The organism is Janthinobacterium sp. LPB2021202312-11-4, from assembly GCF_037049705.1.
GTDB lineage: Bacteria > Pseudomonadota > Gammaproteobacteria > Pseudomonadales > Pseudomonadaceae > Aquipseudomonas.
In genome coordinates this window covers 114,544-170,460 of record NZ_JBAGKV010000012.1, presented here as the reverse complement: position 1 = coordinate 170,460, position 55,917 = coordinate 114,544, and the positions used below count along the sequence as shown (strand labels likewise).

55 protein-coding genes (1 of these 55 only partly in view) are annotated in these 55,917 nt (G+C 60.2%); 36 read left to right on the top strand and 19 right to left on the bottom strand.

The annotated features are described in order from the left end of the window. The 3 genes in view from V5E99_RS15275 to V5E99_RS15265 are tightly spaced (at most 21 nt apart) and all read left to right on the top strand, a layout consistent with a single transcriptional unit that may run on beyond the window. Positions 1-1,241 carry the 3' portion of a sensor histidine kinase gene (locus V5E99_RS15275; protein ID WP_499803180.1) on the top strand. It extends 559 nt beyond the left edge of the window, so the window shows 1,241 of its 1,800 coding nt (coding positions 560-1,800); the start codon falls outside the window, past its left edge; the stop codon is at positions 1,239-1,241. Further along, positions 1,238-2,632 (top strand): sigma-54-dependent transcriptional regulator, encoded by a 1,395-nt coding sequence (locus V5E99_RS15270; protein WP_499803179.1) that lies wholly within the window; start codon positions 1,238-1,240, stop codon positions 2,630-2,632. The genes V5E99_RS15275 and V5E99_RS15270 overlap by 4 nt, the downstream gene beginning before the upstream one ends. 21 nt (positions 2,633-2,653) lie before the next feature. Then, positions 2,654-3,109 carry a YiiD C-terminal domain-containing protein gene (locus V5E99_RS15265; protein WP_499803178.1) on the top strand — a complete coding sequence of 152 codons (456 nt, stop codon included), beginning with the start codon at positions 2,654-2,656 and terminating at the stop codon, positions 3,107-3,109. A gap of 100 nt (positions 3,110-3,209) precedes the next feature. On the opposite strand, the gene cysQ is transcribed toward V5E99_RS15265, so the two are convergent. Together cysQ and nudE are read right to left on the bottom strand one after the other, a co-directional pair. Next, positions 3,210-4,043, bottom strand: a complete 834-nt coding sequence (cysQ, locus tag V5E99_RS15260) for a 3'(2'),5'-bisphosphate nucleotidase CysQ (RefSeq protein WP_499803177.1) — start codon at positions 4,041-4,043, stop codon at positions 3,210-3,212. After that, on the bottom strand, positions 4,040-4,606 hold the full coding sequence (nudE, locus tag V5E99_RS15255; protein WP_499803176.1) for an ADP compounds hydrolase NudE: 567 nt from the start codon (positions 4,604-4,606) through the stop codon (positions 4,040-4,042). The genes cysQ and nudE overlap by 4 nt, the downstream gene beginning before the upstream one ends. 90 nt (positions 4,607-4,696) lie before the next feature. Here nudE and yrfG point away from each other — a divergent pair, with 90 nt between their 5' ends. Then, entirely contained in the window at positions 4,697-5,359 is a 663-nt protein-coding gene (gene yrfG, locus V5E99_RS15250; RefSeq protein ID WP_499803175.1) for a GMP/IMP nucleotidase, read from the top strand. 128 nt (positions 5,360-5,487) lie between these two features. On the opposite strand, the gene lysM is transcribed toward yrfG, so the two are convergent. Further along, on the bottom strand, positions 5,488-5,928 hold the full coding sequence (gene lysM, locus V5E99_RS15245; protein ID WP_499803174.1) for a peptidoglycan-binding protein LysM: 441 nt from the start codon (positions 5,926-5,928) through the stop codon (positions 5,488-5,490). Between the two features lie 136 nt (positions 5,929-6,064). Between lysM and V5E99_RS15240 the strand changes: the two genes are divergently transcribed. The 4 genes from V5E99_RS15240 to V5E99_RS15225 all read left to right on the top strand — a co-directional run bounded on the left by V5E99_RS15240 (position 6,065) and on the right by V5E99_RS15225 (position 11,017). After that, positions 6,065-6,952 carry a LysR family transcriptional regulator gene (locus tag V5E99_RS15240; protein WP_499803173.1) on the top strand — a complete coding sequence of 296 codons (888 nt, stop codon included), beginning with the start codon at positions 6,065-6,067 and terminating at the stop codon, positions 6,950-6,952. 92 nt (positions 6,953-7,044) lie between these two features. Further along, entirely contained in the window at positions 7,045-7,884 is an 840-nt protein-coding gene (gene fdhD, locus V5E99_RS15235; RefSeq protein WP_499803172.1) for a formate dehydrogenase accessory sulfurtransferase FdhD, read from the top strand. Next, on the top strand, positions 7,881-10,229 hold the full coding sequence (locus V5E99_RS15230) for an FdhF/YdeP family oxidoreductase (RefSeq protein WP_499803171.1): 2,349 nt from the start codon (positions 7,881-7,883) through the stop codon (positions 10,227-10,229). The genes fdhD and V5E99_RS15230 overlap by 4 nt, the downstream gene beginning before the upstream one ends. Before the next feature lie 302 nt (positions 10,230-10,531). After that, complete coding sequence (locus V5E99_RS15225; protein ID WP_499803170.1) at positions 10,532-11,017, top strand: glycine zipper domain-containing protein; 486 nt, start codon at positions 10,532-10,534, stop codon at positions 11,015-11,017. An 80-nt stretch (positions 11,018-11,097) separates the two neighbouring features. Here the strand turns inward: V5E99_RS15225 and V5E99_RS15220 are convergent, their stop codons facing one another. The 4 genes from V5E99_RS15220 to V5E99_RS15205 all read right to left on the bottom strand — a co-directional run bounded on the left by V5E99_RS15220 (position 11,098) and on the right by V5E99_RS15205 (position 15,857). Then, positions 11,098-11,529 (bottom strand): acyl-CoA thioesterase, encoded by a 432-nt coding sequence (locus tag V5E99_RS15220; protein ID WP_499803169.1) that lies wholly within the window; start codon positions 11,527-11,529, stop codon positions 11,098-11,100. 164 nt (positions 11,530-11,693) lie between these two features. Next, the gene (locus tag V5E99_RS15215; RefSeq protein ID WP_499803168.1) at positions 11,694-12,920 is read right to left on the bottom strand and encodes a 3-hydroxyacyl-CoA dehydrogenase; all 1,227 of its coding nucleotides are present in this window, start codon (positions 12,918-12,920) and stop codon (positions 11,694-11,696) included. Between the two features lie 228 nt (positions 12,921-13,148). Further along, positions 13,149-15,077, bottom strand: coding sequence for a RecQ family ATP-dependent DNA helicase (locus V5E99_RS15210; RefSeq protein WP_499803167.1), 1,929 nt, complete (start codon positions 15,075-15,077; stop codon positions 13,149-13,151). 276 nt (positions 15,078-15,353) lie between these two features. Continuing rightward, on the bottom strand, positions 15,354-15,857 hold the full coding sequence (locus tag V5E99_RS15205) for a hypothetical protein (protein WP_499803166.1): 504 nt from the start codon (positions 15,855-15,857) through the stop codon (positions 15,354-15,356). 296 nt (positions 15,858-16,153) lie between these two features. Here V5E99_RS15205 and V5E99_RS15200 point away from each other — a divergent pair, with 296 nt between their 5' ends. The 5 genes from V5E99_RS15200 (at position 16,154) to V5E99_RS15180 (ending at position 19,769) form a co-directional block, all read left to right on the top strand. Further along, positions 16,154-16,441 carry a hypothetical protein gene (locus tag V5E99_RS15200; protein ID WP_499803165.1) on the top strand — a complete coding sequence of 96 codons (288 nt, stop codon included), beginning with the start codon at positions 16,154-16,156 and terminating at the stop codon, positions 16,439-16,441. A gap of 415 nt (positions 16,442-16,856) precedes the next feature. After that, positions 16,857-17,156, top strand: coding sequence for a hypothetical protein (locus V5E99_RS15195; protein WP_499803164.1), 300 nt, complete (start codon positions 16,857-16,859; stop codon positions 17,154-17,156). 131 nt (positions 17,157-17,287) lie between these two features. Beyond that, positions 17,288-17,815, top strand: coding sequence for a DUF1493 family protein (locus tag V5E99_RS15190; RefSeq protein ID WP_499803163.1), 528 nt, complete (start codon positions 17,288-17,290; stop codon positions 17,813-17,815). 191 nt (positions 17,816-18,006) lie between these two features. Then, a complete protein-coding gene (locus V5E99_RS15185; RefSeq protein WP_499803162.1) occupies positions 18,007-18,471 on the top strand; it encodes a helix-turn-helix domain-containing protein in 465 nt (154 codons plus the stop codon). A 26-nt stretch (positions 18,472-18,497) separates the two neighbouring features. Then, the gene (locus V5E99_RS15180; RefSeq protein WP_499803161.1) at positions 18,498-19,769 is read left to right on the top strand and encodes a type II toxin-antitoxin system HipA family toxin; all 1,272 of its coding nucleotides are present in this window, start codon (positions 18,498-18,500) and stop codon (positions 19,767-19,769) included. A 74-nt stretch (positions 19,770-19,843) separates the two neighbouring features. Here V5E99_RS15180 and V5E99_RS15175 read toward each other — a convergent pair whose 3' ends face one another. Next, positions 19,844-21,391 (bottom strand): phosphoenolpyruvate carboxykinase, encoded by a 1,548-nt coding sequence (locus tag V5E99_RS15175; protein ID WP_499803160.1) that lies wholly within the window; start codon positions 21,389-21,391, stop codon positions 19,844-19,846. Between the two features lie 182 nt (positions 21,392-21,573). Beyond that, positions 21,574-22,476 carry an Hsp33 family molecular chaperone HslO gene (gene hslO / locus V5E99_RS15170; RefSeq protein WP_499803159.1) on the bottom strand — a complete coding sequence of 301 codons (903 nt, stop codon included), beginning with the start codon at positions 22,474-22,476 and terminating at the stop codon, positions 21,574-21,576. Positions 22,477-22,695: 219 nt separating this feature from the next. On the opposite strand from hslO, the gene V5E99_RS15165 reads away from it, so the two are divergent. Beyond that, positions 22,696-23,388, top strand: a complete 693-nt coding sequence (locus tag V5E99_RS15165) for a phosphatase PAP2 family protein (protein WP_499803158.1) — start codon at positions 22,696-22,698, stop codon at positions 23,386-23,388. Between the two features lie 115 nt (positions 23,389-23,503). On the opposite strand, the gene V5E99_RS15160 is transcribed toward V5E99_RS15165, so the two are convergent. Further along, entirely contained in the window at positions 23,504-23,911 is a 408-nt protein-coding gene (locus V5E99_RS15160; protein ID WP_499803157.1) for an RNA-binding S4 domain-containing protein, read from the bottom strand. Between the two features lie 116 nt (positions 23,912-24,027). On the opposite strand from V5E99_RS15160, the gene rimA reads away from it, so the two are divergent. The 3 genes from rimA to rimK are packed head-to-tail and all read left to right on the top strand — an operon-like array spanning position 24,028 to position 26,206. Then, positions 24,028-24,807 (top strand): S6 modification regulatory phosphodiesterase RimA, encoded by a 780-nt coding sequence (gene rimA, locus V5E99_RS15155; RefSeq protein WP_499803156.1) that lies wholly within the window; start codon positions 24,028-24,030, stop codon positions 24,805-24,807. A 17-nt stretch (positions 24,808-24,824) separates the two neighbouring features. Beyond that, positions 24,825-25,304 carry a retropepsin-like aspartic endopeptidase RimB gene (rimB, locus tag V5E99_RS15150; RefSeq protein ID WP_499803155.1) on the top strand — a complete coding sequence of 160 codons (480 nt, stop codon included), beginning with the start codon at positions 24,825-24,827 and terminating at the stop codon, positions 25,302-25,304. Further along, positions 25,301-26,206: a 30S ribosomal protein S6--L-glutamate ligase gene (rimK, locus tag V5E99_RS15145; protein WP_007949201.1), complete on the top strand. Its 906-nt coding sequence runs from the start codon at positions 25,301-25,303 to the stop codon at positions 26,204-26,206. Before rimB ends, rimK begins: the two co-directional genes overlap by 4 nt. A gap of 96 nt (positions 26,207-26,302) precedes the next feature. Here rimK and V5E99_RS15140 read toward each other — a convergent pair whose 3' ends face one another. Both V5E99_RS15140 and ompR read right to left on the bottom strand, forming a co-directional pair. Next, positions 26,303-27,616: an ATP-binding protein gene (locus V5E99_RS15140; RefSeq protein WP_201199707.1), complete on the bottom strand. Its 1,314-nt coding sequence runs from the start codon at positions 27,614-27,616 to the stop codon at positions 26,303-26,305. A gap of 103 nt (positions 27,617-27,719) precedes the next feature. After that, complete coding sequence (gene ompR / locus V5E99_RS15135; RefSeq protein WP_054047784.1) at positions 27,720-28,460, bottom strand: osmolarity response regulator transcription factor OmpR; 741 nt, start codon at positions 28,458-28,460, stop codon at positions 27,720-27,722. A 361-nt stretch (positions 28,461-28,821) separates the two neighbouring features. Here ompR and V5E99_RS15130 point away from each other — a divergent pair, with 361 nt between their 5' ends. The 7 genes from V5E99_RS15130 to tauD all read left to right on the top strand — a co-directional run bounded on the left by V5E99_RS15130 (position 28,822) and on the right by tauD (position 37,273). Beyond that, positions 28,822-31,146: a Tex family protein gene (locus V5E99_RS15130; RefSeq protein WP_499803154.1), complete on the top strand. Its 2,325-nt coding sequence runs from the start codon at positions 28,822-28,824 to the stop codon at positions 31,144-31,146. Next, positions 31,146-31,529, top strand: a complete 384-nt coding sequence (locus V5E99_RS15125; protein ID WP_499803153.1) for a PaaI family thioesterase — start codon at positions 31,146-31,148, stop codon at positions 31,527-31,529. Before V5E99_RS15130 ends, V5E99_RS15125 begins: the two co-directional genes overlap by 1 nt. A gap of 258 nt (positions 31,530-31,787) precedes the next feature. Further along, on the top strand, positions 31,788-33,371 hold the full coding sequence (gene gshA, locus V5E99_RS15120; RefSeq protein WP_499803152.1) for a glutamate--cysteine ligase: 1,584 nt from the start codon (positions 31,788-31,790) through the stop codon (positions 33,369-33,371). Between the two features lie 256 nt (positions 33,372-33,627). Then, entirely contained in the window at positions 33,628-34,605 is a 978-nt protein-coding gene (gene tauA, locus V5E99_RS15115) for a taurine ABC transporter substrate-binding protein (protein ID WP_499803151.1), read from the top strand. Between the two features lie 16 nt (positions 34,606-34,621). Continuing rightward, on the top strand, positions 34,622-35,416 hold the full coding sequence (gene tauB / locus V5E99_RS15110; RefSeq protein ID WP_499803150.1) for a taurine ABC transporter ATP-binding subunit: 795 nt from the start codon (positions 34,622-34,624) through the stop codon (positions 35,414-35,416). Next, positions 35,413-36,246, top strand: coding sequence for a taurine ABC transporter permease TauC (gene tauC, locus V5E99_RS15105; protein WP_499803149.1), 834 nt, complete (start codon positions 35,413-35,415; stop codon positions 36,244-36,246). Before tauB ends, tauC begins: the two co-directional genes overlap by 4 nt. A 187-nt stretch (positions 36,247-36,433) precedes the next feature. Next, positions 36,434-37,273, top strand: coding sequence for a taurine dioxygenase (gene tauD / locus V5E99_RS15100; RefSeq protein ID WP_499803148.1), 840 nt, complete (start codon positions 36,434-36,436; stop codon positions 37,271-37,273). A 118-nt stretch (positions 37,274-37,391) separates the two neighbouring features. On the opposite strand, the gene mgrA is transcribed toward tauD, so the two are convergent. The 5 genes from mgrA to V5E99_RS15075 form a co-directional block, all read right to left on the bottom strand. Beyond that, positions 37,392-38,429, bottom strand: a complete 1,038-nt coding sequence (gene mgrA, locus V5E99_RS15095) for an L-glyceraldehyde 3-phosphate reductase (RefSeq protein WP_499803147.1) — start codon at positions 38,427-38,429, stop codon at positions 37,392-37,394. A 27-nt stretch (positions 38,430-38,456) separates the two neighbouring features. After that, positions 38,457-38,708 carry a hypothetical protein gene (locus V5E99_RS15090; RefSeq protein WP_499803146.1) on the bottom strand — a complete coding sequence of 84 codons (252 nt, stop codon included), beginning with the start codon at positions 38,706-38,708 and terminating at the stop codon, positions 38,457-38,459. A gap of 117 nt (positions 38,709-38,825) precedes the next feature. After that, entirely contained in the window at positions 38,826-39,026 is a 201-nt protein-coding gene (locus tag V5E99_RS15085) for a hypothetical protein (protein ID WP_499803145.1), read from the bottom strand. 417 nt (positions 39,027-39,443) lie between these two features. Beyond that, positions 39,444-39,845, bottom strand: a complete 402-nt coding sequence (locus tag V5E99_RS15080) for a type II toxin-antitoxin system HicB family antitoxin (RefSeq protein WP_499803144.1) — start codon at positions 39,843-39,845, stop codon at positions 39,444-39,446. A 59-nt stretch (positions 39,846-39,904) separates the two neighbouring features. After that, positions 39,905-40,087 carry a type II toxin-antitoxin system HicA family toxin gene (locus V5E99_RS15075; RefSeq protein ID WP_499803143.1) on the bottom strand — a complete coding sequence of 61 codons (183 nt, stop codon included), beginning with the start codon at positions 40,085-40,087 and terminating at the stop codon, positions 39,905-39,907. A 314-nt stretch (positions 40,088-40,401) separates the two neighbouring features. Here V5E99_RS15075 and V5E99_RS15070 point away from each other — a divergent pair, with 314 nt between their 5' ends. Beyond that, positions 40,402-40,659, top strand: a complete 258-nt coding sequence (locus V5E99_RS15070; protein ID WP_499803142.1) for a hypothetical protein — start codon at positions 40,402-40,404, stop codon at positions 40,657-40,659. A gap of 17 nt (positions 40,660-40,676) precedes the next feature. On the opposite strand, the gene betT is transcribed toward V5E99_RS15070, so the two are convergent. Both betT and epsC read right to left on the bottom strand, forming a co-directional pair. Further along, positions 40,677-42,671 (bottom strand): choline transporter BetT, encoded by a 1,995-nt coding sequence (gene betT / locus V5E99_RS15065; RefSeq protein ID WP_499803141.1) that lies wholly within the window; start codon positions 42,669-42,671, stop codon positions 40,677-40,679. A gap of 379 nt (positions 42,672-43,050) precedes the next feature. Then, positions 43,051-43,977 carry a serine O-acetyltransferase EpsC gene (epsC, locus tag V5E99_RS15060; RefSeq protein WP_499803140.1) on the bottom strand — a complete coding sequence of 309 codons (927 nt, stop codon included), beginning with the start codon at positions 43,975-43,977 and terminating at the stop codon, positions 43,051-43,053. A 190-nt stretch (positions 43,978-44,167) separates the two neighbouring features. Here epsC and V5E99_RS15055 point away from each other — a divergent pair, with 190 nt between their 5' ends. From V5E99_RS15055 to V5E99_RS15005, 11 genes are all read left to right on the top strand, one after another. Further along, positions 44,168-45,160, top strand: coding sequence for a D-cysteine desulfhydrase (locus tag V5E99_RS15055; protein ID WP_499803139.1), 993 nt, complete (start codon positions 44,168-44,170; stop codon positions 45,158-45,160). A gap of 298 nt (positions 45,161-45,458) precedes the next feature. Continuing rightward, positions 45,459-46,259: a cystine ABC transporter substrate-binding protein gene (gene tcyJ / locus V5E99_RS15050; RefSeq protein WP_499803138.1), complete on the top strand. Its 801-nt coding sequence runs from the start codon at positions 45,459-45,461 to the stop codon at positions 46,257-46,259. Further along, entirely contained in the window at positions 46,259-46,924 is a 666-nt protein-coding gene (tcyL, locus tag V5E99_RS15045) for a cystine ABC transporter permease (protein WP_499803137.1), read from the top strand. Before tcyJ ends, tcyL begins: the two co-directional genes overlap by 1 nt. 4 nt (positions 46,925-46,928) lie before the next feature. Beyond that, on the top strand, positions 46,929-47,684 hold the full coding sequence (tcyN, locus tag V5E99_RS15040) for an L-cystine ABC transporter ATP-binding protein TcyN (protein WP_499803136.1): 756 nt from the start codon (positions 46,929-46,931) through the stop codon (positions 47,682-47,684). A gap of 469 nt (positions 47,685-48,153) precedes the next feature. Beyond that, positions 48,154-48,918 carry a hypothetical protein gene (locus V5E99_RS15035; RefSeq protein WP_499803135.1) on the top strand — a complete coding sequence of 255 codons (765 nt, stop codon included), beginning with the start codon at positions 48,154-48,156 and terminating at the stop codon, positions 48,916-48,918. Between the two features lie 372 nt (positions 48,919-49,290). Further along, positions 49,291-50,532 carry an SfnB family sulfur acquisition oxidoreductase gene (locus V5E99_RS15030; protein WP_499803134.1) on the top strand — a complete coding sequence of 414 codons (1,242 nt, stop codon included), beginning with the start codon at positions 49,291-49,293 and terminating at the stop codon, positions 50,530-50,532. A 23-nt stretch (positions 50,533-50,555) separates the two neighbouring features. Then, on the top strand, positions 50,556-51,749 hold the full coding sequence (locus V5E99_RS15025) for an SfnB family sulfur acquisition oxidoreductase (RefSeq protein WP_499803133.1): 1,194 nt from the start codon (positions 50,556-50,558) through the stop codon (positions 51,747-51,749). Further along, positions 51,749-53,107 (top strand): LLM class flavin-dependent oxidoreductase, encoded by a 1,359-nt coding sequence (locus tag V5E99_RS15020; RefSeq protein ID WP_499803132.1) that lies wholly within the window; start codon positions 51,749-51,751, stop codon positions 53,105-53,107. The genes V5E99_RS15025 and V5E99_RS15020 overlap by 1 nt, the downstream gene beginning before the upstream one ends. A gap of 121 nt (positions 53,108-53,228) precedes the next feature. After that, complete coding sequence (locus V5E99_RS15015; RefSeq protein WP_499803131.1) at positions 53,229-54,038, top strand: MetQ/NlpA family ABC transporter substrate-binding protein; 810 nt, start codon at positions 53,229-53,231, stop codon at positions 54,036-54,038. Positions 54,039-54,040: 2 nt separating this feature from the next. Then, positions 54,041-55,162 carry a methionine ABC transporter ATP-binding protein gene (locus V5E99_RS15010; RefSeq protein ID WP_499803130.1) on the top strand — a complete coding sequence of 374 codons (1,122 nt, stop codon included), beginning with the start codon at positions 54,041-54,043 and terminating at the stop codon, positions 55,160-55,162. Then, positions 55,152-55,796, top strand: coding sequence for a methionine ABC transporter permease (locus tag V5E99_RS15005; protein WP_499803129.1), 645 nt, complete (start codon positions 55,152-55,154; stop codon positions 55,794-55,796). Before V5E99_RS15010 ends, V5E99_RS15005 begins: the two co-directional genes overlap by 11 nt. The last annotated feature ends 121 nt before the right edge of the window (positions 55,797-55,917 follow it).

Sequence of the window (55,917 nt, the reverse complement as noted above, 5' to 3'; positions counted from 1 at the left end):
TCTGGGGCAAAACCCCGGAACAACTGCTGCTGACCGATAACAACGGCGTGGTCATTCTCACGTCGAGGCCTGAGTGGCGTTTCCGCTCGACCCGCGTCTTGAGTGATGCAGAGAACCAGGCCATCAGCACGATTCAACCCTACCCGACCCGCGACCCCAAGCCGCTGAAACTCAATCCCAACGCCTGGCTGACCCAGACCCAACGAATCGAAGAAACCGGCTGGAACGTCAGCATCCTTGCACCACGCACCCTGATCGACCGCCCGGTGCGCACGGTGGTGGCCATCGGTGGCGCGACGCTGCTGGTGTTGATGTTGTTGCTAGGTCTGATGATGCAGCGCCGCCGCCATTACCTGGAACGCATCGCCTTCGAAGCCAAGGCCCGCCGCGAACTGGAAGGCCGGGTGGCCGAACGTACCAGCGACCTCGAAGGCCTCAACCGACGGCTGAAACAGGAAGTACTCGAACGCGAACAGGCCCAGCAAGAACTGGTGCGCGCCCAGGATGATCTGGTGCAGGCCGGCAAACTGTCGGCACTGGGGACCATGTCGGCGAGCATCAGTCACGAGCTCAATCAACCATTGGCGGCGATCCGCAGCTACGCGGAAAACGCCGAAGTGCTGCTCGATCATCAGCGCACCGACGATGCCCGTGGCAACCTCAAGCTGATCAGCGAACTGACCGGGCGCATGGCCTCGATCATCGCCCATCTGCGCGCCTTCGCCCGTCGCGACCGGCACGCCCCGGAAAGCGTGGCCCTGCAACCGGCGCTGGACGATGCCTTGGCGTTGCTGGCCAAGCGTCGGCGGAGCATGGAGGTCGAGTTGATCCGCGATTTGCCGGCCGCCACGCTGTGGGTCGAGGCCGGGGAAACCCGTTTGCGCCAAGTGCTCGGCAACTTGCTGGCCAACGCCCTCGATGCCCTGACCGAAAAAGGCCCGCCGCGCAAACTCTGGCTGAGTGCCCAATCCACCGCTGATGGCGTCAACCTGTACATTCGCGACAACGGCCCCGGGTTTTGCCTGGAAGCGCTGGGTCGCGCCGGCGAGCCCTTCTACACCACCAAGACCCGCACCCAGGGCCTTGGGCTGGGGCTGGCGATTTGCGACACCTTGATGCGCGCCTTCGGCGGTGAACTGTCGTTCGCCAACCACAAGGAGGGCGGCGCCCTGATTACCCTGAAACTCCGTGCAGGCGCACCCGGCGTGAGCCTGCAACCGTCCGAGGACCGAAGTGCATGACCATCGATAACCGCATCCAGGTCGTGTTGATCGACGATGATCCGCACTTGCGCCAGGCCCTGAGCCAGACCCTGGACCTGGCCGGCCTGAAGATCCTGCCCCTGGCCGAAGCCAAAGGCCTGGCCGGGCAACTGGAGCGCGACTGGCCGGGCGTGGTGGTCAGCGACATTCGCATGCCGGGCATGGACGGTCTGGAGTTGCTGACCGAACTCCACGCCCAGGACCCGGAGCTGCCCGTGTTGCTGATCACCGGCCACGGCGATGTACCGCTGGCGGTGCAAGCGATGCGCGCCGGGGCGTATGACTTCCTCGAAAAACCCTTCGCCAGCGACGCCCTGCTCGACAGCGTGCGCCGTGCCCTGGCCTTGCGCCGACTGGTGCTGGACAACCGCAGCCTGCGTCTGGCCCTGAGCGATCGCAACGAACTGAGCACCCGACTGGTCGGGCAATCGGCGCCGATGCTGCGTCTGCGCGAGCAAATCGGGGCGCTGGCGGCGACCAAGGCCGACGTGCTGATCCTCGGCGAAACCGGTGCCGGCAAAGAAGTGGTCGCCCGGGCACTGCACGACTTGTCGAGTCGGCGTAACGGTCCGTTCGTCGCCATCAACGCCGGGGCGCTGGCCGAATCGGTGGTTGAAAGCGAGCTGTTCGGCCACGAGCCCGGCGCGTTTACCGGCGCGCAGAAACGCCGGATCGGCAAGTTCGAATTCGCCAACGGTGGCACGCTGTTCCTCGATGAAATCGAAAGCATGAGCCTGGATGTGCAGGTCAAATTGCTGCGCATGTTGCAGGAGCGGGTGGTCGAACGCCTGGGCGGCAATCAGTTGATCCCGCTGGACATCCGCGTGATCGCCGCCACCAAGGAAGACCTGCGCCAGTCCGCCGATCAGGGGCGCTTCCGGGCCGACTTGTACTACCGGCTGAACGTCGCACCACTGCGCATTCCGCCGCTGCGGGAACGGGGTGAGGATGCGCTGATGCTGTTCCAGCATTTTGCCGATGAAGCCAGCGCTCGCCACGGTTTGCCGCCCCACGAATTGCAACCGGGGCAACGTGCGCTGCTGCTGCGTCACACCTGGCCGGGCAATGTGCGGGAACTGCAAAACGCTGCCGAACGCTTTGCACTTGGCCTGGAACTGGCGCTGGATAACAGCGCCTCGGAGGGCGGCGCCAGCACCACGGTGGAAGTGGTCGGCGGCGGGCTCAGCGAGCAAGTGGAAAACTTCGAGAAGAGCCTGATCGCCGCCGAACTGGCGCGCTCTCACAGCTCGGTGCGCAGCCTCGCCGAGGCCCTGGGCATTCCGCGCAAGACCCTGCACGACAAACTGCGCAAGCACGGCCTGAACTTCGCCGACGGCGGCGCCCACAGTCACACCGATGACCTTGATTGAATCCAACCGCAGAGGCTATGCATGAACCGCGACAGTCATCACCTGGAATCAATCCTGCACCACGACATCCCCCTCACCCGGGACATGGGCCTCAAGGTGCTCGACTGGCACGACCAGCAACTGCGCCTGCACCTGCCGCTGGAGGCCAACGTCAACCACAAGAGCACCATGTTCGGCGGCAGCCTCTACTGCGGCGCGGTGCTGGCGGGTTGGGGCTGGTTGCATTTGCGCTTGCGTGAGGAAGGTATTGAAGACGGGCACATCGTGATTCAGGAAGGGCAGATCAGCTATCCGCTGCCGGTGACCCGCGATGCCGTGGCGATTTGCCAGGCGCCGAGTGCGGCGGTGTGGAAGAAGTTTCTGGCGATGTATCAGCGTTATGGACGAGCGCGACTGGCGCTGCATTCGCGGATTGTGAATGAGGGGGCCGAGGAAGACGCGGTGACGTTTACCGGGCAGTACGTTTTGCACCGGTGAAGCGAAAGATCGCAGCCTCGTTTCACTCGACAGCTCCTACAAGGAAACGCGGTCGCCTGTAGGAGCTGTCGAGTAAAACGAGGCTGCGATCTCTTGATCTTCAGCCTTGGGCAAGCGCCAGCAATTTCTCACGCCACGCAGCCTTCGCCGGCAGCGCCAAAAAGAACTCATTGCGCAGCGATTCCCGCGCCGGATAGCAAAACGGCGCGCCGCTCAAATCCAGCACTTCACCGCCCGCCCCTTCCAGCACACCCTGCGCCGCTGCCGTGTCCCACTGGGACGTCGGCGCCAGGCGCGGATAACAATCCGCCGCCCCTTCGGCCACCATGCAAAACTTCAGCGAGCTGCCGAAGTTCGCCAGTTGCAGCTCGCCCAGGCTTTCGCTCAAGCCTGCCAGCAAACGCTCCTGTTCAGGGCTCGAATGCCGACGGCTGGCGACCACGGTAAAGGCCTCGCCTGCTGCCGGGACGTCGCGCACCTGGATCGGCAGCGGCGCCTCGCCCTTATCACCACGCCACGCACCGAGCCCGGTACCGCCGACATAGAAGCGGCCGTTGGTCGGCATCGACACCACGCCAAACACCACGCGGCCCTGCTCGATCAACGCGATGTTGACGGTAAATTCTTCACTGCCGGAAATGAATTCCTTGGTCCCGTCCAGCGGGTCCACCAGCCACCAGCGCTGCCATCCCGCCCGCACGCTCTGGGGAATGTCGGCGTCTTCTTCGGACAACACCGGGATGCTCGGGTCCAGCGCCAGCAGCCCGTCCACGATCACATGGTGCGCCGCCAAATCAGCCGCCGTCACCGGCGAATCATCCGACTTTGCGGTAACGGCCACGCCGTTACGCCAGAACGGCAGGATCGCGTCACCGGCCTTCAATGCCAGCTCAACCACTGGCGCCATCAACGGATGGGGAAAATTCAAACTCATGGCAAAAACACCCCACGTTGGGTCAGTAAGTCTCGGGCCAGATACAGCGCCGCCAAGGCACGGCCCTCGGTAAATTGCGGATTCTGGGCCAGGGCGGACAACTCACGCAGGTTGACCTTGTCCACGCCCATCGGCTCGGGCTCGTCGCCCTCCAGACTTTCTTCGTACAGGTCGGTGGCCAGCACCACCTGGATTTTCTGGCTCATGTAACCGGGGGACAACGACAACTCGGTCAAATGCTCCAACTGCCGCGCACCATAACCGGCCTCTTCCTTGAGCTCCCGCTCGGCCGCCGCCAGCACGTCCTCGCCCGGCTCGATCAAGCCTTTGGGCAAGGACAATTCGTATTCATCGGTGCCACCACAATATTCTTCGACCAGCACCGCGTGGTCCGCATCGAGCATCGCCACGATCATCACCGCGCCATACCCGGCGCCTTTGCCGACCAAGCGCTCATAGGTGCGCTCCACGCCATTGGAAAAGCGCAGCTTCAACTCTTCGACGCAGAATAAACGGCTGGTGGCGACGATCTCGCGGGCGAGTACGGTGGGTTTCTGGCGCATGAAAAGCTCCTTGGCGTGAACGCGTTACTATACCCGGCCTATCCTGATTGTTTACCTCGGATATCTTTTTTACCGCTGGAGAAGTTTTTTATGTCCCTGCTGCCCTGGCCCGACATCGACACCGTTCTGCTGGACATGGACGGCACGCTGCTGGACCTGCACTACGACAACCATTTCTGGATGGAACACCTGCCTCAGCGTTATGCCGAGTTGCACGGCGTGAGCCGGGCCATGGCGGAAATGGAGTTGCAGCCGCTGTTCGAACGCAACGCCGGCCAATTGCAGTGGTACTGCCTGGACTTCTGGAGCGCCGAGCTGAAGCTGCCGGTGCGCGAGTTGAAACTGGAAACCGCTCATCTGATTGCCCTGCGCCCGGACGCGGACACGTTTCTGGCGGCGATCAAACAGGCCGGCAAACGGGTGGTGATGATCACCAACGCCCATCGCGATTCGCTGTCATTGAAGCTGGAACGGATTGAACTGGCGCCGTACTTCGAGCGTTTGATCAGCTCCCACGATTACGGTTTTGCCAAGGAGAACCCGCAGTTCTGGGATGCCTTGCAGGCGGATATCGGTTTTGATCCGGCGCGCAGTCTGTTTATCGACGACACCTTGCCGATCCTGCGCAGTGCGCGCCATTTTGGCGTGGCGCATCTGCTGGCCGTGCGCGAGCCGGACAGTCGCAAGGGGCCGAAGGACACGGCGGAGTTTGCGGCGGTGGTGGATTATCGCGAGTTGATCGAAGGGCTCTAACCCCCCGTAGGAGCTGCCGAAGGCTGCGATCTTTTGATCTTGATCTTCGGCAGCCTCAAGACAGCCAAGATCAAAAGATCAAAAGATCAAAAGATCGCAGCCTTCGGCAGCTCCTACGGGGTGTCACATTATTCCGGAATCCGTAATGACTGCCCCGGGTAGATCTTGTTCACATCCTTGAGCATCGGTTTGTTGGCCTCAAAGATTTTTTGATACTTGTTGGCGTCGCCGTACACGCGCAGAGAAATTTTGCTGAGGGTATCCCCCGCCACGACCGTGACAAACTTAGCGGCCACGACCACCGGCCCGGTCACGGTAATCTGATCGTCCACGCTACCAACACCCGCGATATTGCCCACCGCCAGCAGAATCTTTTCCTTCTCCTCCTGACTCGCCACTTCACCGGTGACAGTGACTTTGTCGCCATCCACCGTGGCCTGCACGTTCGGGTTACCCAGGCCGACTTTGCTGATGTGTTCCTTCAACTGCTCACTGGCATTGGCGTTGCCGGGTGTCAGCAGATCCAGCAGTTTTTCGCCCGCTTCTTTCACAAAGCTCAAAAGACTCATGATGCACTCTCCTTGGGATTTAGTTTCCAGACGCAAAAGCCTAGACCAAGGTTGCAACACTCGGTTCCCACCCGACCAATGACGTCGATCTGCCGCAAGCGCTAGAATCCCCGCCTCACCGCGCCCTGGAGCGAAGATGGACATCAAGCAGCTCAAATTCCTCATCGCCCTCGACGAAACCCGACATTTCGGCCAGGCCGCCGCCCGTTGTCACATCACCCAACCGACCCTGTCCATGCGCCTGCGCAGCCTCGAAGAAGAGCTTGAGCTGCCACTGGTCAATCGCGGCCAGCGCTTCGAAGGCTTTACCGCGCCGGGCGAGCGGGTTTTGGCCTGGGCGCGCACGGTGCTGGCGGCGTATGACGGTTTGCAGGCCGAGGCCGCTGCCTGTCGCGGCAATCTTGTGGGTACGTTGCGCCTGGGCGTGGTGCCGCTGTCGAGTTTTGATCCGCTGCCCCTGATGCAACGCCTGCACGCCGAGCACCCGAACCTGCGCTTCGAACTCTCGGCCCTGAGTTCCGAACAGATCCTCGAACAACTGGCGAACAATCGCCTGGACCTCGGCGTGTCCTATCTGGAGCGTCTGGACGGCGAGCGCTTCGATTCCCTGGCCTTCAGCGAAACCCGCATGGGCCTGCTCTACGATCAGCGTTTTTACACGTTCGGCGAGGCGCCGCTGAGTTGGGAATCGCTGATCGAACTGCCGTTGGGCATGCTCACCAGCGGCATGCACTTTCGCCAATCCATTGATCACAACTTCCACAGTCGTGGGCTGACGCCTCAACCGTTGCTGCAAACCGACGCGGTTCATCAATTGTTACAAGCGGTGCACGGCGGATTCTGCTGCGCGGTGATGCCATTGGACGGCGGCCTGGAAAACCTCACCGACCATTTACGCCTGCACCCCATCGAAAACGCGCAAACCCTCAGCCGGCTGGGGCTGATCATGCGTCGCAGCGCCCCGCGCTCAGCGTTGGCGGAAGCCTGTTTCGCGATCTATCAGAAATCGCAGACCGAGTCTTGATCGACGGCATCTATCGGCACATCAGTAATAGCGATTAGACGCGACAAGTTGACGCGCCTAGGCTTAGGGCTGACTAAACCGTCGGTGATGCCATGAACGCCAAGCGCCCTACCTGCGCGGCGCCCGCCCTCGAAACGCCCGCGCCTGCCGCCAGCCAGACCTACAGTTTCAGCACCCTCGATTACACAGAATCGGACAGCACCGCGCTGGCCGAGGAAGTGGCGTTGGCGATTGCCTATAACGGCATCAGCCAGGCTGTGATGCTGGTGACGCCGACCGATCTTGAAGACTTTATTGTCGGTTTCAGCCTCGGCAGCGGCATCATCGAAGACGCGACCGACATCTATGACCTGCAACTCAGCGGCTCGGGCTCGGCGCAGTACGCGCAAGTGACCATCGCCAACCGCGCCTTCTGGAACCTCAAGCAGCAACGTCGGCAACTGGCCGGCACCAGCGGTTGCGGGCTCTGCGGCGTGGAGGCGGTGGAGCAAGCGTTGCCCGACCTCAAAGTGCTGCCCGGCGCGCCGCTGCCACCCGCCGAGTGGCTCGATGGCCTGCGCCAACGCATCGGCGCGTTCCAGCCCCTGGGCCAGCATTGCGGCGCGGTACACGCGGCGGTGTTCATGAACGGCCGGGGCGAATTGCTGCTCGGTCGTGAAGACATTGGCCGGCACAACGCCCTCGACAAGCTGACCGGCGGGCTGATCCGCCAGAACATTTCAACCTCCGGTGGCCTGGCGATTGTCACCAGCCGTTGCAGCCTCGAACTGATCCAGAAAGTGCTGCGCGCCGGGATTCAAACCCTCGTCAGCCTGTCGGCGCCCACCGGCCTCGCCGTGCAATGGGCCCGTCGTCACAACCTCAATCTCATCCACCTGCCGCAAAAAAGTGCGCCGCGGGTCTACAGCCCTGCGTTGGAGAATCAAGCGTGAGTCAACACAATCAAGCCGACCAAAAACCCGTTCCGCGTTACAAGCCTTACAAAGGTCCGGCCGGTGGATGGGGCGCACTGGCCAGTGTGGCCCGGGCCTGGTTGACCAGTGACAACGCGCTGAAAAACCTGCGCATGATGCTCAAAACCAACAAAAACGGCGGGTTCGACTGCCCTGGTTGCGCCTGGGGCGATTCCAAGGAAGCCGGCATGGTGGCGTTCTGCGAGAACGGCGCCAAGGCTGTTAACTGGGAAGCGACCAAACGGCGGGTCGATGGCGCGTTCTTCGCCAAGCACAGTGTCAGCTCGTTGCTGGAACAAAGTGACTATTGGCTCGAGTACCAGGGCCGTTTGACCGAGCCGTTGAGCTACGACGCCGCGACCGATCGCTACAAGCCGATCAGTTGGGATGCCGCCTTCGCCCTGATCGCCAAACATTTGCAGGGCCTGTCGAGCCCCAACCAGGCCGAGTTCTACACCTCCGGCCGCGCCAGCAACGAAGCGGCGTACCTCTATCAATTGTTCGTGCGCGCCTATGGCACCAACAACTTCCCCGACTGCTCGAACATGTGCCACGAAGCCAGTGGCGTGGCGTTGGCGCAGAGCGTTGGCGTCGGCAAAGGCACCGTGACTTTCGACGACTTCGAACACGCCGATGCGATTTTTGTCTGGGGCCAGAACCCGGGCACCAACCATCCACGAATGCTCGAACCGTTGCGCGAAGCGGTGAAACGCGGTGCGCAAGTGGTGTGCATCAACCCGCTGAAAGAGCGTGGCCTGGAACGCTTCCAACACCCGCAACACCCGATCGAAATGCTCACCAACGGCGACAAGCCGACCAACACAGCGTATTTCCGTCCGGCCTTGGGCGGCGACATGGCGATCATGCGCGGCATGGCCAAGTTCCTGCTGCTGTGGGAGCGCGATGCACAGAAGGCCGGCGAGCCTGCGGTGTTCGACCACGACTTCCTCAATGAACACAGCGCCAACGTGTTGGAATACCTGGGCACCCTCGACGACACCTCGTGGGAGCAGATCGTCGAGCAATCCGGCCTGACCCTGGTGGAAATCGAGCAAGCGGCACGCATGTATGCCAAGGGCAAAAACGTGATCATGTGCTGGGCGATGGGCATCACCCAGCATCGCCATTCGGTGGCGACCATCCAGGAAATCGCCAACCTGATGCTGCTGCGCGGCAACATCGGCCGGCCGGGTGCGGGGCTTTGCCCGGTGCGTGGCCACAGTAACGTCCAGGGCGACCGGACCATGGGCATCAACGAGCGCCCACCGGTGGCGTTCCTCGATTCCCTGGAACGTCGCTTCCAGTTCAAAGTACCCCGTGACAACGGCCACAACGTGGTCGAGGCGATTCACGCGATGGCCGACGGTCGCGCCAAAGTCTTCATCGGCCTGGGCGGCAACTTCGCCCAAGCCACCCCGGACAGCCCGCGCACCTTCCAGGCCCTGAGCAATTGCGACCTGACCGTGCAGATCAGCACCAAGCTCAACCGCAGCCACTTGGCTCACGGTAAAGACGCGCTGATCCTGCCGTGCCTGGGCCGTACCGACATCGACATTCAGAGCGAAGGCCCGCAAGCGGTGACCGTTGAAGATTCGTTCAGCATGGTCCACGCCTCCAACGGCCAGTTGCAGGCACTGTCGAACCAGATGCGTTCGGAGCCTGCAATCATTGCCGGGATCGCCGCCGCGACCCTGGGCAGCAAACCGGTGGACTGGAACTGGCTGGTGGCCGATTACGACCGCATCCGCGACCTGATCGCCGACACCATTGCGGGCTTTCGCGATTTCAACGAGAAGGTCAAGAACCCGGGCGGTTTCTACCTCGGTAACAGCGCTGGCGCGCGCAAGTGGAATACGCCGTCGGGGCGGGCCAATTTCCGTCCGAACGTCCTGCCCAAAGACCTGGTCCACGAACGTGCTCGCGCCACCGGCGTGTTACCGGATCTGATCATGCAATCGCTGCGTTCCCACGATCAGTACAACACCACGATTTATGGGCTGGATGACCGTTATCGCGGGGTCAAGGGTCAGCGGGATGTGTTGTTCGTCAACGAGGCGGACATCATTCGCCTGGGGTTCAAACCGGGGCAGAAGGCGGACATCGTTTCGATCTGGGACGATGGCCGTGAGCGTCGGGTGAAGGGCTTCACGCTGTTGGCGTTCGATATTCCCGCCGGGCAAGCGGCGGCGTATTACCCGGAAGTGAACCCGTTGGTACCGCTGGAAAGCACCGGGGATGGCAGCCATACGCCGACGTCGAAGTTTGTGGCGATCCGGTTGGAGATGGCCAGTGAGACCGGGTTGATTTTCGCCAAGTCGGCTTAAAGCAAGATCAATAGATCGCAGCCTTCGGCAGCGCCTACAGAGATCGGCGCAGGAGCTGCCGAAGGCTGCGATTTTTTGACGATTTCACAGACACGCCGCTTTCCAATCGCCCACAAAAAAGGCCGTTTCTGTAAAGAAACGGCCTATCCGAAGTAGCTAAAGACCGGCGAAAAACCCTTAAGTTCCGCCCTAAAAACAGTAACTTATAGAATTGTGTACAAGTCGTGTTACTCGTCGGATTTCGATTGTCACAATAAGGACACAGCCTCAGGATCGCGCCGTCATCCCCTTGAGGTTCCTCTATGAAGTTCTCCTCGATTCTCTTGTTGTCCCTTAGCCTGGCCAGTGGCTTCGCTTCTGCCGGAGGCACTGCTGAAGCAGGTGTGGGCGGCGCATTGGGCGGGGTTTTGGGCTCGGTCGTCGGTCAGTCACTGGGCGGCAATACAGGTTCCACCATCGGCGCAGCCCTGGGCGGCGCGGGTGGTAGCGCCGTCGGCGCCGACAAACACAGCCGTGGCCAAGCGGCTATTGGCGGTGCGTTGGGCGCAGCGGGTGGTAACGTGGTCGGTCGCAGCCTGGGCGGCAGCACCGGCAGCCTGATCGGCTCCGCAGCCGGCGGTGGCGCGGGTGGTGCGCTGGGTAACTATATGGGCAACTCGAGCAACGACGATGATCGTCGTTCCTATCGTGGCGGCCATGATGATCGTCGCTATTATCGTGATGACCACCGAGGCCGTGGCCATGCTTATGGGCATCGCAAGCATCATGATTACTACCGTCATCGCTGATTGCTGATTACTCGGCAGGCAGATCCAAAGATCGCAGCCTTCGGCAGCTCCTACGGGAACTGCTGGAGGCTGCGATTTTTTTAAACGACCAACCGTTCCAACGCCTCGCGTAATCCGGCCGGAATCGCCACTGGCTGATTCGACGCACGATCCACGAACACATGCACAAAGCGACCGGCCGCACAGGCGTCGTCTTCCCCTTCCTTGAACACCGCCAATTCGTACTGCACCGAACTGTTGCCCAACTTGCCGACCCGCAAGCCGATTTCGATGCGATCCGGGAAGGCGATGGACGCAAAGTAATCGCACGCCGAACTCACCACAAAACCAACGACTTCGCCGTCGTGTATATCCAGACCGCCGATTTCGATCAGGTAGGTGTTCACCGCCGTGTCGAAGAAGCTGTAGTAGGTGACGTTGTTCACATGACCGTAGGCGTCGTTGTCATGCCAGCGGGTGGTGATGGGCTGCAAGTGCGGGTAGTCGGTGCGTTGGGGCATCGGGTTGGACATTAGGGTCGGTTCCTGGGGGTGGATGGTCAGTCTAAGGGGAAAACCGCGTTATCGTTCTTCGCGAGCAAGCCCGCTCCCACAGTGACCGGGTTCTTTCAGGAAAAATGCGATCCACTGTGTGTGCGGGCTTGCTCGCGAAGGCGCCCTGACAGACGCCACATCACTCACCTGTCAGCAAACCCCTTCCCCGCCGCCGCCAACTCGCCAATCAACCGCGCCGGTTTCCACTGATCCCCTTGCCGGGTCTCCAACGCCAGCAACCGCTGATGAATATCCGCCAGCCCCTGCTGATCCGCCCAGGCCATCGGCCCGCCCTTTTCCGCCGGGAAGCCATAGCCGTTGAGGTACACCAGATCAATGTCATGGGCCGAGCCGGCAATGCCTTCCTGCAGGATCTTCGCCCCTTCGTTAACCAATGCCAGCAAGCAGCGCTCCAGAATCTCCTCAGGGCTTATCTCGCGGCGCTGGAAGCCCAGACCTTCGCTGACCTCCAGCACCAGCGCATCGACCTCCACATCGTGCTCAGCCTGACGACTGCCCGGCTCGTAATGGTAATAACCGTTGCCGCTCTTCTGACCGAAGCGCCCGAGTTCGCACAGCCGATTGTCCACCTGAACCTCCGGCGCCTCCTGACCTTTGCCGGCCAGTTGCCGGGCCCGCCATTCCAGGTCGATGCCGACCACGTCGTACATGCGGAACGGCCCCATGGCAAAACCGAAACCTTGCAGCGCCGCGTCCACTTGATAGGGATACGCGCCTTCAAGCAACATCTTGCGCGCCTCGAGCACGTAGGTATGCAACATGCGATTGCCGATAAACCCGTGGCAGTTGCCCGACACCACGCTGACCTTGCCCATGCGCTTGCCCAGCTCCAGCGCCGCCTCAAGCACTGCCGGCGCGGTTTGCGCACCCCGGACGATCTCCAGCAGTTTCATGATGTGCGCCGGGCTGAAAAAGTGCAGCCCCAGCACCTGACGCGGGCGACGCGTGGCGGCGGCAATCGCGTCGATGTCCAGCGCCGAGGTGTTACTGGCCAGAATCGCTTCGGGTTTGAGCAAGCCATCCAGTTCGCGGAAGATTTTCTGTTTCAGTTCGAGGTTTTCGTAAACCGCTTCGATGACCAGATCAACATCGCGGATCGCCGCGTAATCCGCCGCCGATGTCACCCGCGCCATACGGGCATCCGCTTCGGCCTGATCGATTCGCCCCTGACGCACGTTGTGGGTATACGTGTCAGCCACGGCGGCCAGCGCCTGCTCCAGCATCTGCGGATTGTTATCGACCCATTGCACCGGAACTCCGGCGTTGGCCAGACACATGACAATCCCACGGCCCATGGTGCCCGCGCCGATCACGGCGGCGCGCTGAATATTGAACGGCGTCTGGCTCATTGTTGTTCTCTTGTTGGCGATCCAAAGACACCCTTCACCATAGTCAGCCATCGGGCATTTTTGAAATTTATTCCTGTGATGAGCGACATTCAGCAGATGGATATCCTCGCACCACCGCCCCCTGTAGGAGCTGCCGAAGGCTGCGATCTTTTGATCTTGATCTTCGGCGATGCTCTTTTCGCTAAAGAGCAAGATCAAAAGATCGCAGCCTTCGGCAGCTCCTACGGGTCAGAGATGCGCTTGCGCCCACGCCCGCACTTCGGCATACGGATAATCCTCCAGCACCCCAGACCCCGGAATCGTCCGTGCCTTGAGCTTGGTAAACAGCGGCACGCTGATCCCGCACAGAAACCGCGTCACCCGCTCTGCTGATGGCACATTCCCGGTGTGTTGCTCATGCCTGTGGATAAAATCACCGCACAGCGCCTCGAAATTCTTATCCACAAGCGCCGGTAATTCCGGCGGTGGCGGCAGGCGCGCCACGTCCCCATGACACACCGAACAATGCCCGCATTGCCGAGGCGCGTTTTCGTCGCCGAAATATTCGGCCAGGCGATAACCCAGGCAATGATCAGTGGCGAACAACTCGAGCATGGCGTGAATCCGCGCGATCTCGGTTTGTTCGTGGCGGGTGAAGTAAGCGTGCAGTTCTTCACTCAGTGCCCGGGCGTCAAAGTCCGTTTGCAGCAGGCTGTAGACCTCGGTCATCTGCTTGCTTTCAAGTTCGACCCAGCCCTTTTCCTGGAAGTAATCCAGCGCTTTGACCACCCGATTGCGCTCGGCGGAGTGCTGCTCGTACAACGCATCGAAATTCACCGTGGCCCAGGTCCGTGCACGGGTTGATGTCTGGATGATCGCCGCGACGAAATCCTTGCGCTCCCCCTCGAAACGGGCGAGCAACGCCTCGGGTTCTTGCAAATATTTGAAACGATATCCCGCGTAATAGGCGTAACGCGGAGCGATGATCCCGCGCAGTTCCAACTGCACCAATAACGTCTTGAGCGGCAACTGGCGAATGTTGCTTTGATCCGCCAGCGGCCCCAGCAAAAACTCCCACTGGCCCTCGGGCGCGGCGGCTTGCAATTCGTCGAGCACGCAGCGGATGCCGTCCAGTTCCGGGGTGTCGCCGTAGACGAAGTTTTCCAGCACGTTGAGGCTGTCGCGGTTGGCCAGCACCAGGCAATCGGACGGCTGCCCGTCACGCCCCGCACGGCCGATTTCCTGGCTGTAATTTTCGATGGATTTGGGCAGGTCGAAATGCACGACGTTGCGGATGTCACTCTTATCGATGCCCATGCCAAACGCGATGGTGGCGACGATGCAATTGGATTGGCCGCCCATGAAGCGCTTCTGAATGCCCTCGCGTTGATCGTGGGGTAAACCGGCGTGATAGGCCTCAGCCTGAATACCGTTGCGGCCCAGATGCTCGGCAATGTGCTCGGCGGTTTTCTGCAGGGTCACGTAGACAATGCTCGGCTGGCCGGGGCGCTGGCTCATCCATTCGACAAGGCGCCGGCGTTTGTCCTGGCCGCGCACCGGTTCCACCAGCAGGTTGAGGTTGGGCCGATAGAAACCGGTGGTCACCACATCTTCAGGGGCGATGGCGAATTTCGCCTCCATGTCCGCGATCACTTTCGGTGTTGCAGTGGCGGTCAGCAGCAAGGCTTGGGGAATGTTGAACTGGCGCTGGTAGTCCGGAAGCTTGAGGTAATCGGGGCGGAAGTTGTGGCCCCACTCCGAGATGCAATGCGCCTCGTCCACCACCAGCAGCGAGATCGGCACTTGCTGCAAGAAATTACGGAAGCGCTCGTTCTTCAGGCGCTCCACGGAAATCATCAGGATCTTCAACTCGCCGGACTTGGCCCGGGCCATGACGTCACTGGCGTCGTCGCGACTCTGGGCCGAATCTATGCTGCCCGCCGAGATGCCGTGGCGTTGCAGGAACGCCAGTTGATCCTGCATCAGCGCCAGCAGCGGCGAGACCACCAGCGTCAGGTGCGGCAGTAACAGCGCCGGCAATTGATAACACAGGGACTTGCCCGAGCCGGTGGGGAAAATCGCCGCCGCCGAGCGCCCGGCCAACACCGCGCTGACCGCCGCCTCCTGGCCGGGCCGAAACTGTGGATAACCGAAAACCTGTTCCAGGGTGTTGTGCATAAGCTGTCACTCCGTTGACCGCTGCGATGCCAAAAGCCTAGCCGGCGATTGCAGCGAGTCGAGAAAAGGTCGGGACCAAAACGATACGGGATGATACAGCGGAAGGCGCCGGGGAATTGCCAGGCTTGAGGAATGGGTCGGCTTGCAGATAGCCTTCGCGAGCAAGCCCGCTCCCACAGTTGACCGCGTTCTTTCAGAAGAAAGGCGATTCACTGTGGGAACGGGCTTGCTCGCGAAGAGGCCAACCCAATCCCCACAAAAACATCGAAATAAAACTCAGGGCACCAACACCGCCACCCGCAGTTGCTCATTCAGAGCCTGCTCATGAAACACCTGACTCTTGCTCGCCCACGCCGCATAAGCCGGGCTGATTTCGCCAGTGAACGCCGCCGCCAACTGACGCAAATCAGCAACGCTGCGCGCACGCGGACAAAACGGTTGGGCATCACAGTTTTGACTGGCATTGCGGTAGGTGATCAGCAACCGATCCCACAACCCGTCACGCACTTGTCGTACAGACTTGAGCTTCACAGCCTGCACGCCCAGACGTTGTTTCAGACCCGGCTCGTCCAGCGCTTCGCTGGACAGCAGCGCCTTGCCCATCATCAGCACCTCGGCGCGGGACGCCGTATCGACTTCGGCTTGAGTGCTGAGGGCATCCGGCCAACCGGTGCGGTCCATATTGGCCTGCACCATCGACCCGACCGCGTCATTGGCACCCGCCAAACGACAAACACCCGCCCACAACAACAAAACCGAGGCCATACGTAGCCATTGCATACCTAATTCCCTTTAAGCGTTGGTCAGACGTTTGGAAGCGCCCTACAGATTCTGGCGCGCACCATACAGAGGTTTGCCGCGTAATGCCTGACAAACACGTGGGAAATTTTACCCGTAAGGGTTTCGCGCTAAAAAACCTCGGGGAACGCGTAGGCCGGGTCTGAAAACACGGGTAAAACCCCTACGAATCCTGTCCATCACGGCCATATTGCGGCGTCGAGTGATGCCCTTCTATAGTCTGCGGCGCGGCTGAAACCCTGTCTCGGCCTGCCGTGAACTCCCACAGGAAGAACCCGATGACCAGCCGTTATCACCCGCTCAAAACCAACTTCAGCGATACTCCGGTCCTGGTCGTCGATACCGAAGCTGATCCTTACGAAATCCTCGACAACGCCGGCCAACGCATCCGCGCGGCCAGCGGCCTGCTCGAAACCCTCTACTGCCAGCGGTTCAAAGAAGCCGATCCCAGCGACATTCCCAACATCATCAACGCCCTGTACCTGCTCACCCAGGACGGCCACGAACTCCTCGAAATCGCCCGACGACGTCTACCCAAAACCACTACCGACCCCTGCTCCCCGTAGGAGCGAGGCTTGCCCGCGAAGGAACGATAACTCGGTGTACCTGATGCCCATCCAGCAAGACAAATTGCGAAAAAGATAAGTCTGTAAGCAACGCCCTATCAAAGCTTCATCCCGTTCCTACAACCGAAAACACCTTGTCGCCTATCGCTGTCCGGTGGCTCAAACCTATAGTCGAACTGTCGCTGCAAATCAGCGACTCGGGCTTGGTCACCTGAAAAATGAGAGAGAACTTACGCATGCCCTTGTATGCTTGCCGACATCTTTTGTATGGCACGTTTTATGGCGGCTGTGTTTGGGACGCCTCGGCGTGCCGGGGTTTATCTCTCCCTTGGTTGACCAACCCGAACACAGTTCGCCACCCATCGCTTGGTCACGATGGGTACGACCCTTCGGATGTACAAAAGAGAGAAAACCAATGAAGACATCAAGTCCGCTAACAAACGATCGCTACCGCCCGCTTCAAACCAACCTCACCGATTCCCCGCCCCTGATCATCGACACAGAAGCCAACCCTCAGGACATCCTCGAAGCCGCCCTCCAGCGAATCCGAGCCTCCAGCGACCTCCTCAAAACCCTGCACTGCACCTGCTTCAAACACGGCGACGTCGAAGACATCCCTCACATCACTCACGCGCTCTATCTCCTGAACCAGGACGGCTGCGACCTATTGAAAGTCGCCCAGCAACGCATGATGGGTTGGAAAGCACCCACCTGATCGAGTGAAGATCGTTCCCACGCTCCGCGTGGGCATGCCTCAACGGACGCTCCGCGTTCGGCTCTTAGGGACGCAGAGCGTCCCGGGCTGCATCGCACGCGGAGCGTAGGAACGATCACCTGAGGACAAACATGAGCAAGTTTTTTGATGAGCTAATGGAAAGCGTGCAACAGATGAACGAAATCCTACGCGGCGAGCGCCAGCCTTCCCGCGAATATCAGACGCTTGCCACCGACCAACATCCAACGCACCGAAAAATAGGGCTTAATCCACCTCATCGAAATGCCCCTGACGGAACACGCACCATGAACCTCGCCCCCCACTTCCCCGACGACCGCGCCATGCACCTGCTCATGCAGTTGCTGCACGAAGAACTCGGCCTGCCCGAACGCAAAACCATCAGCCTCACCACTTCGATCAATTTCGACCTGGGCTGCGACGGCGCCGATGCGCGAAATCTGATGGAAGCGCTGGAAGAACAGTTCGGGATCGACTTCATCGACTACGACGCCTACCGCTACTTCCAGCCCGAAGGCTTCGATGTGCATCTCAAGCGCAGGGCGAAAGGTCGTGGTGACAAAGTCCCACTGACCATCGGGATGCTTTACCAAGCGGTCAAGACGCAGCGCTGGGATACGCAAACTCTAGAATGTGTCTAGTGAACGCATAAGTGGCATTATTCTGGCTGTTTATTGCTTGTTCAGTTGAAATAATGGCACTTATTGAAATTAATTCCGACTCCAACGATTGCGGCTGCACCAGAAAGCAGAACCTTGCAGCGCCCTGCGAGTCCTCACATAAGTGCTATTATTCTGGCAGTTAAAGCCTAAAAGTGAAGGAATAATGGCACATGGCTAAGAAAACAGCGCCGCTCATGCCCTCCGCATCCAGACTGCTCGCGGAGTTTGGCGAACGCCTGAAACTCGCTCGACTGCGACGCAGGCTGACTGCAAAGCAAGTCGCCGAAAGGGCAGGCATGTCGCTGACAACGCTGCGCTCTCTGGAGTCAGGCGGCTCAGGCGTGACAATCGGTGCGTATATGTCTGTGATGCAGGTTTTGGGCTTGGAGAAAGACTTGAGCAAGCTCGCGGCAACGGATGAGTTGGGGCGCCAACTTCAGGACGCGCAATTAACCCCACAGGCGAATGCATCCGCAAAAAAACGCCAACGGGTACGCAACATGGCTTCAACGAAGGCGTCGTCACCGATTCAAGACCAGACGATGGAAACCGCGCAAAGCCCCATTTCCGATTCGGATATAGAGGTTGATTTCCCACTGAACACTCACTCTTTTTCCAAGCTGTTTACCAAATAAAATCCAAACCTGGGACGGATTGAAAAATGACACTGATCGCGGTGTATGCCGATTGGGAAACCCTGAATGGACCAAGGCGTCTGGGGTTCCTGCATGCCAGACAAGCCCGCTCTACCAACGTGTTCGAGTTCGAATACGACGATGCCGCTTTGGCCGATCCCCAGTTGAACTTCACCACGCTGGACCCCCGCATCAAGCGCTTCGAAGGTCGACAATTTCCAGGACAGCATCAGACTCGCTTCGGCGTTTTCGCTGACTCAAGCCCGGATCGCTGGGGACAATTGCTGATGAAACGCCGGTTGGAGCGAGACATCCGCGACGGCCTGGTTCCGAAGGGCACCAAGCTCTACGAGTCAGATTTCCTGTTAGGCGTGCATGACCTCTATCGAGTGGGTGCCATTCGCTACAAGCTCAATGACGAAGGCCATTTTCTGGACGATCGAAATGACCTGGCGGCGCCCCCTTTTACCGAGCTTCGCGCATTGGAGCAGGCAAGCCGAGCGCTGGAAAACGATCCAGACAACACCTCCCTTGATGGACGCGAATGGCTGCGAATGTTGATCGCACCCGGTGGCTCACTGGGCGGAGCGCGACCCAAGGCCAGCGTTGCCGACAAAAAAGGTCATCTGTGGATCGCCAAGTTCCCGAGCACGCGCGACGACTATGACGTCGGCTGTTGGGAATTCGTGGTGAATGCTCTGGCAAAACAATGCGGTCTGCGAGTGGCCAGGGGGATGGCGCAACGCTACGCGAGCGATCATCACTGCTTCATGGTCAAACGCTTCGACCGCACCGCAACGAATGGGCGACTGCATTTCGCCTCAGCCATGACCATGACTGATCGCGTCGACGGTGACGATGCATCGGTAGGCGCCAGTTACCTTGAGCTGGCAGAAGTACTCGTGGAGCACGGCTCAGAGCCCGACGAAGATCTCCGCGAGCTGTGGTCACGGATTGTGTTCAACATCCTGGTCTCCAATACCGACGACCACATGCGCAACCATGGATTTCTTCTAGATCCTGGTCGTGGATGGCGCCTTTCTGATGCCTACGACATGAACCCGGTCGCATACGCCGATGGATTGAAGCTCAACATTACCGATGCCGACAATGCGTTGGATCTTGAGCTTGCTCTCGAGGTGGCCGAAATCTTTCGTGTTAGTCGAGATGATGCGGAAGACATTATTGAGCGTTTTCAAAAAGTGGTGAGCCAGTGGCCAACAGTGGCCAGCGCGGCGGGGCTGTCGAAGCGTGAGCAGGACAATATGGCTCCTGCATTTCGCCTGTCTAACAGATGACTCCTGTAACGCTCTTCTTTCGCCCACAAAAAAGCCGCCCCAAAGGGCGGCTTTTCATTGCGTCAGACCAAACCTTACAACTTAGGCCCAGCAGCCTTGATCGCATCACTCACTTCAAACTTCTTGAAGTTCTCAACAAACAACCCGGCCAACGCTTTAGCCGCTTCGTCGTAAGCAGCCTTGTCAGCCCAGGTGTTACGTGGGTTCAACAGGCCAGTCTCAACGCCCGGAACAGCCAACGGCACGTCCAGGTTGATGGTGTCCAGGTGCTCGGTTTCAACGCCGATCAACGCGCCGCTCTGGATCGCTGCAATCACGCCACGGGTGGTCGGGATGTTGAAGCGTTTGCCGACGCCGTAGCCGCCGCCGGTCCAGCCGGTGTTGACCAGGTAAACCTTGGAGCCGAAGCCGCGGATGCGCTTGATCAGCAGCTCTGCGTATTCACCGGCCGGACGCGGGAAGAACGGTGCGCCGAAGCAGGTGGAGAAGGTCGACTTGATGCCGCTGCCGGAGCCCATTTCGGTCGAGCCCACCAGTGCGGTGTAGCCGGACAGGAAGTGGTAGGCCGCTTGTTCTTCGCTGAGGATCGAGACGGGCGGCAGCACGCCGGTCAGGTCGCAGGTCAGGAAGATCACAGCGTTTGGCTCGCCACCGAGGTTTTTCGGTGCGCGTTTTTCGATCAGCTCGCGCGGGTAAGCGGCGCGGCTGTTCTGGGTCAGGCTGTCGTCGGCGTAGTCGGCCTTTTTGTTGGCATCGAGTACGACGTTTTCCAGCACGGCGCCATGTTGGATGGCTTTCCAGATAACCGGCTCGTTCTTCTCGGAGAGGTCGATGCACTTGGCATAGCAACCACCTTCGATGTTGAACACAACGCCCACGCCCCAGCCGTGTTCGTCGTCGCCGATCAGGTAACGGCTTTCGTCGGCGGACAGGGTGGTTTTACCGGTGCCGGACAGGCCGAAGAACAACGTGACGTCGCCCTCTTCGCCCATGTTGGCAGCACAGTGCATCGGCAGAACGTCGACGGCTGGCAGCAGGAAGTTCTGGACCGAGAACAGGGCTTTTTTCATTTCGCCGGCGTAACGCATGCCAGCGATCAGGACTTTTTTGGCCGCGAAGTTGAGGATCACGGTGCCGTCGGAGTTGGTGCCGTCACGCTCTGGTACGCATTCGAACTCAGGGGCGTTGAGGATCTGCCACTCGTCCTTGCCGCCAGCGTTGTACTGGCCCGCTTCCGGGTTGATGAACAAGCAACGGCCGAACAGGTTGTGCCAGGCAGTTTGCGTGGTCATTTTGACCGGCAGGTAGTGCGCCGGGTCAGAACCTACGTGCACGTGGGAAACAAAACGCTCGCGCTCGCCCAGGTAGGCTTCAACGCGGTTCCACAGGGCGTCGAACTTGTCGGCCGGGAACTTGCGGTTGATCGGGCCCCAGGCAATGGCTGCCTGAGTGGTTGGCTCTTCCACGATGAAACGATCGACTGGCGAGCGGCCGGTGCGGTGACCGGTACGAACAACCAGTGCGCCGGTATCGGCAAGCTCGCCTTCACCACGATTCAGAGCTTCTTTTACCAGATCATCAACACTCAGATCGGTGTACACGGCGTTATTGGCTTGCGTCATGAGATTCCCCGTCGGCCAGTGGCCGAGTGTGCTCCAAACGTTTTGTAGTAGAAAGTCGTGCACTACTACCGCGACAAAAAGTGGGCCGGATTATGCCAGAAACGCCCAAAAATAGTAGGGCCCTCCCGTCGTAACGGCGTTATTGCGGCGTTAAGCAGTGAATTTACCTGCGCTGAACCGTTTTAGTGCCGGGTATCTGACGGAGTATCGACACCCGCGCCAGCGAACAATTGGGTGATATCGGCGGCATCAAACAGGTAGCGCTGGTTGCAGAACTGGCAATCGATCTCGATATTTCCGCCATGTTCGATGACCAACGACTGGGCATCTTCCAGCCCCAGGCTGACCAGCGCATTGGCCGAACGCTCGCGCGAGCAACTGCAACGGAAGCGCAGTTTCTGCACATCGAACAGGCGCACTTGCTCTTCGTGATAGAGGCGATGGAGCACGGTTTCGTTATCCAGGCTCAGCAATTCATCGGCGGTCAGGGTGCTGCCCAGCGCAGTGATGTGCTGCCAACTGGCGGCGCGTTCTTCTTCGTCTTTCAGGCGGTCGGCGGGCAGTTGCTGTAGCAGCAGACCACGGGCGCGACGGCCGTCGGCGTAGAGCCAGAAGCGCGTACCAACCTGTTGGGACATGACGAAGTAATTGGTGAAGCACTCGGACAGGGTTTCGCCGTCGAGGTCGACGATGCCTTGGTACCGCTGACCCTGGGTCGGGTCGACGGTCAGCGCCAGCACACCGTTGGGCATGAGGTCGGCGAGGGTCGCGTCGGGGGCGATCCGCTCGGCTTCGTAACGGGCCAGGCCACGGATTTCGCGTTCGCTGGAGCACTCGATCATCAGCAGCGGAATCGGGCCATCGGAACGTGCCTGCAAGATCAGCAAGCCGTCGAACTTCAAGGTGCCGACCAGCAACGAGGCAGCGGCCATCAGTTCGCCCAACAGTTGCGCGACCGGCTCTGGGTAGGGGTGTTTGGCCAGCACTTCGGCATAGCTCCGTTCCAACGCCACCAGCTCGCCGCGGGTGTCGCTGTCATCGAAGATGAAGCGCTGGGTGAAGTCGGAATCCGGTAGATCGGTCATAGGTCTGGGTATCTGAAGTGATGACAAAAAGGTTACAGAACGTAGAATTGCGCCTTTGCGGCACCGTTTTGGTGCGCAGCGTTCAGCCATTGGAGGCATTTTATGAACAATCCGGGTTTGTTCCAAGCAAGGTGGAACCTCCGCCGGCTGGCTTTGTGCAATTTTGTGCCTCTGGCACTGTTGGCATTCTGGTTATGGCCTACGGGTCAGATGTTGTGTGTGCTTTTCGACGAATGGCTATTTCGCCTGCTCAATGCCCCGTTGGCCAGTCACCCGATATGGCTCCACGTGTGGGCAATTGCAAGTCTGCGTCCATTTGATGCGGTGGTCGGCGTGATTTTGCTGACGTTACTTATCAAGGGCGATTGGGTGTTCGACGCCATTGATGTACGCCGGGCGTTTTTCGGATTCTTTGCGATTCTGTTGCTGCTGCTGTTTATCCGCATGCTGTTTTCCAAGGTCGCCGGTTATATGGACTGGCAGCACAGCAGCCCGTCGGTGGTGCTCAAGGGCGCCATCCGCATGAGTGACTACTTTCCTGGGCTTGAGAAGGCGTGGGAACTGAAGGACCGCTCGACCCAGAGCTTCCCGGGTGACCATGCGTCGGTGTTGTTGATCTGGGCGATGTTCATGACGGTGTTCAGCCGCAGCACCGGGCAGTCGCTGGCGATCTGGGGCCTGGCGCTGTTGTTCATGATGCCGCGGCTGGTGGCGGGCGCGCATTGGGGCCAGGACGATTACATCGGCGGCGTGCTGCTGGCAGTGTGGGCCTTGGGCTGGGGTTACTACACGCCGTTTGCGCATTACGTTTCGGAGTTTTTCCTGAAAGTGACGGCGCCGCTGTTTGCGCTGCTGGGGAAAGTGCCGGGGGTTTCGCGGATGAGTGTGGTGCGTAGGGTTTCGGTTCGATGATTTAGGTGAACCTGAAAAGATCGCAGCCTTCGGCAGCTCCTACGGGTGTACGCATTCCCCCGTAGGAGCTGCCGAAGGCTGCGATCTTTTCAAAGGCAACACCCGTTGGCCTGCCCTACTCGTCGTTACTGCTACCGCGAAACTTGAACAAATCCCGCCGCTGTTTCTTGCTCGGCTTGCCATCGGTGCTCACACCCAGCGAACCGGCCTTGCGCATGGCTGCGGCGGCTTCGCGCTTGGCGACGCTCGCCTCGGTCTCGGCATACAGCATCTGAGCCTCCGGCGCGCCACGGCGCACGATCGACAGCGCCTGGACCACGATGGTCTTTTCCTCAAACCCGACGCGGATCTGAAACTCATCACCGATCCGCGGTTCCTTGCCCGGCTTGCAGCGTTCGCCCCGGCAATGCACCTTGCCGCTCTCGATGGCCGACTTGGCCAAGGCACGTGTTTTGTAAAAGCGCGCGGCCCACAACCATTTATCGAGACGGACCTTGTCGTCCTCTTCCTGTTTTTGTGCCATCTGAATTCCTCTTTCCGCCAGTAGTCGGAACTGTACTACCGTTTCTGGCGGGCGCAAGAACCCGGCCCTCCAGATAGACTGTGATCTTGGCCGGTTCACCGGCATGGAGTGATCGAGTGACTAAATTTCCGTCTTCATTGACCTCGCCCCAGAACGCTTGCCAGGGCTGCCAGCAAAGCGAGCCGCTGGCCTTCGATTTTGCGTTTGCCTACCAACCGATCGTCGACTTGCGCGACCAATCGATTTTCGCCCACGAAGCGCTGGTGCGTGGCGTGGCCGGTGAAGGTGCACTGTCGGTGTTAGATCAGGTTACAGAAGACAATCGCTACCGTTTCGACCAGCTCTGCCGCACCCGCGCCATCGAAGGCGCGGCCAATCTTAATATGCAGACACACTTGTCGATCAACTTCATGCCCAACGCCGTCTATCGTCCAGAGCTATGTATTCGCAGCACGCTTGCGGCTGCAAAAAAACACAATTTCCCCATCGATCGGCTGATTTTCGAAACCCTGGAAAGCGAGCACGTAGATAACTATCGCCATTTGACCAATATTCTGCGTGAATACCGCGAATTCGGCTTCATGACCGCCATCGACGATTTCGGTGCCGGTTATTCGGGGCTCAATCTGCTGGCTGATTTCCAACCGGACCTGATCAAACTCGACATGGCGCTGATCCGCGATGTCGACCGCGACCGTGTACGTCAGGCTATCGTTCGGGGGATTGTCACAATCTGTGCGGAGTTGAACGTTACAGTCATCGCCGAAGGCATTGAGAGCGCCGGTGAATGGGATTTCCTGGCGGACTGTGGAATTTTTCTGATGCAGGGTTACTGGTTCGCCAAACCTGCATTCAAAGCGTTGGCCCAGGTCACACCTGAGGCCTGGACGCGTTAATCGCTGGTTTTTTCCTATTGAAGACATTTGACCATTTGACCGTTGTCGGTCTGCGCGAGTGGGTGGCGCTCCCGGATTTGGGAGTCGCGGGCCTTCGGGCAAAAATCGACACCGGCGCCAGCACCTCCAGCCTGCATGCCACGGACATCGAGCCGTTCGAGCGCGATGGGCAGAAGTGGGTGCGCTTCACCGCGCACCTGGGCACGGTGGTGCAATTGCGCCACCGGCGCTGCGAGGCGCCGCTGGTGACGATGAAAACCATCAAAAGCTCCAACGGTCACGCGCAGGTGCGCTACGTGATCAGCACCACCCTGGCCCTCGGTGATCGGGTCTGGCGGGTCGAGTTCACCCTCGCCTGCCGCAAATCCATGCGTTATCGCCTGCTACTCGGTTCCAAAGCCCTGATCGACGGCCAGTTGGTGGTCAATCCGGGGATTAAATACGTTCAAGACAAGCCGGTGTTCCCGGTATCTACCTCCTCCACAGGTGTTGCATGAAGATCGCTGTGCTGTCGCGAAACCCGCGTCTGTATTCCACTCGTCGTCTGGTCGAAGCCGGTACCGAGCGTGGCCACGAAATGGTGGTGATCGACACCTTGCGCGCCTACATGAACATTGCCAGCCACAAGCCGCAGATCCACTACCGCGGCAAGCCGCTGGAAGGTTTCGATGCGGTGATCCCCCGGATCGGTGCGTCGGTGACGTTTTATGGCTGCGCGGTGTTGCGCCAGTTTGAAATGATGGGCGTGTTCCCGCTCAACGAGTCGGTGGCCATCGCCCGTTCGCGGGACAAACTGCGTTCGCTGCAATTGCTGTCGCGCCGGGGGATCGGTTTGCCGGTCACCGGGTTTGCCCACTCACCGGACGATATTCCCGACCTGATCGACATGGTCAACGGCGCACCACTGGTGATCAAGGTTCTGGAAGGCACCCAAGGCATCGGCGTGGTGCTGTGCGAAACCGCGACGGCAGCGGAGTCGGTGATTGAAGCGTTCATGGGCCTCAAGCAAAACATCATGGTGCAGGAATACATCAAGGAAGCCGGCGGTGCGGACATTCGTTGCTTCGTGGTCGGCGACAAAGTGATTGCAGCGATGAAGCGTCAGGCCAAGCCTGGGGAGTTCCGCTCCAACCTGCATCGCGGCGGCAGTGCGAGCCTGATCAAGATTACGCCGGAAGAACGCATGACCGCGTTGCGGGCGGCGAAGGTGATGGGGCTGGCGGTCGCGGGCGTGGATATCCTGCGTTCCAATCACGGGCCGCTGGTGATGGAAGTGAACTCGTCGCCGGGGCTGGAAGGGATTGAAACCACCACCGGGAAGAACGTGGCGGGGATCATCATTGAGCATCTTGAGAAGAATGGTGGGCCGAATATGACGCGCACCAAAGGTAAGGGTTAAAGCGGGAAGATCAAAAGATCGCAGCCTGCGGCAGCTCCTACATGGGAATGCGTACCCTGTAGGAGCTGCCGAAGGCTGCGATCTTTTTTTCAGCCGTTACACCGCATCCCGCGGCAGCATCAACCCAAGCGGCAACCGCACCCGCGCCTCCAGCCCGCCACCCGAGCGGTTGCGCAACTCAACATTCCCGCCATGCATCGAAGCAATCCGCTTCACGATCGCCAGGCCCAACCCGGTGCCCTTCCCGCCCCGCGCCCGATCCCCACGGGTGAACGGGTTGAAGATCGCTTCCAGCTCCGACGGATCAATCCCCGCCCCACGGTCCATCACGCTCAGCACCACATACGGCGCGCTGGTGTCGCCAGACACATACGCCGCGACCTCAACGCCATTACCGGCATGATGTAAGGCGTTGCCGATCAGGTTGTTCAGCAAACGTTTCATCGACACCCGACGCAACGGGAACGGCTGGATCGGCTCCAGACGCAAACGTACTTTCTCTTCGTTCTGGTTGTACGGCGCCGCGACTTCGCGCACCAGGTCGCTCAGGTCCACCTCTTCCACCGACTCGTCGCGACCGTCGCGAATGAACGCCAGGAACTGGTCGAGAATCGCGTCCATGTCTTCGATGTCGCGCACCATGTCGTCGCTCAGGTCGCTGTGGTCACCCATCAACTCCAGGGACAAGCGCAACCGGGTCAGCGGTGTGCGCAGGTCGTGGGACACCCCGGCCAGCATCAACTCACGTTCGCGACCGGCCTGTTCGACGTCTTCAGCCATCTGGTTGAAGGCGCGGTAAACCTCGGCCATTTCACTCGGCGTGTCGCTGATCGGCAGGCGCACGCTGCGGCCCTGGCCGAGTTGCCTCGCGGCATAGACCAAACGCTTCAATGGTTGATTGAGCTGGCTGACGAAGATCCACGCCGAGGCGGTGGACAGCAAGCCGATGGCGAGGAACCAGCCGAGCACGTTCCAGATTTTCTGGCCACGCAGAGGATGCGGGTACAGCGGCACTTTCAGCCAGCCATCGCCCAGGCTGGGCGCCCGAACCCACAGCGCTGGCGGGGAATGCATGCGTAACCGGACTTCGGTGTCGGCCCCCAGCTCCGCCTGCATTTGCCGCTGATAGATTTCGCTGTACGGCCAGTGTTGCTCACCTTCCGGCACACCGGCGCCCACCACCCGGATCAGGGTCGCGGCGTCAGCGATTTTGGCGCGATTTTCTTCATCGGCGGCCCAATAGGCGCGCAGCGTCAGGGCGACGCCGTGGCTGTATTGGCGGTCCACCAGCACGTCTTCGTTCATCAACAGATAAACCAGGGTCAGCGCTTTGGAGAACAGGACGACGATCAGCACCAGCCACAGGGTGCGGGAGAAGAAACTCTGGGGGAACCAAACGGGGGTTTTCATGGATAACCGCTACACACTTGCAGGAGCGAGCGATGCTCGCATATTGCGGATCGCGAGTCTGCGGATAACCTCATCCGCATGACCCGCTCCTACAAATCGCCGATCACTTGGTGGCGGCGCCATCCGGAACGAACACGTAGCCCACGCCCCAGACCGTCTGGATGTAACGCGGTTTGGATGGATCGGGTTCGATCATCCGGCGCAGACGGGAAATCTGCACGTCGATGGAACGCTCCAGGGCATCCCACTCGCGGCCACGGGCCAGGTTCATCAGTTTGTCGCGGGTCAGCGGCTGACGGGCGTTCATGACCAGGGCCTTGAGCACCGCGAACTCACCGGTGGTGAGCATGTGCACTTCATCGCCGCGTTTGAGTTCGCGGGTGGCCAGGGACAGTTCGTAGTCACCGAAGGTCACGCTTTCGTCTTCGCTGCCCGGTGCGCCCGGCACGGGTGCAGCCTGACGGCGCAGAACCGCTTTGACCCGAGCCATCAGCTCGTCCGGGTTGAACGGCTTGGCCAGGTAATCGTCGGCGCCCAGTTCCAGGCCCTTGATACGGCTCAGCTCGTCGCCCTTGGCGGTGAGCATGATGATCGGGATCTGATTGTTCGCACCGCGCAGACGGCGGCAGGCGGTGAGGCCGTCTTCGCCGGGCAGCATCAGGTCGAGGACAACCAGGTTGAACACTTCGCGGGCCAGCAAGCGGTCCATTTGTTCAGTGTTCGGGACGGCACGGGCACGGTAGCCCTTGCTGACGAAAAAGCGTTCCAGCAGGCTGCTCAGCCCTGGATCGTCATCAACAATTAGAATTTTTTCGCCTTCAGCATTGTTTGCAGTGCTGCTCATTAGATGCTCCTTTTAGCTCGGCGCGCATTATGGCGTAGCTGCCGTTATACGCACCGTGTGCATTGTTAGCAGATTTTTCCTTCACCGCCAGAAAACCGGCCTTTTTGCCTACAGAGTGCAATGCCCCCGAATGACAGAACGCTGGTTATAATGCGCGGCGTTTTGTGTCAGGCAACGTCTGATCGTGACTGGAATACGCCGCTTTTTATTTTTATGGCGTGCGCAGTCATTGTTCGATTTCACGGGTCAACGGGATGCCTGTTGACCCAGGTAGCGGCGCAGGCCAGGCCGCTCAACCAGTCTCGCCGAGCCTTTATCCCTGCGCCTGCGAGCCTGCTTTCACAATTTGTCAGGTGGTTTTATGGACAGCATCAACAGCCGCATCGCCGAGGAACTCGGTGTACGCCCACAACAGGTCGAAGCGGCCGTCGCGCTACTCGATGAGGGCTCTACCGTTCCCTTCATCGCCCGCTACCGGAAAGAAGTGACCGGCAGCCTCGATGACATCCAGTTGCGGCATCTGGAAGAGCGCCTGCGCTACCTGCGAGAACTCGACGAACGGCGCATCAGCATCCTGGCCAGCATCCAGGAACAGGGCAAGTTGACCCCGCAACTCGAACGCGACATCAAACTCGCCGACACCAAGACCCGCCTCGAAGACTTGTACCTGCCGTACAAGCAGAAGCGCCGCACCAAGGGCCAGATTGCCCTGGAAGCCGGCCTCGGCGATTTGGCCGACGGCCTGTTCAACGACCCGACCCTGACCCCAGACACCGAAGCCGCGCGCTTCATCGACGCCGAAAAAGGCGTGGCCGATGTGAAGGCCGCCCTCGAAGGCGCCAAATACATCCTGATGGAACGCTTCGCCGAAGACGCCGGCCTGCTCGACAAGCTGCGCAGCTACTTGAAGCAGGAAGCCACCCTCAGTGCCCGCGTGATCGCCGGCAAGGAAGAAGAAGGCGCCAAGTTCCGCGACTATTTCGAACACGACGAACCCCTCAAAAGCATGCCGTCGCACCGCGCGCTGGCGATTTTCCGTGGCCGCAACGAAGGCATTCTGAGTTCCTCGCTGAAAGTCGGCGAAGAGCTGCCGGGCGCGATGCACCCGTGCGAAGGCATGATCGGCCAGCAGTTCGGCATCCAGAACCAGAACCGCGCCGCCGACAAATGGCTGGGCGAAGTGGTGCGCTGGACCTGGAAAGTGAAGCTCTACACGCATTTGGAAACCGACCTGCTGGGCGAACTGCGCGATGGCGCGGAAACCGAAGCGATCAACGTGTTCGCCCACAACCTGCACGACTTGCTGCTGTCGGCCCCGGCCGGTCCGCGCGCCACCCTGGGCCTCGACCCGGGCCTGCGCACCGGTTGCAAAGTGGCCGTGGTCGATTCCACCGGCAAGCTGCTGGATCACGCCACGGTTTACCCGCACGTGCCGCACAACAAGTGGGATCAGACCATCGCGATCCTCGCCGCCCTGTGCGCCAAGCACGCGGTGGACCTGATCGCCATCGGCAACGGCACCGCCAGCCGCGAAACCGACAAACTGGCCGCTGAGCTGATCAAAAAATACCCGGCGATGAAAATGACCAAAGTCATGGTCTCCGAGGCCGGTGCATCGGTTTACTCGGCGTCGGAACTGGCGTCCAAGGAATTCCCGGACCTCGACGTGTCGATCCGTGGCGCCGTATCCATCGCGCGTCGCTTGCAAGACCCGTTGGCCGAACTGGTGAAGATCGATCCGAAATCCATCGGTGTCGGCCAGTACCAGCACGACGTGTCGCAGTTGAAACTGGCCCGTGGCCTGGATGCTGTGGTCGAGGACTGCGTAAACGCCGTGGGCGTGGACGTGAACACCGCTTCCGTGGCGCTGCTGGCGCGAATCTCGGGCCTGAACGCGACCCTGGCGCAGAACATCGTCAGCCACCGCGACGAACACGGCGCATTCAAAACCCGCGCCGCGCTGAAGAAAGTCGCGCGCCTGGGCGAAAAAACCTTCGAACAAGCCGCCGGTTTCCTGCGCGTCATGAACGGTGACAATCCACTGGATTCGTCTGCCGTTCACCCGGAAGCCTATCCGCTGGTGCAGCGCATTGCCGCTGAGACCGACCGTGATATCCGTTCGCTGATCGGTGACGCGAGCTTCCTCAAGCGTCTCGATCCGAAGAAGTACACCGACGAGACTTTCGGTCTGCCAACGGTCACCGACATCCTGCAAGAACTGGAAAAACCCGGTCGCGACCCGCGTCCCGAGTTCAAGACTGCCGAGTTCCAGGAAGGCGTCGAAGACCTCAAGGACCTGGAGCTGGGGATGATCCTCGAAGGCGTGGTAACCAACGTGACCAACTTCGGCGCGTTCGTTGATATCGGCGTGCATCAGGACGGTTTGGTGCACATCTCCGCGCTTTCGGAGAAGTTCATCAAAGACCCACGGGAAGCGGTGAAGGCCGGTGACGTGGTGAAAGTGAAGGTCATGGAAATCGATATCCCGCGTAAACGCGTGGGCCTGTCGATGCGCATGAGCGACACGCCGGGCGAGAAAATCGACGGCGCCCGTGGCGCACGTCCGGGTTCGGCGCCGCGCCAGTCCCAGAACACCGCACCGCGCAAGGAAACCACAGCGGCGGCCCCGGCCAACAACGCCATGGCTTCGCTGTTCGCCAACGCCAAAACGTTGAAGAAACGCTGATGGAAATCCCTGCCGGGCTGACCGAAAGCGCGTTTTTCAAGCTGCTGGGGTGTCGCTTGCACAGCCTGGAAACCGGGGTGGCGCAAGTCGCCCTGGGGCTTGAGCCAGAGCTGCGCAATCGCGGCGGCAAGCTGCACGGCGGGGCCTTGTTCAGCCTGGTGGACATTGCCATGGGGCTGGCCTGTTCCAGCACCCACGGCTTTGACCAGCAGAGCGCGACCATCGAATGCAAGATCAACTACATTCGCGCCGTTTCCGAGGGCGAAGTGCTGTGCACGGCACGGGTGATTCATCCGGGCCGCCGCACGCTGGTGGTCGAAGCTGACGTGATGCAAGGCGACAAACTGGTCGCAAAAGCACAAGGCACGTTCGCTGTCCTGTAGCTAGACGTCATCGATTTGAGTTAATTTCAGCGCTGTGACCGCAGCGCCGAAATTCCCTGTGGGAGCGGGCTTGCTCGCGAAAGCGGTGTATCAGGCAATTTTTTTGTTGACTGACACTCCGTCTTCGCGAGCAAGCCCGCTCCCACATTGATTGCAGCTCGTTCCAAAACCAGGCGAAAACGCCAGTTTTAACTTCACCCTTGTAGACCGTCTTGCCCACCCCCATATTGGGGCGACTGACGCGTGAAGGAATCCAACTTGAGCGAACTTCTCAACCGCCGCCTGGCTCTGCTCGGCGAGCGCGCTAACCTCTCTCTGCTCGAACAGTGCCTTCACGGCATCGAACGTGAATGCCTGCGCGTGACCGATGAAGGTCGCCTGGCGCAAACGCCGCACCCGGAAGCATTGGGTTCCGCGCTGACCAACGAACAAATCACCACCGATTATTCCGAATCGCTGCTGGAGTTCATCACGCCTGCCCTGCCCGACCCGGCAGACACCCTGGCGAGCCTGGACAGCATTCACCGTTTTGCCTACAGCAAACTCGGCAACGAGTTCCTGTGGAGCCCCTCGATGCCGTGCCCGCTGCCGGCCGAGGAAGACATCCCGATTGCGTACTACGGCACCTCCAACATCGGTCAGCTCAAGTACGTCTACCGCAAGGGCCTGGCCCTGCGCTACGGCAAGACCATGCAATGCATCGCCGGGATTCACTACAACTTTTCCCTGCCGGAAAAGCTCTGGCCACTGCTCAAAGAGGCTGAAGGCTTTGTCGGTACCGACCGCGACTATCAGTCCACGGCCTACATCGCGCTGATCCGTAACTTCCGTCGCTATAGCTGGCTGCTGATGTACCTGTTCGGTGCCTCGCCAGCCCTGGACGCCGGTTTCCTGCGCGGTCGTTCGCACCAGTTGGAACAACTGGACCCGGACACCTTGTACCTGCCCTACGCCACCAGCCTGCGCATGAGCGATCTCGGTTACCAGAGCAACGCCCAGGCCGGCCTGACGCCGTGCTACAACGATTTGGCCAGCTACACCGACAGCCTGCGCAAAGCGGTCGCCACGCCTTACGCGCCGTACGTTGAAGTCGGCACGCACAAGGACGGAGAGTGGGTTCAGCTCAACACCAACATCCTGCAGATCGAAAACGAGTACTACTCCAACATCCGCCCGAAACGCGTGACCTACACCGGCGAACGGCCGATCCAGGCGCTGGTGGCTCGCGGCATTCAGTACGTCGAAGTGCGTTGCCTGGACATCAATCCGTTCCTGCCGATGGGCATCGACCTGACCGAATCGCGGTTCCTCGACGCGTTCCTGCTGTACTGCGCGTTGAACGATAGCCCGCTGCTGGCCGCCAACACTTGTAACAACGCCACCTCGAACTTCCTCAGCGTGGTCAAGGAAGGTCGGCGCCCGGGCCTGCAATTGCAACGCGACGGGCAACCGGTGGAGATGAAGGAATGGGCCGCCGAACTGCTGGAGAAGATTGCCCCACTGGCGGCGTTGCTCGATCAGAGCCATGGCGGCGATGCCCATAGCAAGGCGCTGGATGTGCAAATGGAGAAGGTCAAGGATTCGTCCCGGACCCCATCGGCCCAGGTGCTGGCGGCGATGGCTGAGCACAAGGAAAGCTTTGCCCAGTTCTCCCTGCGTCAGAGCCGGGTGCATGCGGAGTATTTCCGCAGCGAGCCGTTGAGTGCTGAAGATCAGGCGAAGTTTGAAGCACGCGCGCGTTCGTCCCTGGCTGAACAGGCTGAGCTGGAGCAGAACGAAGTCGGCGATTTCGATGTGTTTGTCGGGTCGTATCAGGCGAGCATTCTGGCGATCAGTAATTAATCAGCGCCTGTAAAAAGATCGCAGCCTTCGGCAGCTCCTACGGGGCGGTGTCGAGGTTGCGATTTTTTTTTTGCCCGCATCACGCAATTTTGTGTCTTCACGCTACCGTTGGAGGAGCTGCCGCAGGCTGCGATCTTTTGATCCTTTAGAATTTTCCGCTCATAAGCTCATTCGAAAAAGTTATTTATTTTCGGATTCTTAGATCATTTAGTCTCCTTTCACGCCGACACTCGGTCGCCTGACAAGGAGCTTCCCCATGAAACTGCACTTTCCCCTTCGCCTCCTGGCGGCCGCGTCTCTGGCTGCGGCGAGCTTCTTTGCCCAGGCAGCCGACCTCACCGTCGCCTACCAGACCACCGTGGACCCGGCCAAAGTCGCCCAGGCCGACGGCGCGTACGAAACAGCCACCCACGCCAAGATCGACTGGCGCAAATTCGACAACGGTGCCGACATCATCGCCGCCATTGCCTCTGGCGACGTGCAGATCGGTTACCTCGGTTCCAGTCCTTTGACCGCCGCCATCACCCGTAAGGTCCCGGTTGAAACTTTCCTCATCGCCACCCAGATCGGCGCCGCTGAAGCGCTGGTCGCTCGCGACGGTTCCGGGATCAAGACCCCGCAAGACCTGATCGGCAAAAAAATCGCCGTGCCGTTCGTGTCCACCGGCCACTACAGCCTGCTCGCCGCGCTGAAGCACTGGAACATCGATCCGTCGAAAGTCACCATCCTCAACCTCGCGCCACCGGCCATCGTCGCTGCGTGGAAACGCGGTGACATCGACGCCACGTACGTCTGGGACCCAGCGTTGGGCGTGGCTAAGGAAAACGGCAAAGTGCTGATCACCTCTGGTGAACTGGCCAAGTTCGGCGCGCCGACCTTCGATGCCTGGATCGTGCGCAAAGACTTCGCCGAGAAGCACCCGGAAATCGTCACCGCGTTCGCCAAAGTGACCCTGGATGCCTACGCCGACTACCGCAAAGACCCGAAAGCCTGGCTCGCCAACCAATCCAACGTCGACAAACTGGTGAAGCTCTCCGGCGCCAAGGCCTCTGACATTCCATTGCTGCTGCAAGGCAACGTCTACCCGCTGGCGGCCGATCAAGTGATCACCCTCGGCGCGCCGACCACCAAAGCCATCACCGACACCGCCGCGTTCCTCAAAGAACAAGGCAAGGTCGAGGCCGTGCTGCCGGATTACGCCCCGTACGTCAGCGCCAAATACATCACCAACTGATCGGGAGTTCATTGCGATGGCTTTGCTACAGCTGGAGCGCATCAGCGCACAGTACCCCGGCAGTCCGGAACCGGTACTGGCGGATATTTCCTTGAGCCTGGGGCCCCAGCAATTGCTGGTGGCCCTCGGCCCGTCCGGCAGTGGCAAGACTTCGCTGTTGAACCTGATTGCCGGTTTCGTCGAGCCCAGCGCCGGGCGCATCACCCTCGATGGCGTGCCGGTCAAAGGCCCGAGCGCCGAACGTGGCGTGGTGTTCCAGGACGACGCCCTGCTGCCCTGGCAGGACGTGCTGGCCAACGTCGGTTTCGGTCTGGAACTGGCCGGCGTGTCCCGGGATAAACGGGAAATCCGTGCCCGGGAAATGCTCGCGCTGGTGGACCTTTCCGGTTTCGAAAACCGCCGCATCTGGCAGCTCTCCGGCGGTCAGAAGCAACGTGTCGGTCTGGCCCGAGCCCTCGCCGCCGACCCGCGCGTATTGCTGATGGACGAACCCTTCGGCGCCCTCGACGCCTTCACCCGCGAACAAATGCAGGAGCTGCTGCTGCAAGTCTGGCGGCGCACCGCCAAACCGGTTTTCCTGATTACCCACGACATCGAAGAAGCGGTGTTCCTCGCCACTGACTTGATTCTGTTGGCGCCGAATCCCGGGCAAATCGTCGAGCGCCTGAGCCTGGATTTCGGCCAGCGGTACGCCGCCGGCGAGTCGGCACGGGCGATCAAATCCGACCCGCGCTTTATCGAAACCCGCGAACACGTGCTCGCCAAAGTGTTCTCCCAACGCAGCGCCGCCCAGCGGCAGGAGCGCGCATGAGCAGCTATGAAATTCCAGCGGTGACGGTGAAGCCGGGGGCGACCGTGATTCCGGTTCGTCGCCGTGTCAGCACACGCTGGATCAGTGTGTTGACGCTGATTGCTCTGGTGTTTATCTGGTGGGCCGTCACCGCCACCGGGTTGATCGAGCCGCTGTTTCTGCCGCCACCGTCCGCCGTGCTGCAAAAAGGCTGGCTGCTGGCGACCACCGGCTACATGGATTCGACCTTGTGGCAGCACTTGGGCGCGAGTCTGAGCCGGATAGGCCTGGGCCTCGGTTTCGCCGTGTTGACCGCCGTGCCGGTGGGTATCGCCATCGGGCATAACCGCATCGCTCGCGGGATTCTAGACCCGCTGATCGAGTTCTACCGCCCGATTCCACCGTTGGCTTATCTGCCACTGATCGTGATCTGGTGCGGTATCGGCGAGCTGTCGAAAGTCTTGCTGATTTACCTGGCGATCTTCGCCCCGATTGCCATCGCCACCGCCACCGGCGTGCGCACGGTTGACCCGGCCAAGTTGCGCGCCGCGCAGTCGCTGGGCGCGACCCGGGCGCAGTTGATTCGGCATGTGATTCTGCCGAGCGCGTTGCCGGATATCTTGACTGGCGTGCGGATTGGTCTGGGTGTGGGTTGGTCGACGCTGGTCGCCGCCGAATTGATTGCGGCTACCAGCGGTTTGGGCTTCATGGTGCAGTCGGCCGCGCAATTCCTGGTCACCGATGTGGTGGTGCTGGGGATTCTGGTCATCGCGCTGATCGCCTTCGCCATGGAAATGGGCCTGCGCGCGCTGCAACGCAAACTGGTGCCGTGGCACGGCCAGGCACACTGAAGCGCCTAAATTGCCCCTTTTTTGGATCAACCCCGTAGGAGCTGCCGAGTGAAACGAGGCTGCGATCTTTTGATGTTGTTTTTAGAGAGCAAGATCAAAAGATCGCAGCCTCGTTTCACTCGGCAGCTCCTACAGGTGCGGTGTCGTTCGTAAACATAGGCAACACCCGGAATTGAAGAGAACCACCATGAGCACTCTGAACATCGTCCCTTTAAGCTCGGCCCTCGGCGCGCAGATCAGCGGCATCGATGTCAGCCAGCCGCTGAACTTGGAACAACGCGACGCCATCGAACAGGCGTTGCTCAAGCACCAGGTGTTGTTCTTCCGCGACCAACCGATCACGCCGCAACAACAAGCGCGTTTCGCCGCCTATTTCGGCGACCTGCACATTCACCCGATCTACCCGAACGTGCCGGAACAGCCGGAAGTGCTGATCCTCGACACCGCCGTCACCGACGTGCGCGATAACGCAATCTGGCACACCGACGTCACCTTCCTGCCGACCCCGGCCATGGGCGCGGTGCTCAGCGCCAAATTGCTGCCGGAGTTTGGCGGCGATACGTTGTGGGCCAGCGGGATTGCGGCGTATGAAGCCTTGTCGGCGCCGCTGAAAACCTTGCTCGAAGGACTGACGGCGACCCATGACTTCACCCGTTCATTTCCGCTGGAGCGCTATGGCAACACGCCAGAAGCATTGGCCCAGTGGGAAGAAGCCCGGCGCAAGAATCCGCCGCTGTCGCACCCGGTGATCCGCACGCACCCGGTGAGCGGGCGCCGCTCGCTGTTCGTCAATGAAGGGTTCACGTCGAAGATCAATGAGCTGTCGGAGACTGAGAGCGAGGTGATTTTGAAGTTCTTGTTCGCCCATGCCACACGGCCGGAATTCACCATTCGCTGGCGCTGGCAGAAGGATGATGTGGCGTTCTGGGATAACCGCGTGACCCAGCATTACGCGGTGGACGATTACCGGCCGGCGCGGCGAGTGATGCAGCGGGCAACGGTGTTGGGGGATGTGCCGTTTTTTTAAGGTCAAAAGATCGCAGCCTCCGGCAGCTCCTACAATGATGGCGGTCGCCGCCAATATTGCGGTCGAACATCAATCCCGTAGGAGCTGCCGAAGGCTGCGATCTTTTGCTTTTTAAAAGTTACTCAGCCGTCGAAGGCTTCTCCCAAAGATTGATCCCGCCCTCTTGGGCAAACCGGTCGATCTCCGCCAGTTCTTCCGCGCTAAAGCTCAGATTCTTCAACGCCCCGACGTTCTCGATGATCTGCTCCGGCCGGCTTGCGCCGATCAGCGCCGAAGTCACGCGCGGATCGCGCAGGGTCCAGGCCAGCGCCAGTTGCGCCAGGCTTTGACCGCGACGCTTGGCGATTTCGTTGAGCCCGCGCACGTGGGCGATGTTGGCTTCGGACAGGTGCGATCCCTGCAACGAACCACCGCCCGGGCGGTTAACTCGCGCGTCTTTTGGAATGCCGTTGAGGTATTTGTCGGTCAACAGGCCTTGGGCCAACGGTGTGAAGGCGATCACCCCGGCACCGAGTTCGTCGGTGACGTCCAGCAGGTCTTTTTCGACCCAACGGTTGAGCAGGTTGTAGGCCGGTTGATGAATCAACAGCGGCACTTTCCACTCTTGCAACAGCGCGGCCATTTCCCGGGTTTTCACCCCGGAGTAGGACGAGATACCGATGTACAGCGCCTTGCCCTGTTGCACAGCGGTAGCGAGGGCGCTGGCGGTTTCTTCCAGCGGAGTGTCCGGGTCGAAGCGGTGGGAATAGAAGATGTCCACGTAATCGAGGCCCAGGCGTTGCAGGCTCTGGTCGAGGCTGGCCAGCACGTATTTGCGCGAACCGCCGCCCTGGCCGTAAGGGCCCGGCCACATGTCCCAACCAGCCTTGCTGGAGATGATCAACTCGTCGCGGTACTGCTTGAAGTCTTCGCGCAGCAAACGACCGAAGTTGATTTCGGCGCTGCCGTACGGCGGGCCGTAGTTGTTGGCCAGGTCGAAGTGGTTGATGCCCAGGTCGAACGCGGTGCGCAACAGCGAGCGCTGGGTGTCGATCGGCGTGCTGTCGCCGAAGTTGTGCCACAGACCCAGCGAGAGGGCCGGCAACACCAGCCCGCTGCGACCTACGCGGCGGTATGGGATGGAGTCATAGCGGTTTTCGGCAGCGGTGTAAGTCATCGAATCCTCTCTTGTTTGGGTTTACTACTATTTGGAATCAGGCATCAATCCGGTGGCGAGGGTGCTTGCTCCCGTTCGGCTGCGTAGCCGCGACCGGGTTCTGCTGACCCGCCAGTTTTCCGTCAGCCGTTTCTGACGGCTTTGCTGGCTGCTTTCGCTCAGTGGCAACGCCGGCAGCGGTCCGTCCAGCGGGTACGTCGCCAAGTCGAAGTTGCCCAGCATACGCCCAAGCAGTGCGACGCCAACCTCGGCGTTCGACGAATTGCTGAAACGTTTCACATTTTTCTTGGGCTTCGCTTTCAGTCTGCCGGACGACCACAAAAAAACACTGGGCTGATTGTCAGCGAGTCAGCGCTGCGAGCTCACGCTCAAGTTCGGAAGAACCGGCCTGTGCGATCACCGGTTGTCCCGCGCCATGTTCAGCGAACCGGAAATGTTCGCCGACGTGGTTGAGGATGTGTACTTTTCCGGGCGGTAGTACGTACCGCTGGCTTTTTCTCGTACGAAGGCTTCATCCTCGTAACTGTCCCAGCGTCCGGTGACCCCTGGATGGAACTCCGGAGCCCGCCAGTATTGGTCATCATGGCCGACAGGCACGTCGTGACCGATATTTTGTGCTTCGGCGGCGTTGTCGGAAGTCGCCAGATTCCACGCTGAGCGCCTCCTGAAAAATAGCCAAGAGATGCGAATTTTCGTGCCACATGGTACGGCTCTTTATCGCTGGCCGAGGCCGGTGGCGATCAGCCCGATACGCCCTGTCACAGCGCTCAATGCAGGCATCAAAGTCAGGGGTTCAAAGGGGTCTGAGCGGGCCATGCCGCTGGCAATCGGTCCGGTTGGCGACGAACAACGCGTGGAACTTCGCCACTTCGGCAATCTGCGCCAGGCGCTTGAAGTCTGGAGGTGTCGCCAGTGGAGGTGCAGCGCTTGAATTTACTGGCGTGTCGAGTGATCGAGCGCCTGAGCGATACACACACCCCTCACTGATTTACACCGCCCCCGTGGGAGTCCGAGTCAAGCCGACAGTTCGCGTAAGGCTGCGGCCGCGAGAAAGCCAGACCTCGAACTGTAGCGCTGGTCTCGCCTTACCGTCTGGTCGATACGTTCCAGCAACTGCTCAGGTAGCGTGGCATTGAAGCGAACCGACTTGCCGAAGTAAGGCGTGATATCGAACTCGACCACGCCCCACACGCCACCCGCGTAATCAGGGTTATCGATATGAGCGTCAATCTCGCGGACTTGGGGCAACGGCTCACGATCAGCCACCAGGCCTTCATAGTGCAAAGACAACGCCTCTTTAACATTTTCAAATGCCTGGGCAACCGTGCTGCCAGCGGAGAAGCACCCTGGCACGTCCGGGACAATCACGCCGTACTCTGAGTCGGCATCCTTATGCAGAACGACCGGAAATTTCATTTGGATGAATCCTTCCTGTAGTAGAGCCCCCTCGGGACGCTCGTATCCGATGACGGGGCTCATTTCAGGCCCGCCTGTTTCAATATGCTGTTGATCGTGCCTTTAGGCAGATCCGAATCCGGATGCTTGATTGTCACCCTCCCAAGCTTGCGAGAATGTTTGTACTGGTGGTGGCTACCCTTCACGGCCACCAGATACCAACCGTCTTCTTCGATCATCCTGATCATTTCCCGACTGCGCATTTTCCTTCGCCCTTTTCGACAGCAAGTGCTGCGTACTCTAGGCACCGAAAAGCAATTTTTATACACACCATACACACGATGATAAATACTAGCCGAATGAGTCCGCGCCGACACTGCTCCCGGACCAGCGGGTAACGAGCTCGACACAGCATCTTCTCAAGCAGTCCGCGGGTAATCGAACATGTGCCGATTTATGTCAGTGGCGATAAGGTGCGGGCCTGCACACTGGATCTCTATCGCACCACTAAACTGGTGAAGTGGCACAGACCAAATGCGGACCTGACAGCACATCCCCCTAAAGGACGGAATCCACCATGCACACCACCATCATCATTTTCTTCGGCCTGGTCCTGCTGGCCATGATGCTGTACATCGGCGAGCGAATCGGGTTCAGCCGTCAGACCCTGACCTACAGTTTTGTCGTGCTGTGGCTGGCGTTGACGGTGATCAATGGCGCGATTGGTGTGGTCACGGCGGGCCAGTCCGTAAGCTCGGAACTGGTGGTCGGTGCGTTGGTGTTCAGTGTGCCGGTGGCGGCGCTGGTGTTGTTCATGGTGCTGAACAAAGCCTAGGCGCCACCGGCGCCCGATCAACGCACCAGGTGCAGGAACTGCATGTGCCGTTCGTACTGGTCGAGGATGTCGTTGATGATCTGTTCCTTGGTGTAACCCACCAGATCGTAGTCCTGACTGCCTTCGCTCAAATGCACTTCGGCCCGGTAGTAGCGACGGTTGTTGAGCTGCTTGGAGCCCATGCCGCCACGGGCGAAGGATGGCGTGAAGTAGCCACGCATCTGCACTTGGTAGATGAACGGATGCTGCTCGCCATGACCGATTTCCAGGCTGACGCTGTCGTTCGCCGGGTCCGGCTGAGCGACCACGTTCAAGCCCTTCTCGACGAACACCGCCGTCACTTCTTCAATCGCCGGGCGCACCGTGGTGTCGAGGAAACGATAGACCTCATCCCTCGACGGGAAATGCACGGCCTGACTCAAGCGCTGACGCCAGCCGCCACGTTTGGAACCGGACACCGGCGCCAGGGAATGCATCTGCGCGATCTGCTTCTGGGACTCCAGGTAAAACGCTTTGTGCAGCCCCCACATCATCAGCAACAAGATCATCGAGAACGGCAGCGAGGTCAGCACCACCGCTGATTTCAGCGCATCAATGCTGCCGGAGAACAGCAGCGCACTGGTCACCAGCGCGGTCATCGCGCCCCAGAACACCCGCAGCCACTTCGGCCCGTCTTCGTCGGGGTTGCCGCCCTTGGCGGACAGCGTCGACAACACCACGGTGCCCGAATCGGCGGACGTGACGAAGAACACGAAGCTGATGAACACCGTGACCGCGATGACGGTTTTGCTCCACGGGTAGGTTTCCAGCAGCAGGTACAAGGTCATCGACGGGTTATCGATGGCCGACATGCCGAGCGCACTCATGCCGTGGTTGAGCACTTGGTCGATGGCGCTGTTGCCGAAGATCGACATCCACGCCAGGGTGAAACCGAGCGGGATCAGCAGCACGCCGAAGACGAATTCGCGGATGGTCCGGCCCCGGGAAATCCGTGCGATGAACAGGCCCACGAACGGCGACCATGCAATCCACCAGGCCCAGTAGAACACTGTCCAACCGCCCAGCCAGTCGCTGGGTTTGTCGTAGGCGTAGAGGTCGAAACTCTTCATCGGCAACGCGCCGAGGTAATCGCCGATGTTCTGGATCAAGGTGTTGAGCAGGTGCTGCGTCGGGCCGGCGAACAACACAAACAGCAGCAGCGCACAGGCCAGCAGCATGTTGATGTCGGACATGACCCGCACGCCTTTATCGACGCCGGACACCGCAACAATGATCGCCGCGCCCATCATCAGCGTGATCAGGCCGACCTGAATCCAGTGGGTGTGGGCGATGCCGAACAGGTAGTCCAGGCCTGAGTTCAGGTGCAAGACCCCGAAGCCCATGTCCGCGCCGAGACCGAACACCGTGGCGATGATGCCGAAGCCATCCACCGCGTAGCCGATCGGGCCGTTGATGCGTTTGCCGATCAGCGGATACAGCGCCGAACGCAGGGCCAGCGGCAGGTTATGCCGATACGCGAAATACGCCAGCGCCATGCCGACGAAGGCAAACACGCCCCAGCCATGCAGGCCCCAGTGCAGAAACAGAATCTGCATCGCCTGCCGCGCCGCTTCCGGCGTGCCGGCGGTGCCTTGGGGCGGTTGCGCCAAATGCGTCAGCGGTTCGGAGACACAAAAGAAAAACAGCGTGATGCTGATCCCGGCGGCGAACAGCATGCCGGCCCAGGACAGGTAACTGAATTCGGGTTCGTCGTGGTCGGCACCGAGTTTGATCTTGCCGTAGCCAGACAACGCGGTGACCACCACGAAGACCAGATACAGGGTCATCGCGAGCATGTAATACCAGCCGACCGTATTGGCCGCCCAGTTTTGCGCTTCCAGCAACCAGGCACCGGCCTGTTCGGGCATGGCCATCACGACAACGCCGAACAACAAAATGAAACCCGCCGCGAAGTAAAACACTGGCGGATTCATGCGGACCTGGCCGCTAGGAGGAGTGGACGGCGCACTCATGAAAGGCGCACCTCAAGGGGGTGAAACAGGGCAATCAGTAACGGACTCGGCAAGGGCAAGCCTCCTGTTGTGAGCGGGCAGCAAACCGGCGGTTTAACTTGAATGAGCGTTCAAGTTAAACATGAATAGCAGGCTAAGGACTAATCGCAGGGCTCGGCGGTACGTTCTGTACGCTAGCTCAAGGAAGGGTATGACGCGGGGTTTGGGGGATTCGTTCACTGGGAAATTGGCGCAATGCCATTATCTCGGTTCGGCTTGAAACCCTTCGCGGGCAAGCCTCGCTCCTACAGGTCATGCGCTCATTTGAAAATGGCGCACGACCTGTAGGAGCGAGGCTTGCCCGCGAAGAGGCCAGCTCAGTCAGCGAAGATTTCGAGGTTTACTTCTGCGTCCCATCATCATGCTGCAAATTCGCCTGGGTCAGGTTGGCCCCCGCCGGCACGCTGCGGGTCAACCAGACGTTGCCACCAATGGTCGAGCCCTTGCCAATGGTGATCCGCCCCAGAATCGTCGCCCCGGCATAGATCACCACATCGTCCTCCACAATCGGATGGCGCGGATGGCCCTTCTGCAACTGGCCGTCCTCATCCGCCGGGAAGCGCTTGGCGCCCAACGTCACGGCCTGATAAATCCGCACCCGCTCGCCGATGATCGCCGTCTCGCCAATCACCACACCCGTCCCGTGATCGATAAAGAAGCTGCGGCCGATCTGCGCCCCCGGATGAATGTCGATGCCGGTCGCCGAGTGAGCGATTTCCGCGCTGATCCGCGCCAGCAATGGCAACCCGGCGCGGTACAAATGATGGGCCAGGCGATGGTGAATCACCGCCAGAATCCCCGGGTAGCACAGCAGCACTTCATCGACGCTGCGGGCCGCCGGGTCGCCGTGATAAGCCGCCAGCACGTCGGTGTCCAACAGGCTGCGCAGCCCCGGCAAGGCGAGGGCAAATTCCTGGATGATCTGGATGGTTTTGGCTTCGACTTCGGTGTCAGCCTGGGCGCTGTGACGGGCGGCGTAGCGCAACTCAAGCCGCGCCTGGGCCAACAATGCGTTCAACGCGACGTCGAGGGTGTGGCCGACGTAGAAGTCTTCACTCTCTTCGCGCAAATCCACCGGCCCCAGGCGCATCGGGAACAACGCGCCGCACAAGGCTTCAAGAATGTCCGCCATGGCCGCCCGGGACGGCAACTCGCGACCGCCCTGCTCGCCGCTGGCCCGGCCGTTTTGTGCACGCCATTGATCACGCGCCGTGCGCAGTTGGCTGACGATGGTCTGCAATTGCCAATGGCTGGAACGCTCGCTCACGGTAAAAACTCCTCACGGGCGGCCGGACTGTCTGGCCGCGCTGACGGCGATTACTTTACGGCAAGGGCTTGGAGCCGAATTAAGAACCAATAGTGCTGTGTTCAGCACATTCGGATATAAGCGATTGGCGGTTGCCCGTACAAATGAGCGTGCCTATAGTCCTGACATCTCCCACCGCCAGTACGGACCCATGATCAAACAACAGCTTGCCCGCTTTAACCGCCTCGACCTGCTTGGCCATCCCACCGCCCTGGAAAAACTTGAACGCCTGTCGACCTGGCTGGGCCGCGATGTCTACGTCAAACGCGATGACCTGACGCCGCTGGCCATGGGCGGCAACAAGCTGCGCAAACTCGAATACCTGGCCGCCGATGCGCTGGCCCAGGGCGCCGACACCTTGATCACGGCAGGTGCGCTCCAGTCCAACCATGTACGCCAGACCGCCGCCATCGCCGCCAAACTGGGCCTGGGCTGCGTTGCGCTGCTGGAAAACCCGCTGGGCACCGACGACGCCAACTACGTCGGCAACGGCAACCGACTGCTGCTCGACCTGTTCGAAGCCAAAGTCGAATTGGTGGAAAACCTCGACAACGCCGACGAGCAACTGCAAGCCCTGGCCGATCGCTTGCGCAACAACGGCAAGAAACCGTATCTGGTGCCGATTGGTGGTTCCAACGCCCTGGGCGCGCTGGGTTACGTGCGCGCCGGCCTGGAACTGGCGGAACAGATCAAGGACACCGGCCTGCAATTCGCCGCCGTGGTCCTGGCCTCGGGCAGTGCCGGGACCCACAGCGGTCTGGCGCTGGCCTTGAGCGAAGCCATCCCGGCTCTGCCCGTGATTGGCGTGACCGTGTCGCGCAGCGAAGAAGATCAGCGGCCGAAAGTCCAAGGGCTGGCCGAACGTACCGCCGAGCTGCTGGGCGTGAGCCTGCCGGCGAATTTCAAGGTTGAACTGTGGGACGAATATTTCGGCCCGCGCTATGGCGAGCCGAATGCCGGGACGTTGTCGGCGGTGAAGCTGGTGGCGAGCCAGGAAGGTTTGCTGCTCGATCCGGTGTACACCGGCAAGGCCATGGCCGGGTTGCTGGATGGCATCGGGCGTGGGCGTTTTGAGGATGGGCCGATCATCTTCCTGCACACCGGTGGGGCGCCGGCGTTGTTTGCCTACAAAGATTTCCTGTAATCGATCAAACGAAGATCAAAAGATCGCAGCCTTCGGCAGCTCCTACGGGAGCACACCGACCCCTGTAGGAGCTGCCGAAGGCTGCGATCTTTTCCAAAGACACCACATATCTCCAAAAAGAATAACAAAATCAATATTTAGTATTTTCACATCTAACGGCGCCATCATATAGTCGCGCCGCAGGCGAATTTGGCGCGAGACGCATCCGCTGCTTTAGGGCAGGATATTGCAGTCGTCCAAATCCCGATTTTGCCAACTTTCCTAAAAGCGTCTTCATAAGAAAACACAGGGGCTTGTCATGAATTTTTCCGCACTACGTCGAAACCTGCTGGTCGGTTCGCTGGGCCTGGCACTGAGCGCCGGCCTGTTGGGTCAAGCGGTTGCCGGTGAGCAGCTGCAAAAAATCAAGGACGCAGGCGTGATCAACGTCGGCCTGGAAGGCACTTATCCTCCGTTCAGTTTCGTCGACGCCGACGGCAAACTGGCCGGCTTCGAAGTCGAGCTCTCCGAAGCCCTGGCGAAAAAACTGGGCGTTAAAGCCAAGATTCAGCCAACCAAATGGGACGGCATCCTCGCCGCGCTGGAATCCAAGCGCCTGGACGTGGTCGTCAACCAAGTGACCATCTCCGACGAGCGCAAGAAGAAGTATGACTTCTCCGAGCCGTACACCATTTCCGGGATTCAGGCGCTGGTGCTGAAGGACAAGGAAGCCAAGCTGAACATCAAGACCGCCGCTGACCTGGCCGGCAAGAAAGTCGGTGTAGGCCTGGGCACCAACTATGAACAGTGGGTCCGCGCTAATGTGCCGACCGCTGACGTGCGCACCTACGACGATGATCCGACCAAGTTCGCCGACCTGAACAATGGCCGTACCGACGCCATCCTGATCGACCGTCTGGCGGCGCTTGAATACGCCAAGAAAGCCCCGAAAACCGTGGCTGCAGGCCAAGCCTTCTCCCGTCAGGAGTCCGGCATTGCCCTGCGCAAAAATGAGCCAGAGCTGCTGGCCGCTGTGAACAAAGCCCTCGACGAGCTGCGTGCCGACGGCACACTGGCAAAGATCTCGGAAAAATACTTCCAAGCTGACGTCACTAAATAATGGAAGAAGCTTTCCAACTCGCACTGGACTCCGCGCCCTTCCTGCTGAAGGGCGCGTACTACACGGTCATCTTGAGCCTGGGCGGGATGTTCTTCGGCCTGGTGATGGGCTTCGGCCTGGCGTTGATGCGCCTGTCGCGGTTCAAATCGGTCAGCTGGCTGGCGCGCATCTACGTGTCGTTCTTTCGCGGCACGCCGTTGCTGGTGCAACTGTTCGTGATCTATTACGGCTTGCCGCAATTGGGCGTCGAACTTGATCCGCTGCCAGCGGCCCTGATCGGCTTCTCGCTGAACATGGCCGCCTACGCCTGCGAAATCCTGCGTGCCGCGATCAGCTCCATCGAGCGTGGCCAGTGGGAAGCTGCCGCCAGTATCGGCATGACCCGCGCGCAGACCCTGCGCCGGGCCATCATTCCGCAAGCGATGCGCACGGCTTTACCGCCGCTGGGCAACAGCTTTATTTCGCTGGTCAAGGACACGGCACTGGCCGCCACCATCCAGGTGCCGGAACTGTTCCGCCAGGCGCAACTGATCACCGCCCGGACTTTCGAAGTCTTCACCATGTATCTCGCCGCCGCGCTGATCTACTGGATTCTGGCCACGGTGCTGTCGCACCTGCAGAACAAGTTGGAAGAGCGGGTCAATCGGCACGACCAGGAGTCCTGACCCAATGATTGTCGTGGAAAAACTGACAAAGCAGTTCAAGGGTCAAGTGGTGCTCAACGGCATCGATCTGGAAGTGAAGGAAGGTGAGGTCGTCGCGATTATCGGGCCGAGCGGTTCGGGTAAAACCACGTTCCTGCGCTGCCTGAACTTCCTTGAAGAACCCACCAGCGGCCGGATCAAGGTTGGCGACATCGAAATCGATGGCAGCCGCCCGTTGAACCAGCAGCAAGGCCTGGTGCGTCGTTTGCGCCAGCATGTCGGTTTCGTGTTCCAGAACTTCAACCTGTTCCCGCATCGCACGGCCCTTGAGAACGTGATCGAAGGCCCGATCATCGTGAAGAAGATCCCGCACGACGAAGCCGTTGCCTTGGGCAAAAAGCTCTTGGCCCGAGTGGGTCTGGCGGGCAAGGAAGACGCTTACCCGCGACGCCTGTCCGGTGGTCAGCAACAGCGCGTGGCGATTGCCCGGGCGCTGGCGATGGAGCCGGAAGTCATTCTGTTCGACGAACCCACCTCGGCGCTCGACCCGGAACTGGTTGGCGAAGTGCTGTCGACCATCCGCAGCCTCGCCGAAGAGAACCGCACCATGGTCATCGTCACCCACGAAATGGGCTTTGCCCGGGACGTGGCGAACCGCGTGGTGTTTTTCGACAAGGGTGTGATTGTCGAGCAAGGCGAAGCCAAGGCGTTGTTTGCCAATCCAAAAGAAGAACGCACCCGGCAGTTCCTCAGCAAGTTCCTGAATAACGCGCACCACTGAAACACCGCTTGATACTTGTTAACTTCCACGGACGGAAGTGACATTTACCCTCCACACAAAACATCCGCTTATCGAAACGCCCTCGTAACTAACCTATACAACTCTCCATCCCCATGAGCGGTACATATTTATGTGCTGCAACAAAATCATCGCGCCTTTATGTGTCGCATCGGTTCAACCATCACGCCGCATCAAAACGGGCGAAAGTCGGGTAATGTTCGACGCAACGCTGACGCTTATTAACTTCAGCGCGTAGGATATTTCTGATTAACGCTGATTCCGCCGCGCAACTAACAAACTCTATTGACACTTATTCGAGCACTCTCTTATCTAGTCTCCAGCAGGCGCCGGCACCCAACTCAATTGTTATTAACACTTGCCTATAACTCACTGTTTTGTTGCTCGGTAATTCACGCCTTTTGATCTTCCAGAAACGGACTTCGCTGCAAGGCTTCAAGGAGAGAAACCCATGACAAGCACCTCGACCAAACCCGAACTTGCGGCCCCGACCCTGGCGCAATCCCACAAGAGCGGCATCAACATCACCTCGGCTGCCCACCTGCTGATCGCGGTAGCGCCCTATCCCGGCATGGACGAAGGCGATCTGATCGAACTGTACTGGGACAACTGCTACGTCGCCTCAAAAGCCCTGATCGTCGACGACATCGGTCAACCCGTGCGGCTGCGAGTGCCCGAGAGCTTTGTCATCAACGGCACCTCCCACCTCCACTACCGTGTCATGCAGGTCGGGCGAGACCCGGCGCTGTCACTGACGACACGGGTGCAGATCAAGCTCGATTGCCCGGGCGGCCAGTCGCCGGGCGCGTCCGGTGACGAAAACCAGGGCCTGGCGCCGGTGAACATCCCCGACACCATTCGCCGCCAAGGGGTCAACCCGAACCAGATCAAACGCGGCGTACCGCTGACCATCGAGCCCTACCTGAACATGGCCATCGACGACGAAATCACCCTGCGCTGGGGCGATGTGCGCATGGACTTGCCCAAGCTCAAGGCCGGCGATATCGGCCAGCCGATCCAGGTCTGGGTGCCGCCGGCGATCATTCTCGAAGCCGGCGAAGACCTGCGTCTGGAAGTGACCTACTGCATCCTCGACCGGGTGGGCAATAACTCCCGCTGGGCGCCGCCGCGAATGTTGAAGATCGGCTGCGCCAATCCCTACCTGAAAGTGCCGCTGAAAGAACAACTCAAAGCCGCAGAACCCCGCCAACAGTAAAAACACCACCACCCCTGTAGGAGCAAGGCTTGCCCGCGAAGAGGCCGTGTCAGTCGAAATAAAAAGTGCCTGACACACCGCCTTCGCGAGCAAGCCCGCTCCCACAGGGAGTGCGTATTCAGGTTTGGCTGTTGCCACACCAACAACTGTTGCCCCACGGACAGACGCCCTTCTATGCATATTCCTAAAAGTTAGTTTATTAATTATTTATACGCGTTTAGGGTATATAAACCGGACCACCGGACATTCTTGTTTTTCGTTCGCCGCCACCATCGCGGCGTTTTTCATGAGATGTGAGGTAGGTATGGTCCGGAACACAATCACCCCAGTGCAGAACGCCAGCGCATTGCGTGCAGCCAAGGAGTGGCGCTGATGTCCAATCTGGCAGATGCAACGATCCAGAGTGATCTGGATATCGCCCCCCTGTTGTTGCCCGCGCAGGTTTTGCGCAACGACGCACAAGCCATCAAGGCTGCCCACGAGCTGGCGCAAGTCGCCCGCCTGCAAGCGGCCAAACGTGATCAGCAGCGCAAGCTGCCGTGGTCGGAAATCGAACAGTTCACCCGCAGCGGCCTCGGCAGTATTGCCATCCCGCGCGAGTACGGTGGCCCGCAGGTTTCGTTCGTCACCATCGCCGAGGTGTTCGCGATCATTTCCGCAGCCGATCCGGCGTTGGGGCAGATCCCGCAGAACCAGTTCGGCATCCTCAACCTGGTGCTCGGCAGCGCCACGGAAGCGCAGAAAAAACAGCTGTTCAAAAGCGTGCTCGAAGGCTGGCGCATCGGCAATGCCGGGCCGGAACGCGGCACCAAAAACACCCTCGAATTGAAAGCGCGGATCACCGCTGACGGCGACGGATTTGTCATCAGTGGCCAGAAGTTTTACTCCACCGGCGCGCTGTTCGCCCACTGGGTGGCGGTCAAGGCGTTGAATGACGACGGCAAGCAAGTGCTGGCCTTCGTCCGCCGTGGCACACCGGGTTTGCGCATTGTCGATGACTGGTCCGGTTTCGGTCAGCGCACCACCGCCAGCGGCACCATTTTGCTCAACAACGTGCGGGTCGACGCCGAGCTGGTGGTGGACAACTGGAAGATCAACGACAACCCGAACATCCAGGGCGCCGTGTCGCAATTGATTCAAGCGGCCATCGACGCCGGCATCGCCCGTGGCGCCATCGACGACGCCATCGAATTTGTGAAAACCCGTGCCCGGCCGTGGATCGACGCCAACGTCGAACGGGCCAGCGATGACCTCTACGTGATCGCCGACATCGGCAAACTGAAAATTGAATTGCACGCCGCCGAAGCGCTGCTGCGCAAGGCCGGAAAGGTGCTCGATCAGGTCAACGCCGCGCCGCTCACCGCCGCGTCCGCCGCCCGCGCCTCGATTGCCGTGGCCGAAGCCAAAGTGCTGACCACCGAGATCTCGTTGCTGGCCAGCGAAAAACTCTTCGAACTGGCCGGCAGCCGCGCCACCCTCGCCGAATTCAACCTCGACCGGCACTGGCGCAACGCTCGCGTGCACACCCTGCACGACCCCGTTCGCTGGAAATACTACGCCGTCGGCACTTACCACTTGAACGGTACGTTGCCCGCTCGCCACTCCTGGATTTAACGACCAGACCTCTGGAGAAACACATGACTCTTTCTCACCACGTCGCGGTCATAACCAGCGATGAGCAAGCCCTGATTGTCGCCAGCGACCTGGCCGACGATTTCAAACGCGACAGCGCCCTGCGCGACCGCGAACGCCGTTTGCCGCACCCGGAACTCGAAGTGTTTTCCCGTTCGGGCCTGTGGGGCATCAGCGTGCCGAAAGCATACGGCGGCGCTGGCGTGTCCAACGTCACCCTGGCCAAAGTCATTGCCCTGATCGCCCAGGCTGACAGCTCCCTGGGCCAAATCCCGCAAAACCATTTCTACGCCCTAGAAGTGCTGCGAGTGAACGGCAGCGACGCGCAGAAAAAACGCCTGTACGCCGAAGTCCTGGCCGGCCAGCGCTTCGGCAATGCCCTCGCCGAACTGGGCACCAAAACCGCCCACGACCGCGTCACCAGCCTCAAACGCGACGGCGACGGCTATCGCATCAACGGGCGCAAGTTCTACGCCACCGGCGCGATTTACGCCCAGCGCATCCCGACCTCGGTGGTGGATGAAAACGGCGTACAGCAACTGGCGTTCGTGCCCCGCGACAGCAAAGGCCTGAGCGTGATCGACGACTGGAGTGGTTTCGGCCAGCGCACCACCGGCAGCGGTTCGGTGGTGTTCGAAGACGTGTACGTCGCCGCCGAAGACGTGATCCCGTTTCAAAGTGCGTTCGAGCGCCCGACCACCGTTGGCCCGCTCGCGCAGATTCTTCACGCCGCCATCGACACCGGTATCGCCCGCGCCGCTTACGAAGATGCCCTGCACTTCGTGCGCACCAAAACCCGGCCGTGGATCGACGCCACCCATGAAAAAGCCATCGAAGATCCGCTGACCCTCAAGAGCTTCGGCCACTTGGCGATTCGCTTGCACGCCACCGAAGCGCTGCTGGAGCGCGCCGGCGAATTCCTCGACACGGCCCAGGCCGAGACGAACGCCGAGACCGTCGCCGCCGCCTCGATTGCCGTCGCCGAAGCCCGGGCCATCAGCACCGAAATCTCCCTCGCCGCCGGCAGTACGTTGTTCGAACTGGCCGGCAGCCAGGCGACCCTGATCGAACACGGTCTGGATCGCCACTGGCGCAACGCCCGGGTGCACACCCTGCACGACCCGGTGCGCTGGAAGTACCACGCGGTCGGTAATTACTACCTCAACGATGAGAACCCGCCGCTACGGGGGACGATCTGATGAGCGAGGCCAAGAAAAAGATCCTGCTCAACGCGTTCAACATGAACTGCATCGGGCACATCAACCATGGCCTGTGGACCCATCCACGGGACAACTCCACCGACTACAAAACCATCGAATACTGGACCGAACTGGCACAACTGCTGGAACGTGGGCTGTTCGACGGTTTGTTCATCGCGGACATCGTCGGCGTGTACGACGTCTACCAGAACTCGGTGGACGTCACGCTCAAAGAGTCGATCCAGTTGCCGGTCAACGATCCGCTGTTGCTGGTCTCGGCCATGGCCGCCGTGACGAAAAACCTCGGTTTTGGCCTCACCGCCAACCTGACCTACGAGGCGCCGTATCTGTTCGCCCGGCGCATGTCGACCCTCGATCATTTGAGTCGCGGCCGGGTCGGCTGGAACATCGTCACCGGTTACCTCGATAGCGCCGCAAAAGCCATGGGCCTGAGCGAACAAGTCGAGCACGACCGTCGTTACGATCAGGCCGACGAGTACTTGCAAGTGCTCTACAAACTCTGGGAGGGCAGCTGGGAAAACGGCGCGGTGCTCAACGATCCCCAGCAGCGGATCTACGCGCAGCCGGAGAAAGTGCACAAGGTCGAGCACAAGGGCGAGTTCTATCAGGTCGAGGGTTATCACCTCTGCGAGCCGTCGCCGCAGCGCACGCCGGTGCTGTTCCAGGCCGGCAGTTCGGATCGCGGTTTGCTGTTCGCCGGGCGCCATGCCGAGTGCGTGTTTATCAGCGGCCAGAACAAACCGTCGACCAAGGTGCAAGTGGACAAGGTCCGCGCCAGCGCCGTCGAGGCCGGGCGCAATCCCGAGGACATCAAGGTGTTCATGGGCCTGAACGTGATCGTCGGCGCCACCGAAGAGCTTGCCTGGAAGAAGCACGCCGAGTACCTGAGCTACGCCAGTGCCGAGGCCGGCGTGGCGCATTTCTCGGCGTCCACCGCGATCGATTTTTCCCAGTACGAGATCGACGAACCGATCCAGTACGTGAAGAGCAACGCGATCCAGTCGGCGACCAAGAACCTGCAAAACAACGACTGGACCCGGCGCAAATTGCTCGAACAACACGCCCTCGGTGGCCGCTACATCACCGTGGTCGGCTCACCGGAACAAGTGGCCGATGAGCTGGAATCGTGGATCGCTGAAACCGGGCTGGATGGCTTCAACCTGACGCGGATTGTCACGCCGGAAAGCTATGTGGATTTCATCGATCTGGTGATCCCGGAGTTGCAGCGTCGTGGCTCGTACAAGACCGCTTACGACAGCGGCAGCCTGCGCGAGAAGCTGTTTCACGGCGAGGCGCATTTGCCGGAGCAACACACGGGCGCAGCGTTTCGCCGTTAGAAGCTTCGCGGGCAAGCCTCGCTCCTACAGGGGATCGCATTGCCCTTGTAGGAGCGAGGCTTGCCCGCGAAGAGGCCCGACCAAACACCCAAAATTTAATGCACTGACTGGAATAACCATCATGACCAAGAAACGCCTGTCCCACCCAGTCAAAGCACTGGCCCTGGCCCTCGGCCTGTTCAGCGCGGCGGTGTTCGCCGCCGACGCGCCGCTGAAAGTCGGCACCACCGCCGCGTTCGCCATTCCGCTGGAAGCCGCCGTCGAGGAAGCCTCCAAACAAGGCCTGAAAGTCGAACTGGTGGAATTCACCGACTGGATCGCGCCGAACGTCAGCCTCGCCGCCGGCGACATCGACGTGAACTATTTCCAGCACGTGCCCTTCCTGGAAAACGCCAAGGCTGCCGCCGGTTTTGACCTGGTGCCGTTTGCGCCGGGCATCATCAACAACGTCGGCCTCTACTCGAAGAAATACAAAAGCTTCGACGAACTGCCCCAAGGCGCCACCGTGGCCATCGCCAACGACCCGATCAACAGCGGTCGCGGCCTGCAACTGTTGGCCAAGGCTGGCCTGATCACCCTCAAACCGGGTGTCGGCTACAAAGCCACCGAAGAAGACATCATCGCCAACCCGAAGAAGATCAAAATCCTTCAGGTCGAAGCCGTGCAACTGGTGCGCGCCTATGACGACGCCGATCTGGTCCAGGGTTACCCGGCCTACATTCGCCTGGCGAAGACCTTCGATGCCGGTTCGGCGCTGCTGTTTGACGGCCTCGATCACAAGGAATACGTAATCCAGTTCGTGATCCAGCCAAAAAGCAAAACCGACCCGCGCCTGATCAAATTCGTCGACATCTACCAGCATTCGCCAGCCGTGCGTGCGGCGCTGGATAAGGCCCACGGCAAGCTCTATCAAGCCGGCTGGGAAAGCTGAGCATGACGGCCGCGATCCAACGGCGACTGGATATTCCAGAGCCTCAGAAAGCCGATCACACCGAGCTGCACCCGGAGCTCAACCGCGCCCATGTGCGCTTCATCGGCCTGGGCAAAACCTACAACGGCCAGCAAGGCCCGGTGGCGGCGTTGCACGGCATCGACCTGGCGATCCAGCGCGGTGAAGTGTTCGGCATCATCGGTCGCAGCGGCGCCGGCAAGTCGTCGCTGATCCGCACCATCAATCGCCTGGAGCAACCGAGCACCGGCCGGGTGTTGATCGATCAAGTGGACATCGGCGAGTTCGATGAAGACCGCTTGGTGGCGCTGCGCCGGCGGATTGGGATGATCTTCCAGCACTTCAATCTGATGTCGGCCAAGACCGTTTGGCAGAACGTCGAATTACCGTTGAAAGTGGCCGGTGTACCCAAGGACAAGCGCGAAAAAAAGGTTCGTGAACTGCTGGAACTGGTGGGCCTGCAAGAGAAGCACAAGGCCTACCCGGCGCAGCTGTCCGGCGGGCAGAAACAGCGCGTCGGCATCGCCCGGGCGCTGGTGCATGACCCGGAAATTCTGCTGTGCGACGAAGCCACGTCGGCGCTCGACCCGGAGACCACGCAATCGATCCTCGGCCTGCTGCGCGAGATCAATCAGCGCCTCGGTTTGACCATCGTGCTCATCACCCACGAGATGGCGGTGATCCGCGACATCTGCGACCGCGTTGTGGTGCTTGAGCACGGGCGTGTCGTCGAGCAAGGGCCGGTGTGGGAAGTCTTCGGCAACCCGCAGCACGAAGTCAGCAAGACCTTGCTCGCGCCGCTGCAACACGGTTTGCCGGAGGAATTGCAGAGTCGTTTGCAGGCCCAACCGCAATCTTCCGCCGCCGCCGTGGTGCTGCGTCTGCAATTCACCGGCAGCGCGACCGACGAACCGGATCTGGCCGCGCTGTTCGCTGCCCTCGGTGGCCGCGTGCGTCTGCTTCAGGGCGGCGTGGAACGGATTCAGGGGCATGCGCTGGGGCAATTGCTGTTGGCGGTGGCAGGTTCGCCCCTGAGCGCTGAGGAACTGCGTCAGCGCGCCGGCAACTGGGCGCAACAGGTGGAGGTGCTGGGTTATGTGGTTTGATCGCTTGCTTCAGGGCTTTATCGACACGTTTTTGATGGTCGGCGTGTCGTCGCTGATCGCGCTGCTGGCGGGGATTCCGATGGCGGTGATTCTGGTCACCAGTTCCAAGGGCGGGATCTATGAAGCGCCAACGCTGAACCGCGTGCTGGGCGCGTTCGTGAACCTGTTTCGCTCGATCCCGTTTTTGATTTTGATGGTGGCGCTGATTCCGTTCACGCGGTTGATCGTCGGCACCACGTACGGTGTGTGGGCGGCGGTTGTTCCGCTGACCATTGCCGCCACGCCGTTTTTTGCGCGCATCGCTGAAGTGAGCTTGCGCGAGGTCGATCACGGCTTGGTCGAAGCCGCGCAAGCGATGGGTTGCCGGCGCTGGCACATCGTCTGGCATGTGCTGCTGCCTGAAGCGCTGCCGGGGATTGTCGGCGGTTTCACCATCACGCTGGTGACGATGATCAACTCGTCCGCCATGGCCGGGGCGATTGGCGCTGGCGGGTTGGGGGACATTGCGTATCGGTACGGGTATCAGCGCTTTGACAGCCAGATCATGTTGACGGTGATTGTGTTGCTGGTGGTGTTGGTGGCGATTATTCAGTTGGGCGGGGATCGGTTGGCTCGGGGGTTGAACAAGCGTTGAGTGAAGATCAAAAGATCGCAGCCTGCGGCAGCTCCTACGGGGATTTGCATGGGGGCCGAAGTTTGTGGCGGGCACGGCACCTGTAGGAGCTGCCGAAGGCTGCGATCTTGGCGGCACTGAA

What these genes read in the sequence shown, in the direction of transcription:
- fdhD (WP_499803172.1), top strand. Translation starts at nt 7,045, where the DNA reads ATGAACGCCAAGCGCCCTACCTGCGCGGCGCCCGCCCTCGAAACGCCC.
- tauB (WP_499803150.1), top strand. Translation starts at nt 34,622, where the DNA reads ATGGCTTTGCTACAGCTGGAGCGCATCAGCGCACAGTACCCCGGCAGT.
- rimK (WP_007949201.1), top strand. Translation starts at nt 25,301, where the DNA reads ATGAAGATCGCTGTGCTGTCGCGAAACCCGCGTCTGTATTCCACTCGT.
- lysM (WP_499803174.1), bottom strand. Translation starts at nt 5,928, where the DNA reads ATGAGTCTTTTGAGCTTTGTGAAAGAAGCGGGCGAAAAACTGCTGGAT.
- V5E99_RS15270 (WP_499803179.1), top strand. Translation starts at nt 1,238, where the DNA reads ATGACCATCGATAACCGCATCCAGGTCGTGTTGATCGACGATGATCCG.
- V5E99_RS15215 (WP_499803168.1), bottom strand. Translation starts at nt 12,920, where the DNA reads ATGAGCCAGACGCCGTTCAATATTCAGCGCGCCGCCGTGATCGGCGCG.
- V5E99_RS15195 (WP_499803164.1), top strand. Translation starts at nt 16,857, where the DNA reads ATGAAGACATCAAGTCCGCTAACAAACGATCGCTACCGCCCGCTTCAA.
- tcyN (WP_499803136.1), top strand. Translation starts at nt 46,929, where the DNA reads ATGATTGTCGTGGAAAAACTGACAAAGCAGTTCAAGGGTCAAGTGGTG.
- V5E99_RS15075 (WP_499803143.1), bottom strand. Translation starts at nt 40,087, where the DNA reads ATGCGCAGTCGGGAAATGATCAGGATGATCGAAGAAGACGGTTGGTAT.
- nudE (WP_499803176.1), bottom strand. Translation starts at nt 4,606, where the DNA reads ATGCGCCAGAAACCCACCGTACTCGCCCGCGAGATCGTCGCCACCAGC.
- V5E99_RS15190 (WP_499803163.1), top strand. Translation starts at nt 17,288, where the DNA reads ATGAGCAAGTTTTTTGATGAGCTAATGGAAAGCGTGCAACAGATGAAC.
- tauD (WP_499803148.1), top strand. Translation starts at nt 36,434, where the DNA reads ATGAGCACTCTGAACATCGTCCCTTTAAGCTCGGCCCTCGGCGCGCAG.
- V5E99_RS15240 (WP_499803173.1), top strand. Translation starts at nt 6,065, where the DNA reads ATGGACATCAAGCAGCTCAAATTCCTCATCGCCCTCGACGAAACCCGA.
- mgrA (WP_499803147.1), bottom strand. Translation starts at nt 38,429, where the DNA reads ATGACTTACACCGCTGCCGAAAACCGCTATGACTCCATCCCATACCGC.
- V5E99_RS15010 (WP_499803130.1), top strand. Translation starts at nt 54,041, where the DNA reads ATGACGGCCGCGATCCAACGGCGACTGGATATTCCAGAGCCTCAGAAA.
- V5E99_RS15030 (WP_499803134.1), top strand. Translation starts at nt 49,291, where the DNA reads ATGTCCAATCTGGCAGATGCAACGATCCAGAGTGATCTGGATATCGCC.
- V5E99_RS15200 (WP_499803165.1), top strand. Translation starts at nt 16,154, where the DNA reads ATGACCAGCCGTTATCACCCGCTCAAAACCAACTTCAGCGATACTCCG.
- V5E99_RS15125 (WP_499803153.1), top strand. Translation starts at nt 31,146, where the DNA reads ATGGAAATCCCTGCCGGGCTGACCGAAAGCGCGTTTTTCAAGCTGCTG.
- tauC (WP_499803149.1), top strand. Translation starts at nt 35,413, where the DNA reads ATGAGCAGCTATGAAATTCCAGCGGTGACGGTGAAGCCGGGGGCGACC.
- V5E99_RS15210 (WP_499803167.1), bottom strand. Translation starts at nt 15,077, where the DNA reads ATGCACAACACCCTGGAACAGGTTTTCGGTTATCCACAGTTTCGGCCC.
- V5E99_RS15055 (WP_499803139.1), top strand. Translation starts at nt 44,168, where the DNA reads ATGATCAAACAACAGCTTGCCCGCTTTAACCGCCTCGACCTGCTTGGC.
- ompR (WP_054047784.1), bottom strand. Translation starts at nt 28,460, where the DNA reads ATGAGCAGCACTGCAAACAATGCTGAAGGCGAAAAAATTCTAATTGTT.
- V5E99_RS15020 (WP_499803132.1), top strand. Translation starts at nt 51,749, where the DNA reads ATGAGCGAGGCCAAGAAAAAGATCCTGCTCAACGCGTTCAACATGAAC.
- V5E99_RS15025 (WP_499803133.1), top strand. Translation starts at nt 50,556, where the DNA reads ATGACTCTTTCTCACCACGTCGCGGTCATAACCAGCGATGAGCAAGCC.
- cysQ (WP_499803177.1), bottom strand. Translation starts at nt 4,043, where the DNA reads ATGAGTTTGAATTTTCCCCATCCGTTGATGGCGCCAGTGGTTGAGCTG.
- V5E99_RS15080 (WP_499803144.1), bottom strand. Translation starts at nt 39,845, where the DNA reads ATGAAATTTCCGGTCGTTCTGCATAAGGATGCCGACTCAGAGTACGGC.
- tauA (WP_499803151.1), top strand. Translation starts at nt 33,628, where the DNA reads ATGAAACTGCACTTTCCCCTTCGCCTCCTGGCGGCCGCGTCTCTGGCT.
- V5E99_RS15175 (WP_499803160.1), bottom strand. Translation starts at nt 21,391, where the DNA reads ATGACGCAAGCCAATAACGCCGTGTACACCGATCTGAGTGTTGATGAT.
- V5E99_RS15180 (WP_499803161.1), top strand. Translation starts at nt 18,498, where the DNA reads ATGACACTGATCGCGGTGTATGCCGATTGGGAAACCCTGAATGGACCA.
- V5E99_RS15015 (WP_499803131.1), top strand. Translation starts at nt 53,229, where the DNA reads ATGACCAAGAAACGCCTGTCCCACCCAGTCAAAGCACTGGCCCTGGCC.
- V5E99_RS15205 (WP_499803166.1), bottom strand. Translation starts at nt 15,857, where the DNA reads ATGCAATGGCTACGTATGGCCTCGGTTTTGTTGTTGTGGGCGGGTGTT.
- tcyJ (WP_499803138.1), top strand. Translation starts at nt 45,459, where the DNA reads ATGAATTTTTCCGCACTACGTCGAAACCTGCTGGTCGGTTCGCTGGGC.
- V5E99_RS15005 (WP_499803129.1), top strand. Translation starts at nt 55,152, where the DNA reads ATGTGGTTTGATCGCTTGCTTCAGGGCTTTATCGACACGTTTTTGATG.
- V5E99_RS15130 (WP_499803154.1), top strand. Translation starts at nt 28,822, where the DNA reads ATGGACAGCATCAACAGCCGCATCGCCGAGGAACTCGGTGTACGCCCA.
- V5E99_RS15220 (WP_499803169.1), bottom strand. Translation starts at nt 11,529, where the DNA reads ATGTCCAACCCGATGCCCCAACGCACCGACTACCCGCACTTGCAGCCC.
- betT (WP_499803141.1), bottom strand. Translation starts at nt 42,671, where the DNA reads ATGAGTGCGCCGTCCACTCCTCCTAGCGGCCAGGTCCGCATGAATCCG.
- V5E99_RS15265 (WP_499803178.1), top strand. Translation starts at nt 2,654, where the DNA reads ATGAACCGCGACAGTCATCACCTGGAATCAATCCTGCACCACGACATC.
- V5E99_RS15225 (WP_499803170.1), top strand. Translation starts at nt 10,532, where the DNA reads ATGAAGTTCTCCTCGATTCTCTTGTTGTCCCTTAGCCTGGCCAGTGGC.
- V5E99_RS15160 (WP_499803157.1), bottom strand. Translation starts at nt 23,911, where the DNA reads ATGGCACAAAAACAGGAAGAGGACGACAAGGTCCGTCTCGATAAATGG.
- V5E99_RS15140 (WP_201199707.1), bottom strand. Translation starts at nt 27,616, where the DNA reads ATGAAAACCCCCGTTTGGTTCCCCCAGAGTTTCTTCTCCCGCACCCTG.
- V5E99_RS15185 (WP_499803162.1), top strand. Translation starts at nt 18,007, where the DNA reads ATGGCTAAGAAAACAGCGCCGCTCATGCCCTCCGCATCCAGACTGCTC.
- hslO (WP_499803159.1), bottom strand. Translation starts at nt 22,476, where the DNA reads ATGACCGATCTACCGGATTCCGACTTCACCCAGCGCTTCATCTTCGAT.
- V5E99_RS15035 (WP_499803135.1), top strand. Translation starts at nt 48,154, where the DNA reads ATGACAAGCACCTCGACCAAACCCGAACTTGCGGCCCCGACCCTGGCG.
- yrfG (WP_499803175.1), top strand. Translation starts at nt 4,697, where the DNA reads ATGTCCCTGCTGCCCTGGCCCGACATCGACACCGTTCTGCTGGACATG.
- V5E99_RS15070 (WP_499803142.1), top strand. Translation starts at nt 40,402, where the DNA reads ATGCACACCACCATCATCATTTTCTTCGGCCTGGTCCTGCTGGCCATG.
- tcyL (WP_499803137.1), top strand. Translation starts at nt 46,259, where the DNA reads ATGGAAGAAGCTTTCCAACTCGCACTGGACTCCGCGCCCTTCCTGCTG.